Genomic DNA, 57,671 nt, shown 5'->3' on the forward strand with positions numbered 1-57,671 from the left:
GGGGACTCCGGCTGCAAGGCTCTTTCTATGGAAACCTGACAATTCTGAAAAAGATCACGTTGCTCTCCAACTTCGGGATTGAGACTAACACGAGTCGCTCGTACAATTACAATCCTGTTTATCAGGTATCGGCCAACCAGCGAAACCTGACAAGCCAATTATCGACCGGGCGGGTTAACAACACGCGCTGGCTGTGGACCAATACGGCTGAATACAGCAACACCTTTGCGGAACGCCACACGGTGAAAGTATTAGCCGGGTACGTGGCCGAGCGTTTTCAGGACAATGTTCTGGTCGCTGGCCGGCAGGATGTGCCACCCCAATCGAATTACTTTTACCTGAACACGGGTAGCGCATCATCGGCAACCAACAGCGAAACGGGCAGTATTCAAACGCGCCAGTCGTATATCGGTCGGGTTAACTACAATTATTCGGATCGCTACCTGTTTACGGCTACCGCTCGTTACGACGGATCAAGTAAGTTTCCGACTAACAATCGCTGGGGATTCTTCCCGTCCATTGGTGCGGGTTGGGTACTGAGTGAAGAACCATTCCTGCGGGGAAAAACGCCTTTCGACCAGTTAAAAGCGCGGGTGAGCTGGGGTAAAACCGGTAACGACCGGATCGATCCGAGTGCCTTCCTGTACACGATTGCCAGCGGGCTGGATTATCCATTGGGACCCAATCAAACGCTGCAACAGGGACGCACCATCACCAACTTGATTGACCCTAATTTACGCTGGGAGGTTACCACGGGTACGGATATCGGTTTAGAGTTTGCCTTGGCTAATAACCGGCTTACCGGGGAGTTTGCTTATTACAACAAACGGACCAGCGACGCTTTATTTCAACGACCCATCGACGCTATTTTTGGGGATGTCGATGGGGCTTATCTGACCAACGCAGCCAGCGTCCGCAACCGGGGGTTTGAGTTTGCTTTGAACTGGCGTAACAACTCGACCAAAGGATTTCAGTATAACATAGGCGCTAACGTAACCATTAACCGCAACCGGCTCGAAGATGTACAGGGCGGCTTGCCGATCAACGAGGGTGGAATCGGTAACGGACAGTACACAACCCGCACAGCAGTCGGCCAGCCAGTCGGAAGTTTCTGGGTGTGGCAAACAAATGGCATTTTCCAGACGCAGGAAGACGTTAACAACACAAGCGCGAAAATAGAAGGAACCAAACCGGGTGATTTCCGCTATGTGGATCAGAATGGCGATGGTGTCATTGACGACAACGACCGGATTTTTGTCGGATCGTATCAGCCTAAACTGTACTTTGGCGTGAACGGCGGCTTTACCTATCGCAGCTTCGATTTCTCGACGGATTGGTACGCTAATTTTGGCAACAAAGTGTACAACGGTAAAAAAGCGCAGCGATTTGGTAACGAAAATATCGAAGCGTCGCGGGCCGACCGATGGACATCGACCAACCCCAGCAATACCGAGCCACGGGCCAGCAACGCGGTACCCATCTCGTCAACCTATTACGTAGAGTCGGGTTCTTTCTTCCGGATCAATAACATTACGCTGGGCTACACGCTGCCCAAATCCGTAGTGTCATCGCTTAAAGTAAGCCGGGTTCGATTTTACGTAACGGCGCAGAATGCGTTGACGATCAAAGCGTTCTCGGGATATACACCCGAATTGCCCGGAAGCAATCCGCTGAATGCTGGTATCGAATTGAGTACGTATCCCGTAACATCGGCGTATCTGGCTGGTCTGAACATTGGCTTTTAAGTAAACAACGAATATGAAAACCTTACAGAAAATTGCAACCTACGCTTGTTTTGGCGGACTCATGGTCGCTGGTGGTTGTTCCAAAACATTTTTGGATGTGCCGCCACAGGGACAGCAAACGCCAACTGATTTCTTTTCGAGCAATGCCGACGCAGCTACCAGCTTGGTCAACGCGATTTATTCCAAAATGCTCGACTGGAATTTCCATTCTTTTTCCTGGAATGGCGTAACCAGTATTATCTCAGATGATGCTGATAAAGGCAGTTCGCCAGGGGATACCGGAACGGATAAAGACCAGTTGGATAACTTTACGTTTACGTCGTCGAGTCTTTCATTCAACGAGTTGTGGGGTGGCCATTACGAAGCCATCGCCAGGGCTAACCAGGCCCTGGACAATCTACCAGCGCTAAGCATTAACGATACGCTAAAAAACCGGCTGATCGGCGAAGCCAGCTTCTTACGCGCGTACTGCTATTTCAACCTGGTCCGTTCGTTTGGTGGTGTACCGCTGATTACGAAAGTAGCTGACCCTACTAATCAGACGGATATTCAGAACGGTCGGGTCCGGGCCACATCGGCACAGGTATACGCCCAAATCGAATCGGATCTGACAAAAGCCGTTGCCAATTTGCCGGAGAAGTCACAATATAATTCGGCTGATTTGGGCCGGGCGACGAAAGGGGCGGCCAAAGCGTTGCTGGCTAAAGTGTCGATGTACGAGAAAAAATGGAACGTGGTTCTCCAGTTGACCGATGAGATCATTGCATCGGGCCAATACTCGCTTATGCCTAACTACGGAGAACTCTGGCGCGAATCGTCTGAGAACGGAGTAGAGTCGATTTTTGAAATTCAAGGCCGGGGTGTGACGCCCAATAAAGGAGTTCAGGGTTACTTTGAATCGCAGGGAGCACGTGGGGAGAATGGTTGGGGTTGGGGTTTCAATACGCCTTCCGAAGATCTGGTTAAAGCGTACGAAACGGGTGATACGCGCATAGACGGAACGATTATCCGACGGGGTATGACCTTGTGGGATGGTCGGGTCGTTAGTGCGAACGCTGAAAATCCGTACTATAACATGAAGGCGTACGTCAGCTTTACCCGCGAAACGAACAACGGCAATACGTGGGAAACCAGCAAAAATATTCGGGTGCTGCGCTACGGTGAAGTACTGCTGATGAATGCTGAAGCGGCCAACGAGTTGGGACAGCCAACCAAAGCGTTAACGTCGCTCAACCTGGTTCGGGCACGGGCGCGGGGCGGTGTTTCGGGTGTTCTTGCCAACGTTACGACTACCGCCCAAACCGATCTACGGCAGGCTATCTGGCGCGAACGTCGGGTTGAAATGGCCTTTGAACACGACCGGTATTTTGATCTGGTTCGTCAGGGACGGGCAGCCGCCGTTTTTCAGGCGCTTGGCAAAAACTTCGTGACCGGTAAACACGAGTTATTCCCAATTCCACAGCCTCAAATTCAGTTAAGTGGTGGGCAGCTAACACAGAATCCAGGGTACTAGGCATTCGATAATCGAATCTAATTTTAGTCGGCTTCTGTACCGGTAGTGGGCAATAAAACGCTTTGCCGCTGGTGCCGAAGCCGATCTTTTATTCTGAAAGTTATGAGACTACTATTCATTCTTCTTTTATCATGTGGTGGCTTAACTATGGTTTGCTGCCAACCGAAACCCCAACCCATTGCCTCTGCTCCAACGGCGTTTTCTCTTTCTAGTTCTGACGTTCAGTTTCTGGATAGTTTGCAACGCGATACTTTCCGCTATTTCTGGGAAACGAGTAACGCTGACAATGGACTCGTCCCTGACCGCGCCCCCTCAAATTCGTTTGCCAGCATTGCCGCTGTAGGATTTGGCCTGACATCGTATCTGGTCGGGGTTGAGCGTGGCTATATTACGCGGGCGCAGGCTGCCGAGCGAACGCTTAAAACCTTACGTTTCTTCGCCAATGCACCTCAGTCGGAGAAAGCATCGGGCATTGCGGGATACAAAGGATTTTTCTACCATTTTCTGGATATGAAAACCGGCGAACGCTTTAAGCAGGTCGAGCTTTCGACCATCGATACGGCCCTGTTACTAGGCGGCATACTGAGTGCGCAAAGCTATTTTGATCAGAACAACGCCACTGAAACCGAGATCCGGCAACTCGCGGATACGATCTACGGACGTGCTGACTGGACGTGGTTTCAAAATCATAACGGTGCCAAGCCGCTGGTTTCAATGGGTTGGCATCCTGAAACTGGCTTTATCAAAAACGACTGGGCGGGATACAACGAAGGCATGTTGCTTTACGTGTTGGCACTGGGTTCGCCGACGCATCCTGTCGGTACGGATGCCTGGACTACCTGGACAAAGACCTACCCATGGGCCACCTTTTACGACCAGACACACCTAAACTTTGACCCTCTATTTGGCCACCAATACTCGCACGTATGGATTGATTTTCGTGGTATCAAAGATGAATACATGCGCGGAAAAGGTATCGATTACTTCGAGAATTCACGGCGGGCAACCTACGCGAACCGAGCTTATTGTATGGCAAACCCGGCTAAATGGCAGGACTACAACTCAACCATTTGGGGACTCACCGCTTGCGATGGACCCAGCGATACACTGGTAAATGGGAAACAATTCTTTTCCTACCGGGCGCGTGGGGCAGCGAGTACACAGATCGTTGATGACGGGACGATTGCGCCTACAGCGGCTGGTGGATCGATGGCTTTTGCACCCGAAATCTGCGTCCCGGCCTTACGAGCCATGAAAACAAAATACGGAGCCAAGCTTTATGGTACCTACGGGTTTCGGGATGCTTTCAACCCTACGTACCGGTATCCTGCCCGCGTGGCCAATGGTTCAACCCAAAACGGCTGGTTTGATATTGATTACCTAGGCATTGACCAAGGACCAATTTTACTGATGGCTGAAAATCTACGAACGGGTTTTATCTGGAAACTGATGCAGAAAAACCCCCATATCAAACGTGGACTCGTGAAGGCTGGGTTTACGGGAGGATGGGTAGCCAACTAATAAATTCGTACAGTTAGCGTAGTTGTTCATTAGGGTGTAAAACAGGATCGGGGAGCAAAGTGACAGCGTGTCACTTTGCTCCCCGGTGTTCGTAAATGAGGAGTTTGTTATGATATCAGGTTCTATAATTTGAAATGCCAATCAAGCCGAGAGTGCCAGATTTAGTGATGTCGGCGGGGCCGCCCGCGCGGTTCTCAAAACCGACGCTTGGCGTCAGCAACTGGTGTCGGTTTTAAGAAACCGACACCACCGCAAGGGATATACTGCTATGAGCTGATAGAACCACAACCAGTATCTATTCGTCAATGGATTATTGGCTATTGCTGGTAATCATGATCTCGAAATCGATGTTATCCTGCCGGAAAAAACTATAGGCAAATGACAAGTCGGCTTAAGTCATTGTCACCCGATAAATGCAAAATTGGAGCAAAGTGACAGCGTGTCACTTTGCTCCAATTTTAATAAAAAGCACAGCCTAATCGCGTAAGAAAGTAAATGTTTTTCCCTGGTATTGCGGCAAACTCTCTCTGATCAGCACAAACGAACGATAGGCACTCGTCGCTGCGGCCAGGTTGTCTAACCACGCTGGTATGGAGCCACCCGGATCTACCCGACAGGTATACGTAACCTGAAGGTTTCGCTTGCCAACCGAACGCACCTGCCAGACCGCTAACCAATCAGCAACCCGAACAATACCCGTCTGAACGGGGACAACATTCGGCACCCCGACCGCCCGGATATGGAGCAGTTTAGAAGCTGGGTCCTGCACGAACGTCATTTGTATCGTCAAATCCCGGTCTTCGACGGGCCAGGGCAGCTCGTTGACTATATGATAGGTTAACTGTGTTTCGCTCGTCCGACGAACCAGATACGCTGACTTGGTCTTGTAAATAGTTTTTTTGTAGTTAGCGATGTCGGATAGCAGTGCGACCAGTTGGCTTTGCGTACCTGGCAGTGTACACTCTACTTTTAGCTCCGTCAGTCGGCTTCCTGCTACGTGACGAGAGTAAACCTGTATCTGGTCTTTATCTTTCTCCAGATGCCAATCGCCGGTTGGTTGTGCCTGTACAGTCAATGAAGACGAGCTAAACCAGCAAAGTAAAAACCACAGCAAAAACAAAAATCGGCTCATTATTTTGTCAACGAAATGGGAAGAGGCATCAAGCATAGAATGGGTTAGAATGCAGTCAGAGACCGCATGCGCCCGATCAGAGATTTTAGCCAGCTTGTTTGCTGTAACAACCCGAAAAGGCCAATTCCGGTTAATGCGCACGTAAGTCCGGCCAGTACATCTAATACGTAATGGTGACTACTGTATACCGCCGAGAACCATACGCCCAGCATAACGACGATGAAAAAAACATTGATCAACCCCATCTTTTTCCGCACGCTATGGTAAACCACAATCACCGGATAAGACGAGTGTAACGATGGCATAGCGGCAAAAACGTTGGAGCTCTTGGCGTAGATAGAATGAAAAACAGAGACACCAAAGTAGCGGTCGAAGTTAGCTAAGCCAGCCGTGTTGCCGGGAGTATGGGGATAAAAGTTAAACCCATGCTCGTGAATATACCAGGGGGGAGCGGCTGGATACGCATAGTAGATAACAAACCCGATCAGGTTGACCAGCAAGAAAGTAAACGCAAAGGAATAGTAAGTTGATTGGTCTTTGAAAAAGAGGTAAGCGGCAAACATCATCGGTACGGGAACCCAGGTCAGGTAAAATAACCCGGTCAGCACATCCAGAAACGCTGTTCGATGAACAAGCCAGAATTCATTGGGGGTTAACAGTACCTGGCCTTGCGTGATACCAAATAGATTTCTTTCCAGCTGGTAAAGCGATTCAATGTGAACGGAGTTGTACAGGTAGTTTGGAAACGCTTTCATGTAATCGAAAATGATCCAGTATACCGCAAAGATGGAAAAAGCGATGAGGAACTTTCGACTGATGACAGAGCCGTAATACAGTCCGTTGACTAAGCCTGTCAAAGCAAGCTGGTCGGAGTTGAATCCGACCAGCAAATAAGAGACGACCAGATAGACAACGGATATTGCTGTTAAAACCAAAGAACCTTTAAGAGACCAAAAAGGAGACGTGCTTGACGATTGGGGCATAAAATAGGCAAATCGCATTCCCATACGATTTAATGTTAAACAGGAATACGCTCTACCGTATTCTCTCCAGTGGCCGCGTTGGTGCCTTCCAGTTGAATGTATTTTACGTTAGGTACCCAGAAGGTACCGCCTTCGATGCGGAGATAAATCCGTCTGAGGATGACCTTTTTCTTATTGACCATCGCGTATACGTAGTAGCTGGCATCCTGGTCTGATTTTGCCAGCCGCAACGGCAATTTTTTGTACGATACAAAATTCAGCTCATACTCCTGATTGGCCAATGGACGCGATTTGATCCCATACGCAAACGTACGCTGAACGTATGAAAGCTCTTCCTGCTGACTTTGCTCGGTGTAGCGAATCCAGAATACATGCACAGGGTCTTGCTTGTCGGGTTGACCGTTTTTTAAATTCAGCGCACAAATAATTGTGTTGGTATTTGGGTCGCGCTGAAGATAAAATAACTGGTTAGGGATGTGCTGCGGAGTCGGAAAGTTTAGTTTCGTCTTGTCCTGCTTAATTCCGGTCGGCGCTTCTTTAGCTAATACGGATGGCCCGGAAATCGTCATGAGCAATAAAAGCGTAACAGCCAGCGCCTTCGTTGGGGTGGACGATTTCTCTTTCTTTTCCAGCGCTTTTTTCGCGTCGATCAATCGGTTGTAGGCCGTTATGTTGGTCATGATTGCCATGATAGTCAACGGCAGGGTAAAGATCGACATCGTTTCAAAGACGTGCACCGGAATGCCGGGAATAAACACCTTGAAATCGGGACCTAGTAGCGGGGCAAAACAGCCGCAAGCCAGCGCCGATACGCCAATGGTGATAACCCGTTCAGGACGCTGCATCAGCCCGCCCTTGCACTCGATACCCAGACCTTCGGCGCGGGCCCGCGTGTAACTAACCATCATGGAACCAATCAGCGCGATAAAGGCGAACAGAGAACTGAAAAAATAGTGCTGAGCAATCAGGTAATAACAGATGCCCAGAAACAATATAAGCTCGCTGTAGCGGTCAAGAACGGAATCGAAAAGCGCACCGTAAAGCGAACTCATTTTACCCAGACGAGCAACCTGTCCGTCCAGCATATCGAACAAACCGGCAAACAACACCAGTGCACCGGCCCAGCCGATGTAGCTGAAATCGCCCCGATTACCTTGCTCGGCTCCGATGATGAAAATCAAGGCAACCCCAATATTCAGCACTAATCCAATGGTGGTAACCATGTTGGGTGTTAACCCCAGCCGGATTAGTAAGCGAACAATTGGGTTAATAACCGAGTAGATACCCAACTGAATTTTTGTGCGAATTGGAATGGCCTGTTGCATAACTTGTAAGCATAATGGGTTAAAAATCGAACGTGGCGCGGGCTCTGATACCCAATGGCGACACGTTAGGATGATCCAGGTAGGTAAGCCGTTTTACCAGATCGATTCGGAAAAATTTTAAAACGTTAGCAACCCCTACGCTTGCTTCGAGGTAAGGTGTTTTATTCAATGTGTAGGTGTACGGAACGCCGGACGCATCGACTGGAAACTGGTACAGCGATGGATTCAGCTTTGGATCGTTCTGACTCCGCAAGCCACCGTAAAGCGCTTTGAACGAAACCGCTTCCCGCCATTTCAGCTTTTTGAATAATGGGATTTTGTTAAAGAAAAATCCATTAAACGAATGATCGAGGTTAACACTAGCGTAGTGATCACTGACAAATTCGAGGAAGTTCATCAGGTTGTACGAGTTAAGCTGATAGGCATAGGTCTGATTGGCCCGGTGTATGTTCAGGAGCGGAAAAGGTGCCTGACCAAATATGTAGCCGCCCTGTAAAGTTACGTTCGAATAGCCAAGTTGCGACAGAAAGAAGCGTTTACTGATGGTACCCGTCAGGTTTTGGTAGCTATATTCGCTGTTAAGCAGTCCTTTAACACCGGTGGCAAAGCGAAGACTGAAAATAGGGTAGCGGTTAGCGATAGGGGTCCGATAAATTTTACCCTGATAAAACTGCTCGTTCGGTGCCCAGCGTGCTTCGACCGAAAATTCTGTGGTTGTCAGCGTATGAGAGGGTATCGTTTCGGATTCATTCATCCGCTTAAATTCCAGCCCGCCAGCTGGCTCCTGCTGCCAGTTTTTGATGCCAAAACTATACGAAAAGTGGTTTTCAAATTCGTGCACGTAATCAATCCGCCAGGTGTCGTTGTATAACCATTTATCGTTGACCCCGCGTTTGAACGACAGCAAAAAATTATCTTCCTGCACGAACTGAAGCTCCTGACCCGGAATTTTGGTGTCGCGCTGGAAGCTGGCCCGGATGTAATTCTGCGGGAACTGGTAAATCGATTTGTTATTGATCGAGTACGTACCGCTCAGAAAATACTTCCAGCGCTCGTCTTTAAATCCGTAAGCCGCGTAGGTTTCAGCGTAGTAGCGTTTGCTCAATTCCGGCGTTGTCCGTCCGCCCAGTCGTAGCCGAAACCCTTCGACCGGATTGAAACTGTAGAATGTGTTTGCCGGACCGACTTCGAATGAGCCGAACGATTTATAACCTGCAAACAGGATTGTAAAGGCTTCCATCGTGCGTTTAAACGAAGGCATCTGTTTCAGACTATCGATGTTTTTGTACACCTTCGATTCGGCGCTGGAAAGCGTATCATGCCGATTGCCAAGCCAGAACTGTTCTGGTCTACTGGCGGCATCGGCCTCTACTACCTGGGGCTGGCCATCGTAAACTTCGTCAGCTTGTGGTTCATTGACGTGATAATTTCGGTAGGAGAGGGTTCGCTGGCCGAAGACCCCGCCACCCTTGTTTTTGTTGATTCCAAAGTCGGCTAGTAAATCGCTTTTGCTGAGGTAGTACTTGCCATCGGCATGCTGTTCAAACTGCTGGCGGATCTGCAAGTCGCGAACCCAGTTCAGGTTGATCTTGGGGTTTACGGACAGATTGATTTTCTGAACCGCGTAATTGCTGTCAAGCGTTACGTACATCTTACCCTCGAAAAGCATGTCCGTAGTATTACGAGGCACGAAATTCAGGCCAACCAGTTTGGTATTATTAACGGTGATCGTATCAGCCAGATAATACTGATAGAACGTTGGAGCGCTACCAGCAATGGGACTCAAGAACTGGTTGGTCATCAGAAAAATCGAATTCTCGTAGATATCGATTTTCGAGTACATCCGGTTCAGATAAACACTAAGCCCATTGTTGTCAAAATACTGACCAAAGTCAACCCGTTTGTCGCCTTTAATAATGGTTTTCTCTTTGTGCGGACTTCTCCGGTTGTAATGTTGAGAAAGCTTTTCTTCGAGATAAATGGGTAGCAGCGATTTTCCCGGCAGCGTCGTCGTATCCCGGTTTTCGAGCAGGAAGCGATATTTCTGAAAAATTTTCCTGTCGGCAATCTTCGTTGATAAGCTACTTAACGAAAACTGCAACTTATCGTACTCTTCGTAGTCCGCGTAATCGTAATGGCCAAGTTGATTCTGTTCTTTGTGGCTGATCACGTTACGGATCAGTTCAACGGCTGGATTATTCTTGTTACGATAGCGAGCTCGTTTACCGCTACGGATTACTACTTCGTTCAACAGCTGGGAGTTGGCTTCCAGCCGGATCGTTATGGTTTGCGCAATTCCGGGGGTTATCGGTTTTATTGCTGTTTTATAACCGATAAACGAAACGGCTATCCGGGCGAAGTTTCCTTGCCCTGTCAAGGTAAAACCACCCCGCTCGTTTGTCGTTGTACCGATGGTTGTCCCTTCAAAAACGATATTCGCGAAGGGTAGAGGTTCTTTATTGGCTCCGTCCGTAACGGTTCCGGTAACCGTTGTTGTCTGGGCAAGCGTGATATGACTCAGCAGCAACAGCCCGCTCAACAGCAGAACCGATTGGCTGAAAGCGTGGCGCAGAAATTGGTTCATGATAGGCTGAAGACAAAATCTTTCTGAAGAAAATAGTTGTAAGTGACACCTACCAGAATACCTACGCCCGTTTTGGCTAATAGATAATGAACGCCCAGAAAATGAGTGGCAGCAAAAAGCCCGGCTGCATTGAAACCTGCATTTCCTACCCAAACCAATACAAATCGGTAAAACTGCTTACCAACGGGTTGATTGCTCTGCGTGAACGTCCATGCTCTAGCGATGCTAAAATTAGCCAAGCCTCCGGCGACAGCGCCCGTCAAACTGGCGGGTAGATACCAGCAATGCGCTAACTGAACGAGCAGAAACGTCGTCAGAAAATCGATGCCAGTGGCGATCAGTGAGGTGGCCTGAACTTTAAAAAATGTTTGCATATAGTTTATAAGAGGCCGGCCAGTAAGGCGGCCCGTAACAGCAAATTTGTGTATAGACCCGCCAACAAATCATCCAGCATCACACCCCAGCCGCCCGATACTTTTTCGAGTTTTCGGATGCCAAAGGGTTTGCTGATGTCAAACAGACGAAATAAGAGCAGACCCGCTAATAAGCTTTTTTCGTGAATTGGAATAAACAGGAGACTAAGGCACATGCCTGCTATTTCGTCGATAACGACGCGGTAACTGTCCTTACCCCACTGTTCCTCTACTGAATCCGCTGACCAGATGCCAATGGCTGTGACAAGACCTGTAATCAGAAATGGAGCGAAAAAAGACGAATCGCCGGGAGCGAGCCAATACCAGACAAGACAGCAAGCGACGGAGGCTACCGTACCCCCCCCTTTGGGAATATAGCCAATGCCTAAACCAGTAGCGATCAGTTTATCCATTGCTTATTCTATTTTTCACGGGCTTCATACACTTCAACTTCTCTCGGAGGATCAACTTTGCGCGCTGACCGTTCCCTTACTTAGTTAATACTGTTGTCGATTGAACAGCCATTTTATTGTTAAGTGACGGTATCTAAAGCCTATCAGGCAGCCTGTTTCAATAACAGATCCTTAACGTTGATGGTCCCTCACGGGGTTAAGTATTATTGACTAGAACGCTCCAATCTAGGATTATTGCTATTTGCTATCAGCCATATGCAATATAGATTATTACTATACAATCAATAATTTTACTGTAAAATATTTAACCATTTACGTCAAAAACTAGTTCTTACCTTTTCTGCAGGTGATAGGTCATAAAGCTGTTAATTATTACTCAATGTATTGATAATAAGCTATTTGGTAAGTAAAAATAGTTTAAATTTTTGCTTATGCAAGTTACGAAGGTGCTAATGAGTATTCGGTACATAACTCGATGGTTAACAAAAAGAATCAATTACAACAGGGATAATGCGCATCAAATAGAGTCTATAGACTATAGGTAATTGTTATGAATGAAACTTGTTTTGTTATAATTCTTGGATAATTCCTGTACGAATTAATTTATTAACGCATACCTTTCGGACAAATAATATGAGCGTAGCAGCTCATAGCTATCAATTAAGCCAAACAAAGGTGACGCTAACGTTATATGCTGACTCTTTAGGGATGTTGGCATCAATACGAAACAGCCTGACCTTGAATGGTTCTACCTTCAAACAACTGTTAACTAAATCTCCGGCTTTGTAAGGAGGTAACACGTTTAAATTATGTTTGACATTTGCACAATCGGGCACATATCACTAGATAAGGTCGTTACAGCGCAATCCGTGACCCACATGCCGGGTGGTACTTCGTTTTATTTTTCTAAATCGCTCCTACAGTTTGACGTAAATTACTGCCTAGTCACAGCGGTGGCACCTCAGGAACAGCCTATTGTAGATAGTCTGCGCGCCGAAGGAATCGACGTTTACAGTTTACCAAGTGAGAATACAGTCTTTTTCGAGAATATTTACAGCGAAGATCAGAATTACCGCCAGCAACAAGTATTGCGTAAAGCGTCGCCATTTGACGTTGCTTTAATGCCAACAATTAGCGCTAAAGTATTCCATCTGGGCCCTTTACTGTATGATGACATTCCGGTGGCTCTGATTAAGGAATTAGCGCAGAGAGGGCAGGTTTCGCTGGATGTGCAGGGGTATCTAAGAGACGTTCGCGCTAAAAAAGTAATCTATCAGGATTGGGTCGATAAAAAGCAAATCCTGCCTTACGTGAGCATCCTAAAAGCCAATGAATTTGAAATGGAAGTGATCACGGGCAAAAAAAATGCACGCGATGGCGCAAACTACTTAGCTGATCTGGGTGTATCGGAGGTCATTATTACCTTGGGTAGCGAGGGATCACTTGTCTACACAGGAGGCACTTTTTATAAAATTCCAGCGTTCCGGCCAACGGCTGTTATCGATGCAACAGGTTGTGGAGATACCTACATGGCAGGCTATTTGTGGAAAAAGACCAAGGGCGCTTCGATCCAGGAAGCAGGTGAGTTTGGAGCCGCGATGGCTACGTTAAAAATCGGTTCTTCTGGACCTTTTACCGGCCATCCCGATCAAGTGACGCACGTAATGGAGCAGGCACTTTACGATCATGCCAGAATCGCAGTATCGTAAATAACAGTGAGGGGGCCGGTGACTGACGAAATAAGCCTAACCGGTTCCCAACCATCTAGGCCATTATCACTAGAAACGTATCGTCATCACTAATTGAAAGGCAAAAGAGCCGTGAGCCAGACAAGGAGTCTAATTATGATACAGTTCTTAACGATATATTATTTAACTAATAAGTTAAAGTTGATCTCCTCTTAGATTGTTTATGACCTTGCGAAGTACCTGCATTGCATTTTCAAATTCCTGCTCGGTTATTCCTGAATTGGCAGCTGTGTACATCTCATAAATCCAAGGCAAAATTTCCTGTTTGAGTTGCTTTCCCTGATCGGTAAGAAAAATCAGTTTGTTGCGTCGGTCATTCGTATCCTCCTGTCTGTAAACCAGCTCTCGTCGGGTGAGATTGTCGATCAGGTAGGTTAGACTGGCTTTATCTTTTAACGTCGCATTGGCAATCTCCTGCTGGTTAACACCGTCGTTTTCCCACAGATACCCCATCACCTGCAACATTTCATAGGTTAGATCGAACTTTTGCTGTTTGAGTTTTTGCTGGACAAACTGTCGAAACGCAATATTGACTTCAATCGCTATACGTGCGAACTCTTTTTGCGCTCCTGTAGACTCAGCGACATCGATCAAATTATCATTACACATTCTTACTTGTTGTTTAACGTACCGCCACAAAGATGCAAATGTTAGTTAAATACTTGACCATTCCCAATTATTTAACGCTTAATGTGTGGATTCTTAGTATAGGTAAAGGCGTTATCTAAAACGTTCTGTTCTGATCGTGTTGTTTTCAACCGCATGAATAACATTCACAAGAACCGTTTCATAAGGTAACAGTTTTTCTAATTGTTTAAATCTTGTCTGCTCGTTGATAATAGGGGAGGAGCTTATTAGATAAAATGCTCTGATACGAGTAGTGGGACAGTAGCCACAACCAACCAACAGTTATCGCTTAGTCAATTGTCTATCGGCCAGCAATGGCAGGATCACCGTAAATAGACTATTGTTGTCAGTAATAATTGGCTCAGGCTGATCGAGTAGGCGATACTTTGTTGATATGTTAGACAACCCAACCCGGTTGGATGCCATGCGTATACTTTTACGTTGAAGGTTGTTTTGTACCCGGAGCCAGCCCTCCGGATTGGTATCAATCGTAATGCACAACGGTTGAGTGGCTTGCACGCGGTTATGCTTGACGGCATTTTCGATCAGTAATTGCAACGTTAAAGGTGGGAGTAGCTGGGACCGGAAATCTCCCTTGATATCGACAGTAAGCTCAATTCCCCGTTGGTGACGCGTTTTGAGCAGATAATAATACGACTCAATAAATACCAGTTCGTTATCCAGCGTTGTCAGATTACCCTCGTTGATTTGTAACAGGTAACGGTAGACTTTGGCTAGTTCATCAACAAACTGTTCGGCTTGTTTAGGCTCATCACTGATCAGCGATGAAAGCGAGTTCAGACTGTTGAACAGAAAATGAGGATTGACCTGATTTTTGAGAACTTCTAGTTGATTTAGCAAGGATTCGCGCTTGTACACTTCAGTCTGTATACTATTCTCCCGCCACTTGGTAAGTGTATAGTACAGCTCGTACATGCACAGCGAAATAACATTGGAGCCAAGCCCTATCCAGAAGATAATGATTTTTGTTGAAGGGGTAGGTCTAAAATCGAAAAAGGGAATCAGTCCATACACGTAAAAAGCAATAACCTCGGTCGCGATGGTCATAACGATAAATACCGGAAATTCGAGCAACATACGCTTAGGCGTTTGCGACAAGTCCGGGTATTGATTCGTTATCCAACGAATAATTGCTGTTTGCGCAGCCAGCAGCAGACCAGATAAGCGATACTGGACGACAAAATTAAAATACGCCAATCGGAGAAGTAGCGTGGACCTAGCCAAACATAGTTGTCAAGCGGGACTGTCCACGAAACTAAACCAATGATGATCCAGATACTTTGCGCAGGGAGGTTAAGAAAAGGAAGTTTAAAGAGCCGACGAAAAAGGTTTGTCATAGAGTAGGCCACCAGCAGACGAAGACCAGGCTGAATAGTTGACAGATAATGCCAATATGCAGAATAATTTTGGGGGAATCAACGAAGTCGAGATTCTGTATAGACTTACTGACAAGGGTTTAGGCTACCTCTAGTTAATAGCCTAGCACCGATGGCCGCCGTAAACGTTACAGCGGCCATCGGTAGTGTTATCTCAGTTCGGTTGGTGGTGTTGTCGAGGGTGTGATGTATGGTGGCTTAAGGGGGGCAGGTCTGTAAATGGCTCCTGTCGCGAAGTCGACAATCGTGCCTGGCCAGAACAGAATAATATCCGCAATCAAAGCACCTACTCGCACTTCCCGCTGTGGTTCTCCATCACGGGGTTTAGTAACCTGATAGCTGGTTCGGGGTCCACCGAAGACAGTCGCGCAACTGGTTAAGGTTGCGACACTGCAAACCAACAAACATCCTTGAATCAAGAGCGATTTAATCGTTTTGTGGATCATAAGGGTATTAAATAAAGTTGGTTCAAATAACGTCTTTTTGGTGATCTGCTTAACCATAAACTAACAAATAAAACTCGGCAGTACTCATGTTTACTGCTCTTTTGGTTGCTTTTGCCAGTAACCGTGGTGGTTAGGTGTATGAATTCTTTATGAAGAGGAGTTTTTGGTTTGTATAGTCTAATTATAGCTATCAATTGTTGATAATTTAAACAAGCATGAACATAAATTAATAATGGCTGTATATTAGTAAATAAACTTGTCAGACTGACGGTTTATAGGCCGCTTTATCCTGAGTTCAGTTTGTTTCGACATCATGAGTACCGCTTTGTTCAGCATCGTTTTTCTGTTGACGATGCCGCTATGTTTGTTGTCTTGGCAAGACGCTGGTGGACAACCCATTAGCCAAGCTGGTGGCTGGCCACCTCTTCAAATTCTCGATGTTGAGAAAGGTTTGCCTCAATCATTCGTTTCAGGAGTCGTTTTGGACGATGATGGTTTTATTTGGGTAGGAACCCTAGATGGGTTGGCACGCTATGATGGTCGGCGCTTTGTTACGTTTCAGCATCAGGACGATGATCCGACTTCCCCCATCGATAATGCCGTCAGTGGTCTTTGGAAAGGAGCAAAAAATGAAATTTGGGTTCACTACGAAAATGGTGAGATCGACCGGCTGGATACCCGAATGGGCCGCTTCTGGCACCTGACCCGCCAACCTGCCTTCGCCATCATTAAAAAACTTCCCTTCACGGTTGGTTGCCAGCTGAAAGTTGACCACCAGGGAAATCTATGGGGTACTTTACTCAACAAAGGCATATTCCACTGCGACTTCAAGCGCAATAAAATTCAGCAGTTGGGCAGGACTATTCACGGACTGGCGTCGGATACGGTCAAAGCCATTGCAGAAGATCGGCAGCAACGTCTTTGGGTTATCACACAAAACGGCCTGAGCCAGTTCGACAGAGCAACAAATCGGTTTATCAATACAGCCTATCCGTTGCCACTGGTGCGTCCGGAAGGCTATACCGCTGCAGGCGCAGAGAAACTCGGCGTACTTGTACGAACTAGCGGTGAGCTGATGTTTAGTGACCGAAAAAAGCTATACTTTTTTGATCCCAATCGCCATACGTTTCGGATCGTTGATCTGTCCATTGAAGATAAAGAAGGAATACGCCACATAGCTCAAAGCCCGAAAGGAGGGGAGTGGATCGAATACGCCGGAACCGTTTACCGATATACCGATCAACAAGGGTTAACACCCGTCTGGCGTTACCAGCCTTCAAAAGATAACCTGTCTACGGGTTTATGGTGCACAGACATAAGTTTTGATCAGGCGGGAGTGCTGTGGATCGGCGGTAACACCCTGGGCTTGTTGAGGCTTGATCTGGCTGCGACACCCTTGCATACGTATTCATACAAAAAAGCGTTCTGTCAGGATGTGGTTCAGCAGGAGCTGGATGTGTCACTGATGGCTACTTACCGCTGGCCTTTTACGAATGAAACGGCTAATTCGCAAAGCTCGTATATCATGCGATCAAGCTATGACCCGTGGGGGCGACTGTGGATTGGTCTAGGCGACCAGATAGGGTGCTATCATACTCAGCAGAAAAAAATTACGCTTTTACCCACTGTACCCAGCAAAATAACGGCCTCGTTCAATAATGGTCTGCGCGGCTTATCGATTGCTCCTGATGGTAAAATATGGGTCGTTACGGAACAGGGTGAGCCGTACTGGTACGATAGTCTGACCAGTTGCTGGCAAGCATTGTTTCGTGGGCGTTTGACCGCATTGCCGCCTACCTTAACGAATGACCTGCTGGTTGATTCGACAAGTTTGTGGGTAACGACCATCGGCAAAGGACTGTTGCATTATACGCTCGATGCCCGGCGCTACCAGGCTTTTCGATTCGGTTCGCCCGATGACAAACAAGCCAATCCAACACTTCTCGATTTAGAGCAGGACCCGACCCGTAGTCATTTGCTGTGGATCGGTAGCTATCAAGGGCTAATTTGCTTCAACAAACGCACCCACCGCTACCAACGTTTTACGACCGCGCATGGATTGCCCAACAATACTATTTACTCGGTGGTGCCCGACAGGCAGGGGTACCTCTGGCTTAGCACCAACAAAGGACTGTGCCGTTTTCATCCCATCCGACATACAGTTCTGAGTCTACAAACAGCTGACGGATTACCGGGAAACGAGTTTAACCGATTTCATCACCTTAAACTGCCGAACGGTCAGCTGGCTTTTGGTGGTATAAAAGGGTGGTTGGTGTTCGATCCTGCGCTGATTAAAGAGGACACATTACAGCCCGTTGTGGCACTAACCGAGTTGTTCATCAACAACCAGTCTGTAGCACAGTATGGAACTGACTCTCCGCTGCCAACGCCGGTTAATAATGCGTCGGACCTTCAGCTTGCCTATAATCAAAATTATGTAACGTTTGAGTTCGCTGCTTTGCATTGTCATCAGCCCGACCGGGTGGTTTACCGCTACAAACTGCGGGGGTATGATGATCGATGGACTATTAGCAATCAGCCGAGAGCCAGCTATACAAAACTTCCACCCGGTCAGTACACCTTGGAGGTGAATGCCGGCAATGAAACAGGCCAGTGGAGTCGTCACGTAAAAGAATTGAGCATCGCCGTGTTGCCACCCTTCTGGGCTGGCGGATGGGCGTATAGTTTATACACACTACTGGCGGTTTCGGGACTGGTTGGGTTTGTCCGGTTTCGCACAAAGCGTGAACGCGAACGCAATGAACTGTTACTTCGCGAACAGCAGGCCAACGAACTGCGACAGCTTGATTTGGCCAAAACCCGCTTTTTTGCTAATGTGTCACATGAGCTTCGTACGCCACTGACGCTTATGTTGGGACCGCTGAAAAGCGTACTTCTAAGCAGAGAGCTAACGTCCAAGGATGAATACCTCGTGCAGACAGCCCAACGAAATGCGGAAAACCTGCTTGGTTTGGTGAATGAACTGCTTGATCTAACTAAACTAGAGGCTGGCAAAATGCAACTGAACAGTCAGGCTGTACGAGTAAAATCGCTGGTCAGTGGTCTGGTTGCCAGTTTCGATTCATTGGCGCGTCAGAAAGAAATCACGCTGACCAGCGAATTGGCTGTCCGTGATGAATTGATTGTCCAGTTGGACGAACGAAAATTGCGACAGGTGCTTACCAACTTGCTTGCAAACGCGCTCAAATTCACTCCTACCGATGGATTTGTAAAAGTGACCCTGAACTATGTCGAACCGCAATTGCATATAGCGGTGCTGGATACGGGTCGTGGTATTTCACCCGATGATTTACCGTATGTGTTTGACCGCTATTTTCAAACAAGGCAGTCGGATACACCTCTGGAAGGTGGGACAGGCATTGGTCTGGCGCTTTGTCAGGAGCTGGTACGACTTATGCAGGGTACGCTACGGGTCGAAAGCCAGCTTGGGCAAGGAAGTACGTTTAGGATAGAGCTACCCGCTCCTCTTAGCAGCATGCCGCAGCAGGAGTCCGACGCAGAAAGCCTTGTGTTGGAAGAAGTGGCAGGCGGCAATTCCACGAAACAACTCGCAGAAGAAGCAAAGGCTCATTGTGCGGATGTTGTATTGGTTGTGGAAGATAATCCAGACCTGCGCAATTACCTAGTGACCATCTTGTCACCGTTATTTACGGTACAAACGGCCGAAAATGGACAAGTAGCGTTGACACGGTTGGCCGAGCTGCCACTGCTACCGTCGCTCATTGTTTCTGACATCATGATGCCTGTCATGGATGGCTTTCAATTGCTGGAAACGCTTAAAGGAAATGATACGTACCGGCGAATTCCTGTAATAATGCTTACCGCCAGGGCCGAAATGGTTGATCGATTGCGGGCCTTACGAATTGGTGTTGATGATTACCTGCTGAAGCCGTTCGACGAGGAAGAATTAATGGCTCGAATTGCTTCGTTACTGCATAATCAACGCGAACGATCCGTTGCGTTGACAACGGAAGTTGTCGAGGTTTCGCAGAATGACGATCCATCCTTACCCACAACGGCTCTCTCGAGTGAAGACAGCTTGTGGCTCGAACGACTGGAAATGTTAACGATGGCTCGCTTGAGTAACTTTGATCTGACCGCCGACGAATTAGCGTCCGAACTGGCAGCCAGCCGTCGCACGTTTTATCGAACCGTGAAACGACTGACAGGAATGACTCCGGCCCAATATCTCTCCGAAGCGCGCTTTCGACAAGCTCGTTTTCTCCTGGAAACTCGCCAGGTATCGACCGTTAAGCAGGTAGCTTATCAGGTTGGCTTTCGGCAGGTGAGTCATTTTGCCCAAACGTACCAGCAACGTTTTGGTAAAGCACCGGCTGACTATTTGTAAGAGAATCCTATTCTTCTAGTAACGCTGAAATTAGTGTCAACAGAATCCTTTTTCTGCTGAGTATCGATGCTACTTCTTGCCGAATGTGAAGTATACACCTGCCCCAAGCAAAAAAGCCTTTCCTGTTTCGCCATCATCAAATACAATGTGATAACCCGCATCGACATTTATGCCAACAACGGGCGAGAGGGCATATTGCAACCCTACTTTGGGTGCTATCCCAAACTTGTTAGCGCTGTCAGACGCTTTAAATGTATTATATCCGTCGGAGATTTCGACCTTAGTAGCGGACCGGTACAACCCACCTTCCAGACCAGCGTAGGGTCGAAGAGCGGATTGGGAAAAAAAGTATTCAGCCTGTCCTGTCACCATAAGAAGATTTGCCGAGGCTTTAATTGATGAGATAGCGCCTGATTGAGGATCGAAAGGGATGATAGCTGAACTGTTTGAAGTAAAATACCGGCCATTCAATCCAATGGCGAAGTTAGGTTTAACAAAATAGCGTAGTGTAGCTCCACCCCCCCATTGACCATCGGAGAATGAAGCCCCTGATTCCGTTGATGCCAGATAGTTTCCTGTCAGGTTTGCCTGGAATTGTGCCTGTGCTTGGGGAGATAAGAGTAGTGCGCTTACAACAAGGAGCAAAGAGGCCGTTAGTTTTACGGTGTTTTTCATAAGGAGCATATTGCTTTGATTCGCGCTAAATTACAGTTGTTGTCAGGCTTTTTGTCTCCAAATGTACTCTTTCTCGAAAATTTGTTTCGGCTAATGTCTACACAGGTTGCGAACCTGTTGATTAACTTGTTGGCTATGTCTCATTAGTTACTTAGTTTCTTCTACATCGTTACGAGAAAGCGATGTAGAAGAAACTTGATTATGGCTGCTTCGCTGATCGAAGAACTTTTTGAAATAAGCTTATACTTGAGTCGGTGTCACTTTAACGACAATGGATTTGGAGATCGGCGTATGGCTTTTCTCAGCCATTTGATCGATAGGTACCAGGACGTTAGTTTCTGGAAAATAAGCTGCCGTGCAACCCCTCGGAATGTCGTAAGGCACTACTATAAATCGATGCGCGGTTCTGGTCTCTCCGTCATATCGACTGTGCAGATCAACCGCTTGTTTCTCCTGTAAGCCCAGACTGGCTATGTCGTCGGGATGCATGAACACTACCCGTCGTTCGTTATGAACGCCCCGGTAACGATCCGCGTTTTTGTAGACTGTCGTGTTAAACTGATCGTGGCTGCGAATGGTCATCAACAGCAATTCATCCGATTGCAGCTCATGGGGTGTTGGTGCGTTTACCGTAAAGTGCGCTTTACCATCGCTGGTATTTTTAAACACCCGGTCGCGGGGGTCATTCGGAAGGTAAAATCCGCCCGGCTGCCGCACCTTTTGGTTATAGTTGTCAAAACCTTTAATGGTTTGCGCAATCAGATCCCGGATTCGGTCGTAATCCGCTACAAGGCTATCCCAGTCTACGGTCGATTTTTCGCCTAGTGTGGCTTTTGCCAGTTCGCAAATGATGGCGACCTCGCTTTTCAGATAAGGAGAAACCGGGTCCAATATCCCGTGCGACTGGGCTACTACGCCGGTGGTGCTTTCGCAGCTTATAAATTGCGGCCCAGATGCTTGAATATCGTGGTCGGTACGGCCAAGGCAGGGCAGGATCAGCGCCGTTTCACCATGAATCAGGTGGCTACGGTTTAGTTTGGTCGATACGTGCACGGTTAGTCGGCACTTGCGCAGCCCTTCGGCCGTGAAATTGGTGTCCGACATGGCCATCGTGAAATTGCCGCCCAATCCAAAGAAAACCTTGCCTTTCCCCTCGTGCATGGCCTTTACCGAGGCCACCGCATCATAACCATTCTCGCGAGGGGGCTTGAACTGAAACACTCGTTCCAGTGCTTCCAGCAGTTCGGGTTTGGTTTTTTCCCAGACGCCCATCGTCCGGTCGCCCTGTACATTGCTATGGCCGCGTATAGGGCTGGCGCCACCTCCTTTGATACCGATACTGCCTTTTAAGAGCAGTAGATTAATGACTTCACTAATGGTAGCTACCCCATTCTTATGCTGGGTCAAACCCATTGCCCAGCAAATAATCAGCTTTGGCGTGTACTTGAACAAATCGACAGCCTGCTGAATCTGTTCTACCGTCAGACCACACTGGGCGGCCAGTTCGTTCAGATCGAAATGGTCCAGGCTTTTGACGAAAGATTCGTAACCGGATGTATACTGTTCAATAAAATGCAGGTCGAGTACTTTGCCCGGCTCACCCGCCATAGCCGCTTTTTTCTCTTCCGCTATCAACAGCTTGCACATCGCTTTCAGCAGTGCCAAATCCGAATTTATGCGGACTTGCAGAAAGACATCAGCTAGTTTTTCTCCGCCAAACAGCATGTCGCGCGGACTTTGCGGGTATTTGAAGGCCAGCAGACCGGCTTCGTGCAGGGGATTAACGGCAATGATTTTACCACCCTTGCGCTTCATTTCTTCCATTGGGGTCAGCATGCGGGGAGCTGTTGTTCCTGGGTTCTGCCCCATAATCATGACCACATCAGCCGTCTCGTAATCCTCGTAGGTAACCGTCGCTTTGCCTAATCCTAGGGTATCAGTCAAGGCAACCGTGGTCGATTCGTGGCACATGTTCGAACAGTCGGGCAGGTTGTTGGTGCCGAACATTTTGACGAAGAGCTGATACACAAAAGCGGCTTCGTTGCTGGCACGTCCCGAGGTGTAAAAGATGGCTTCGTCGGGTGATTCGAGCGCGTTCAGTTGATCGGCAATGAGGTCAAAAGCTTCTGACCAGTCGATGGGTACGTAATGAGTAGCACCGGGTCGCAGGACCAGCGGCTGAGTCAGACGACCTTGCTGACCTAACCACAAATCGCTTTTTTCGATCAACTCAGCGACCGAGTAGCGCTGAAACAGGACGGGGGAAGCAGTGTGCTTGGTCATGACCTCATCAGCCACTGCTTTGGCACCGCTTTCGCAATATTCAGCAATGGGCGAGCGCTTGCCGTCTGGATCGGGCCAGGCGCAGGAAGGGCAGTCGAAACCGTCTTTCTGATTCAGGTTAGCCAGGGCCTTCCAACCCCGGCTAACATTCGTACCGCGCAAGACGTGTTCAAACGAAGCAACAATGGCCGACATGCCAGCCGCTTCTGTTTCGGGTTTATCCAGTTCAAGGTCACCCGTAAATTCTTCGGGAGGAGTATTCTGATCCATACTTTGTTTAGGTAATGTCGATTGGTAACGCGTATGAGTGATCAGACGCCAGCCTATCCGAGTGAAAAGCCACTGAACTCAGGCATGATAAACACACACAGGTAGCATCGAAGCTGTCTGTAAATACCAGTGCCTGAGTTCAGGTTTATACGTTAATAAAACAAGAACAGATTCTTGGATTCATCTGCTCAACAGGTGGGCTACCAAACGCTACCGTAGTTAACTTACTGTGAGATACGAATTAGTAAGTCCACAAACTATAGTTGCTTCACTTCCTTGGGGTCTTCTGCCTTGCCGTACATATTCCGGCGGAACGTTGCCGATGCTTTGTAGGTTGCATTCCGTGCTCGCTGAATGACGCCCAGTGGACGGTGAGCTGCTAAACCATGCCAGGGACTGAAGTACATCTTATCTTCTACCAAAGCCACCTTTTCGTCTGTCCATGCTTGCTGGGGAGCAATCGTTAGCTTTCCGACGGTGAGGTAAGGGCTTTCCTGCTCAGGCCATTCTACCGAAGCATCTTCTACCGGCATTTTTTCAATATCAGTTGACAGCTGCACACCAAATTCCCATTCTCCGCCGTTGGTAGCGAAAAAATCCTGTAATAAATGGCGTAGCGCGTCGTCATCACTGTCGATATCAATCGGCTGGTCTTTGAGAGAAGTCAGGTTGGATGTTACTGGCGTCAGAGAAAACTTAGCCATGTAATCGCCGTACAGGTACGCCCCCTGCGAATAATAGGTATCGCCCATTGGGTGCGTAGCCAATTGACCACCCATTCCTGGCATCACGCCCGCATCAGAACCGCTAACCTTTTCCACGACTTCGCCAATAGCACGCAGGGTTTTGGAGATTCCTTCTTTGAGGCCCTCGGCCTTGTTTGTCAACAGATCGAATCGTTTCAGACCACCCAGAAAATCTTTAAGCTTTTGCGGAAAAATGGGACTATTTACCAGAATAAAATCCTGCGTAGTTGATTCATCCGCACCGGGTAGATGCTCGCCTTCCACACCACCAATTTTAAAGGAAATGCCACGGGGTGTTGATACGCTATCAGGTAGTACATCACCCGGTTGAGTAGAAATACGCGCCGTAATCGGATAGGTGCCGGGTTTTGCAAACAAGCCCTGTGCCAAAAAAGGAGGCAGGTTATCGAATACCTGAAATTCACCCGTCAAGATAGCATGACCTTTCGCGTGTACACTCCGTATGGCGTGCCCCTGTGACTGATACGTTTTTCGTTGGATATGGGCCATCGTATCGATAATCTCCTGAATGGTTTGGGCTTCGTCTGGCTCAGGCTGCTCGTAGGAAGGATCGTAAGGCAGTGGGTTGAAGTCTGCGGGCGCTTGTTTCATGAATAATGGTTTTGTCATATGATAACTTCATAAACCAATTAATGTTTTTGATTTCACTACATAGCATATAGGAGAAAATGGTATGGTATTTAAAGGTGCTTTCTTTTATGTAAGTATCTGATTGCTAAATCATAGCAGGGAATCAGCCGATTGCTCGCGCTCTAGCCTATAATGCGTTAGTTATAAGGTTCATTAGCGTATGATTCTAGGAAACGATGTTTACTTTTTCGCCAAAAGCCGTGTTGATTTTTTAGGATAATCGCTATCTATCGCTATCAAATTTAGCTGTACATTTTTCAGACGGAATTTCCTGAATTAAGGGACGAAACACAACATTCAAACGTGCACTTGGACCAGGGTGTTTGGTAGCAGATCCAATTTGCAACCCATTTGAGTTGACAATGACTAAGTACGCCTATAGCCGATTATAGCGCTTACATTAAGGCACTGCTTAGGTAGCTCGTTTTGATGAAGAACAATTGACTAGCAAATGTTTAGACACATAGTGTTCGTTTTAAACAACTGTGACGACTTCTCATCGGTACCGCAGATTTAGTAAAACTACTCATCTGCATTCTGGTTGAGCATGCAGGACAATCGATGTGTAGTCGACAATCGGAATAATGCAAGGTGGAAGCGTCTTCAAATCGTTTCTATAGCATTTTGCTCATACTTGCAGTAAGACATTCCCTTCTGTAACGCGCAGCTTGATCAAACAAGCGGTCCCTTGCTACGGTTTGTCTATTCGTTTCAGAATCTAATGAACAAACTGTGTATACAATAGACAGGACAAGGCTCTGGGACTATCAATTTAAATTAAGCAAAGAAATGGCATCTGGTATTTTTGCAGTTCTGGACGATATAGCGGCCCTGATGGATGATGTGGCTTTAGCGACAAAAGTAGCCACCCGAAAAACAGCCGGTATACTAGGCGACGACCTAGCCGTAAACGCAGAAAAAGCTACGGGTTTCCTGGCCGAAAGAGAGTTACCGATACTATGGTCAATTACGAAAGGATCGTTGATCAACAAACTTATTATCGTTCCCGTTGCGCTATTACTGAATGTGTTCTTTCCCGTTGCAATCACATTTATACTGGTGTTGGGAGGGTGTTATCTGGCTTACGAGGGGGGCCATAAAATAATAGATTACTTTTTCAAGACGGCAAAGACAGATACGCCAGCAGAAGCACCAGCAAATGAGCAGGCTGATCGAGCCGTTGATCACGAAAAAGCGAAGATAAAATCCGCCATCATGACCGACTTTATTCTGTCAGTAGAAATCGTCATCATTTCACTGGGTTCAGTTACCGATCAACAGACAATGATTCAGGTAGTAACGGTGTCAGCGGTTGCCGTGATAGCGACGGTCGGCGTATATGGTCTGGTAGCGCTCATCGTGCGAATGGATGATGCAGGGTACCGTTTGATTAAATGGTCAGACAATAAAGGGTTTTTCTCGATACTAGGCAATGGTCTTGTAAAGGCGCTGCCGGTTATCATCAGAATTTTAAGCGTAGTAGGAACGTTGGCTCTCTTGCTGGTTGCGGGCGGGATATTTGTGCATAACCTAGACTTCTTGCATCATCTGTACCCTGATCTTCCAGCAATAGTGCGAGAATTTGGCGTGGGGCTGGTTGTCGGATTGGTAATCGCGGGTAGTTTCGCCCTGTTTAAAATAATTCGGGGCTCAACTAAAAAAATGGCATTGTAACATGGTCCTTTCCAGCGCATTACAGAAGTTACTATATCATGGACTATTCAGGTAAATTGGTTACTACCAAGCAGACTAATTCCCACTCAGGACATCGTCATTACGAATTCCGCGTTTGCTTTTTTTAATCGTTTCCTTGAGCGTCCCGAATTTGTAGTTCAAACTAGCAGTAAACGACCGGTAGTAGTCCCACCGAAAATTCGTTTGCCCAAAATCAGGTCCGAACGTGTTTGAAAGGTATTTTCTGTAGGTGCGGAATGGGTTGCTGACCGAACCTGCCAGCACTAACTTGTCTTTGATCAGATCTTTATTGATGCTGAGCGAAGTAGTGAGCAGACTATTTGTGTTACCCTGTAAGTTAATACTTGGGCCATTAAGCTGCACATTGGCTGTCAGCCGCCAGTCTTTGGGTAGTCTGTAATTGGTGGACACAGCAACGTTGTACATTAATCCACTATTTTTAATTAATACGCTATTGACCAGTCCCTGTACCATCCCATATGCAGCCCGGCTATTTGCACTTAAGTTCCACTGTTTGGTGATCGGATAACTGAGGTTTACGTATAAGCTTGGGAGCTTCGCCGTACCTGTGTTTCCGTAGGAGGTCCGCGTAATGTTTGTCGCTGAATCGTATACCGATACCGGAAAAACAAGATTCCGAAAAAACGTAAATCCCAAGCCTATGTTAAGTTGAGCTTTTGCTGGCCTGCTATACGTTACCTGAAGGTCGTTGACAAGGGCGGGTCGAAGTTCAGGATTGCCGCTTCGCTCGAAATTTGGATTCGAACGATCCACAAACGGATTTAACTGATTAATTCCCGGTCGTTGAATGCGCTGTGTATAGCTCAGGGTAAAGCCAGCGCTGTTCTCTAGTTTCCGATTTACAGATACGGAGGGGATCAGGTTAAAATACGTCCGTTGTAATTTGGCATCGACCGAAATAAAATCAGCATCAATAACGGTTTCTTCTATACGTAAGCCTGCTTTTACGCCCCAGCTTTTCAACGAATACTGATACATCGCGTAAGCCCCGAACACATTCTGCGTATTCTTAAAACGATTGCTGATAGCTGGTTGAATCACATACTGGCGCGTTACAGAATCTGCTACAGCGTACTGAAAATTGCTTTGATTATCCCGTAAAATTCCTTTTATACCCGCTTCGATCTGGTGTTTTTTGATCGGGTGTACATAGTCTATCTGAAACGTTTGTTCCGCGAAAGACTGGTCATTTACTTGCTGATAGTCAGGCAGGATATAATTCATTTGTTCCGTAATGCTCAAATTACTATGCTGGCCATCCCGATAGGATAGATAGCGGTACGAAAGGGTCAACAAACGGTTTTTATCCGCCCGAAAGCTGCGTTGATAATTCAATGAGGCATCTACACCCTGTCCATCTCCCGTACGGTTATTTTCCAGCGTGTAGCCTTGTTGATAAACACCTGACGTTGTTAGTAAACTGGTCTGTAATGAATTGCCTGTCAATTGATTGCTATTCAGATTGAACTGAGCAGCAAGTAGATTCTGCGCATCGATTTCATAGCTCATTTCGTAGCCCAGGTAGGCTGTTCGACTTTTCGAGCCTGTAGTGCCTTCCTGTAAAAGATTAGTCGGTTGCTCGCCGGTAGTAATTCGTTGGACACCCCCTCGAACGGGAAGATTATTGTAAAGACTAGCCCCGCCAAAGGCTGAGACGCCGAATTTCCCCAACTTAGCCGAAACGGATCCACCCAAACCTGGCCCGCCCACCGGAAAACGTTCGCTGAGGTTGATGGAACCGTTGTAACCATTGTCCAGCTTTTTCGTGGTAATGATATCGATAATCCCTGCTAATCCCTCTGCGTCGTACTTGGCTGGTGGCGAGGTGATTACGTCAATGCGCTCAATGGATGAAGCAGGCATAATCCTGAGAATGTCTTTGTAGTTGCGCTCCATCATGCTCGACGGTTTTCCGTTGATAAAAATCTTAAAATCACTATTCCCTTTCATGAGGATATTGTTGTCGCCATCCAGCGAAAGAAGCGGTACTTTTCGCATCATCTCTAAGACGTTGACAACCTTGCTTTCAGGATCAGCCTGAAGGTCGTAGCTAATCCGGTCTATTTCCTGCTTGACAATTTGCTTGGCAGCCGTTACGATGACTTCCTGCAAACCCACGATGTCTGGACTAAGCAGCACGGTGCCCAGCTCCACCTTTTTTTGTAGCGAGTCTCTCAACTCGATTGAAATTCGTTTAGTCCTGTAGCGTACTCCTACCATCACCAGCCAGTAGCTATCCGCTTCTAAACCCATAAACGAAAAAAAGCCGTTTGCTTTGGAATAATCAACTTTCAGAGCAGTGTCTGGCCCTTTCATTAAATTAACCGTGATGAAGGTCAATGGCTTACGCGTGGCTGAATCGGCAATCGTCCCTTGAATCGAGTAACTTACTGGTTGTTTCTGAGCAATACCGATGTGCACACACAGCAGCAGTATAGCCACCAAAAGTATGGGTATGATTTTCATGAATTTAAAGGTTGATCGGTTGAAAAAGGCAAGGCAAGGCCAATAAGAGATTTAGGCTCTTTTCGAAAAATCACAGCAGTAGAATTGGATTGGTTACCGGTATCAACCGGTAAGAATTTGGAAGAGAAAGGATTGTCTGGCTGTATCAGTGATTAAAGACAGTAGACAATCCAACCGGGTATCATTTTTTCTTGCTCAATCGATGCTCGATAACGAAGTTGGCTATCAAGCTAAGACCCCCAAATAAAAACACCATAGATAGGAAAGAGGTGACTTTGCTAATTCCATAATAATCGTGTAGCACATCCCCGACGATCATGCCAATGGCAATCCCGACAAACAGCATCCCAAATTTAAGGGTAGGAGAAATCGAGTTGTTGCCTGAAAATATGGACGCATCGACCCCCCGTTCGATCATAGCCATCCGTTCCCGGGAGCGGGTCATCAGAAAGACATACACAATTCCGAAGATACCGGAAAATGCGCCCAAGGATATAAGAATATGTTTTATATCGCTACCATCCATACAGCTATTCGTTTACTGATTTTATTAATTGTTTTTCGCCCATAGGACACGCAAAATGAGAAACGGGTTACAGAATTCGACAACTATTTAATGATAAAAATTATTGAGTCAATCTGTAACCTCTTGTCAAAAACGCAGGTCTAATCTGCCAAAGCGCGCGAATGGATTTCAACCTAACCAGCAAGCTCGTGAAGCAACCGGAAGATCAGGTCTATATCGATAAAATCATACATGGAGACTCTGCTTCCTACGCATTCCTTGTTGACCGCTACAAGCACATGGTCTATACGATTGCGCTTCGAATTATGCGAAATGCTGAGGATGCTGAAGACGCGGCTCAGGAAAGTTTCGTAAAAGCGTATCAGCAGATTCACCGGTTTGAGGGCAAATCAAAGTTTTCCACCTGGCTTTACACCATTGCTTACCGGGTAGCTGTCACTAAATTAGAGCAGCAACGGGTCACAACGCTTCCGATCAATCAGGAAATCGCCGAAACCTACGCGTTTCAGCATCAGACTCCCCAACTGGAACACCTACAGGAGTCGGAGCAGCGAAAGTATATCAACGATGCGATTGGACGATTACCGGCAACAGAAGGGTTGTTGATCACGTTGTATTACCTGGATGAAAAGTCAATCAGGGAGATCGAGGAGATCACCGGCCTGTCGGAATCCAACATCAAAGTGAAATTATTCCGGTCCCGAAAAGTGTTGGAAGAACAGCTGCGTTTTTTATTATAAGTGAGCAAGTCGATTTGGACTGCCCGTTGTGCTATGGAAGACGAAAAAGAAGATCGTTTTAGAAGGTTGATTCAAAAAGCTGGCCATGAAAAAATTGGCACTGACTTTACCCGTGCGATTATGAAGCGGCTACAAGCTGAATCGGAACGGGATTCGGCAACAGAAGCAGCCCTGATCCAGCTTTTCGGATCACATACTTTAGTCGAAAAGCCATCGGTTGATTTCAGTCGTCGGGTAATGAACCAGATCACCGTCTCGCAACCAAAACCATTGGAGCCCATCATTCGCCCGAGCGTATGGTATAGCATTGCGGCATCGGTACTGCTTATTGTTTTTTTCTGCATACTCCTGCTCCCATCCAATTCAACTGAGCATCAATCGTCTGGACTTGATCGCTTTCTTTCTGGCTTCGAGGGCACCCTCGACGCCCTTCCTGTCAGTTACCCACTGACTATTGTGGCCCTAAGTGTACTGATGGTATCGGATTATTTTTTAAGACGAAAGCTAACAATCAATTACTAGTTAGTAGACCGCCAAGTATCACGCTTCCCGTCGGCTTCGCTTTCCGTGACTAACCCACATAAACAACCAAGATCGCAGAAAGCTGGAGTGGTTGAGATCCAGGAAAATGCATGGCTTGGAGCTAGATCTACAGTACCCCTGCCATGCTAAGTCAAGCCAACTTAGCCCTGCTAATACCTGTTTCTAAAGGGCCGTTCCCTATCAGGACAATCCAATTTTTAGGGTAGCTAAACATCTTTTCCGGCAATAGGATTTAGTTAGCGAATACCCGTTCGCCGATCTGTATCGTAAGCAAACAACTGGCTCAATTATCAGTCCAGAGAGCTCGCTATTTAGTTACGTATAATAGAATACAGCTTACTTGATCAAAACGATTTTTTGAACGGGATACACGTCAGACAAACAATCTGATCAACTAGTTAAACGCATTGCCTAACTGCCTGATATCATGGAAAATGCCCCCAATAACGAATCAAGACCCAGTAACCCAGACGAACAGAAGGCCGAAAACAAACCACAAAGTGGTCAACGATCTGGTCAGGGTACGGAGATGACCAACAACCACTACGATCTGCACGGAAAACCGGACGCCGACAAACGAAATTTTGTGGCTCCGGACAATGTGAATGCCAAGCACAAAAACCCTGTACTGGCCCAACCCCCCGAAGAATTTACAGGACTTAAACTCGGCAAACCCGCAACGGTTGCAGCTGGCGTTACCGCTGTACTTAAATCGATGGAATTTTCGTGGGGCGAAGCGGGTGTTGGTCGGGGAACGCACGCCTTGCTGAAGCTCAACCAAAAAGACGGTTTCGATTGTTCGTCCTGCGCCTGGCCTGATCCTGACGATCATCGGTCAGTGGCGGAATTCTGTGAAAACGGGGCTAAAGCAACGGCGTCCGATGCGGATACCCGTCGTGTTGATCCTGAGTTCTTCGCTAAGCACAGCCTGGTTGACTTGTCGCATATGACCGACCGGGATCTCAATAATGCAGGCCGGTTGACTCATCCGATGGTACTTCGGCCTGGTGCTACGCATTACACCAAGATTGAATGGAGAGAAGCGTTTCAGTTGTTGGCCGCCCATTTGAATGAATTAAAATCACCCGATGAAGCCGTTTTTTACACGTCGGGGAAAGTACCTAACGAACCGGCGTATCTGTATCAGCTTTTCGTGCGGGAGTTTGGTACCAACAATATGCCTGACTGCTCGAACATGTGCCACGAAAGCAGCGGCTCGGCACTGAGCATAAGTTTGGGACTGGGAAAAGGTTCGGTAACGCTGAACGACATTTATGACGCTGAGGTGATCATCATCATGGGCCAAAATCCTGGTACCAACCATCCGCGCATGCTGACGGCCCTTCAGATCGCCAAGCGGAAAGGGGCTAAGATTATTGCGGTAAACCCCCTGCACGAAGCTGGGTTGAGCCATTTTAAGAACCCGCAGGACTTCATGAATCCGATCAAAGCCGTCGGAACGTTGCTCGGCCACGGTACACCCATTGCAGATCTGCATTTACAAGTCAGAGTTAACGGCGACATGGCCGTGCTTCGTGGAATCATGAAGCATCTGCTGCGGGCAGAAGAACAGAATCCTGGAACCGTGATCGATCATGCGTTCATCAACGAGCACACGACCAACTATGAAGCGTTCCTAGAAACAATTCAAAATACTACCTGGGAAGACATCGAACTGATGAGTGGTCTGTCGCGCGAACAACTGCTCGAAGCCGCCAATATGATTGCCCCGAAGCAGAAAATCATTACCTGTTGGGCGATGGGACTCACGCAGCAAAAAAACGCCGTGATGAGTATTCAGGAGATCGTTAACCTGCACTTGATGAAGGGAGCCATTGGTAAGCCAGGAGCCGGTACGTGTCCCGTTCGTGGGCATTCAAACGTGCAGGGCGACCGGACTATGGGGATATGGGAGCGACCTCACAAAGAGTTCCTGGATGCATTGGCGAACGAGTACGGATTTGAGCCGCCCCGCGAACACGGCTATGATACGGTGGAAGCCATTAAGGCGATGCACGAGGGCAAAACAAACGTGTTTATGAGTCTAGGCGGAAACTTACTCTCCGCAGGGCCTGATACCGAGTTTATCGCCGAAGCCATTCGAAAGCAGAAACTTACTGTTTTTGTCAGTACGAAACTTAACCGGGGCCACCTGGTAACCGGTCAGACTTCACTAATCCTACCCTGCCTGACTCACCTCGACATTGATAGGCAACGTTCCGGGCACCAATTCACATCCTGCGAAAACTCAATGGGGGTGGTCAGTCAGAATAAAGGCGTTCTGCAACCGCTGGAAGGAGAGATGCTGAGCGAAGTTGCCATTATTTCAGGTATTGCACTCAGTACGTTGGGCGATCGAACAAAAGTCGATTGGGTTGGGCACACCGAAAATTACGACACCATTCGGGATTCGATTTCCCGCGTCATTCCCGGCTTTGATAAATTTAACGAGAAGATCCGGAAACCCGGCGGCTTTTACCTACCGAACGGTCCGCGTGAACGCAATTTCACGACCGAGAACGGAAAGGCCAATTTTACGGTGACCGACATGGTCATGCATCATATCGAGCCTGATCAACTGGTGCTGATGTCTATTCGCAGCCACGATCAATTCAACACAACGATTTACGACTACAACGACCGCTATCGGGGGGTGTATGGTGAACGGCGAGTCATTTTTATGAATTCACAGGACATGCAGGATCGCGGTATCAAAGAGCGGCAATTGGTGACGATTACGAGTTATTACGAGGGACAGCAGCGTAAGCTTGAGCGATTTATTGCTATTCCCTACAACATCCCTAAGGGCAATACAGCAGCTTACTACCCGGAAATGAATCCGCTGGTTCCCATGGCGAGTGTAGCGTATGTCAGTAACCAGCCAACTTCTAAATATGTAGTAATTACCGTCGAAGCCATTGGTGAGTTTCTTCCAGAAGGTAGTACATCATCTGTTCCGGTGGCAGCGCTAGCCGAGTGAAAATAGGTTTTTCAGACTATCCAGCCGGGTGGAACCATTGTTTAGGATGGTTTCACTCGGTTTTTATCGGTTGGGCGATGAACAAAACGAAAACCTGTTTCAGAAGTTGGACTGGGTTACGTCCACAGTAGAAGCATTTCAGAACATAACTTTCGAGGTGTAAGTGCTTAATTTGTTGGGCGTGTTTTTACTTCTAAAAAATATGGTACGATTAGCTATAATTTATTTAAGTATACCACTCAGTTTACTTTATTTACTATACTTGTAGTTTCGGCTTTAACTTTAAAACGACTTAAAAAAAACCCATATGGCCATTGCAATATCACTAATCAACTTACATAGCCAAGTGATGACTAGGTAAGTTGAACTTTTGTGCGGATAAAGCCAAAAAACAGTATGTATAACTCTCGAAAACTTTTCATTGAGTAAGACTTCCGAACCTGATAAATTCCGGATTGCTTGCCTATAAACTACCCATTCACCATCACTTAATCTGTTCAATCATGCCTAAGAATACTTTATACGTACCTCCTGCAAAAAAGATCTATCAAACGCCTACGATTAAAAAACTGGGCAATGTTAAAACGCTGACGCTAAAAGTGGGATCAAACACCGACGGTTTCGGAGGAACCTTCGTTTAAATAAAACCAGCCGTCGTAACCAGGTAACGCGCATGGCAATCACAAAATCGTAGAATGCACCTGGGTATTTCTCGTGCAAAAGAACACATCAGCAATAAACCGGTTGAGAGTATTCGGGCCCAGAAACGTGTTATATAAACCTTTTCTGGGTTTTCCAGTTTAATAAGGTTCGTTAGTGCCCGTTACGTTTCCGGTAAACCTGTTTATTCTTTAATGAACGGTAATTATAAGCCATTGGCTGATAAATCGCTTAATGAGCGTTTAGATATGAACTTTGCCTTGAAGGCAGCTCGATTGGGAGTCTGGGAGTTAGATCCGATTACGGACCAAGTCAGTTGGGATGAGCGATGCCAGGAGCTGTTTGGATTGAAAAAAAATAACCCACTCTCGTATCAACAAACGCTTCAATACATCCATCCAGAAGACAGGGTTCGGATAGATGAGGCCATCAAATGGTCCATGAATCCTCAGTCAGAAGGAGGGTATGATGTAATTTGCCGAACTCTTGGAGCCGACAACGACTTACAGCGGTGGGTTCGCTTTATTGGCCAAGCGTATTTCAACGATGCAGGGCAGGCATACCGATTTACCGGAATAGCCCAGGATGTAACGAAAGAGGTTGAAAGTCAGCAACCACTGAAAGCAAGTGAAAGTCGTTTTCGTAGCCTGATCGAAGAAGCGCCCATTGCTACTTGTTTGTTCGTGGGTCGGGAAATGGTTATTGAAGTAGCCAACAAACCCATGCTTGCTTTTTGGGGCAAGGGTAACTCGGTGATGGGCAAGCCACTGGCGCAGGCAGTTCCTGAACTGGTGGGTCAGCCTTTTCTGCAAATTCTGGCTGACGTTTTTATAACAGGTAAACCGTATTACGCGCTTGCTGATAAATGTGACCTGGTGGTAGATGGCAAGCTGTGTACGTATTACTTCAACTTCACCTATAAGCCGTTATTCGATGATCAGGGACAGGTGTATGCCGTCATGGATATGGCCGTTGACGTAACAGAAGAAGTTCTTGCCCGTAAGCAGCTGGAAGAAAGCGAATTTTATTCTCGGAACATCATTGAAAATTCACCCATTGCCAAGATCATTTTGTCGGGTGATGCAATGACAATCAGCCGGGTAAATGGGAAGATGCTGGATTTACTGGATCGGGATGCATCCATTGTTGGAAAGACCTTTACGGACGCTTTGCCAGAATTTGCCGATACGCGTCTACCAGCGCTGCTACGAAAGGTTTACAAAACGGGGAAAACGCATCATGAACCAGAGGGAAAATATGAACTGGCCGGAAATGAGAAGTCTTCGATTAAATACTTAAACTTCACATTCAAAGCACTACGAAATACGGCCGGTGAAATCTACGGTGTTATCAACACCGTGCTTGATGTGACCGATCAGGTACTGGCTCGGAAAAAAGTAGAAGCAAGTGAGGCTCAGTTAAAATCGGTTATTGCTTCCGCACCGGCTGCGATGGGTCTGTTCGTGGGTCGCGATCTGCTGGTGACAATGCCCAACAAAGCCTTTATTGATATAGTTGGCAAAGGACCCGATATCGAGGGGAAACCGCTTCGGGAGGTGATGCCGGAATTGCACAATCAACCTTTTCTTCAAATTCTGGATGATGTGTTTACTACGGGCAAGACGTTTCGGAGTTTTGGCTCGCAGGTTGATATCGTGCGGGATGGCGTAATGACTCACAATTTTTACAACATCACGTATAGTCCTCTTTTTGATGCAGACGGTAATGTATACGCTATTCTCGATATCGCCATTGACGTAACCGAACGGGTTGAAGCGCAGCAACAAATTGAAGAAAGCCGTCTTCAGCTGCTGGCGCTGTTCGAACAGTCGCCCGTCGCTATTGCCATTATCCGCGATCCTGATCTAACGTTTCAGATGGCCAATCCTGTCTATGGGGAACTGGTTGGACGCGCACCGGAAGACATTGTTGGAAAACCCCTGCTGGAAGCGATTCCTGAAATAGCAGGTCAGGGTTTTGATCAATTGCTTCGGGATGTCATTGCTACGGGTGTGCCTTACATTGCTAAGGAGGTTGCCGTAGACGTGGTGCGTTATAACCAGCTTGAGACGATTTATGTCGACCTTACCTACCAGCCACAGCGGGAAGCTGACGGGACTATCTCAGGTATTTTGGCTGTTGTTGTGGATGTAACACAGCAGGTTTTAAGCCGACGGAATATCGAAGAAGCCGAAGCGTCACTGCGGGGAGCCATCGAGTTAGCCGAGCTGGCAACCTGGACTGTAAACCTGATTACCGGTGAAATTACCAACAGCGCTCGTATGAAAGAGTGGGTTGGTATCGACGACGTTGTACTCAGCGCGACACCTGCTTACATTCCGGAAGATGAGTATGATCGTGTGCGCGAAGCGATGCAGCAAGCCATGCAGCCAGAGGGTAATGGGTTGTTTGACGTAGAACATACCATGATCAACATACGTACTGGTCGGCGTAGAATCATTCACGCGCAGGCAAAAACGTATTTCGATGCGCAGGGCAAGCCCTACAAAATGGTGGGTACCGCACAGGATATTACCGAGCAACGGCAGATACAACTGGCTTTGGAGCAGCAGGTACTGGAGCGCACTGAACAACTGGCGTCTATTAATAAAGAGTTAGTCTACGCCAACGAGGAATACGCGGCCATCAACGAAGAACTCGGAGAAGCCAACCAGTTGTTGAATCGTTCCAACGAAAACCTCCAGCAGTTTGCATACATCGCTTCTCATGACTTGCAGGAGCCGCTTCGAAAGGTACAGTCCTTCGGCGACATGCTGAAAAATCAATATAAGGATGAGTTGGGCGAAGGCGTTTTGTATCTGGAACGGATGCAGGCAGCCGCTGGGCGCATGTCTACACTTATCAAAGATCTACTGAGTTTCTCCCGAATATCTACCCAGCGAAACGCAAGCGAACCTGTATCCTTGGCAAAGGTTGTTCAGACGGTCGTATCTGATCTGGAACTAGTTGTTGAAGAAACCGGGGCGACTATCGAACTTGATGACTTACCAACTATTGAAGGTGATCGGTTGCAATTAGAGCAACTTTTTCAGAACTTACTTAGTAATGCTCTCAAATTTCGCCGGACCGATCAGGCTGGTATAACTGTTGAGCCGGTCATTCAAGTACGAGCAAAAACGTCAGGGGCGAGTGAGCTGCCGGTTGCCGTAAAACCCACTCGCACGGCTAAGTTTTATTACCAGATCGATGTGATTGACAACGGTATAGGCTTTGACGAGAAGTACTTGGATCGCATTTTTCAGGTTTTTCAGCGACTACACGGTAAGAATCAGTACGCCGGAACGGGTATAGGCCTGGCCATTTGCGAAAAAGTGGTCACCAACCACGGTGGAGCAATCACGGCGAGCAGCAAGCCAGGACAGGGGGCAACCTTTAGTATATACCTACCCGTTTGAGCCACATTTGCTATTTACACAGTGGGTAAAATTGGGCCAGTACATCAGTAAAAGCGTCTAGTCTAAAATGATTAATTGGTGAACAAGCTACTTTCCTTAAATGGGTTCATCTTTACGTCCGAATTGAAAAGGGTATGACAAGCAGATTTCCTATTTTACTCGTTGATGATGACCCCAATATAGCTGATGTCCTGACTCGGGCGGCAAAAACGAATTTCGAGGAGGCTACTTTCATTCACGTCAGTTCTTTTGAAGAAGCCAAACAGTACATTGAAGAATTGCAGGGGAGAGGGCCGAAACTAGTACTGCTGGACATTGATTTGCAGGATAAAGTTGACGGGCTGGATTTTTTAGCTTTACTACGGGCGCATCCTAAAGGCCGTACGCTGCCAGCCGTTATCCTGTCTGCCAGTAAAACGCCAGGCTTGGTAGAACGGGCTTATCTGTTTGGCGCTTCTTCGTTTACCGTTAAACCGTTCAGCTATGCTGGTTGGAAAGAGTATCTGAGTAATCTGAGAGCTTACTGGTTTGAAACGGTCACGCTCCATGATACACGGTATGATCAGGAGTAATCTGCTTACCGAGCAACCAGATAAAGTTTTATAATTTGCCTGGTACATTAATAGGTATTTACACCTTGAGCCTAAATAAACTATATTGCTCATTGATATAACCTGTTGTTGGCTAAACAATGGCTTTACAACAAAAAGACATCTTTTTAATGCGCGTAGTGTATAGTTTGATGCTAATAGGTATTGCTTTAGTCTTCTATTTGAGTTGGGTACCTAGTCCACAATTGGAAAAATTGTGGTTCATGCCAAGCTGGCTGACGCGTTGGACTGATACGCCTGGTAATGAAGACAGCCGAACCGCCGTTCCGTTCGTATTCTTAGGCTTGTTTGCCGGCTTTTTGGCGCGCGATCATCATCGCTTCTTGTACCGGCTGGTTATTTCGTGGTTCATTCTAGTTGGTGTTGTAACCATCGCCGAAGCAGGCCAGCTTGTTCTCCCTCACCGCGTTTTTCGATGGGCCGATATTGCCTGGGGAGCTGCCGGAGCGCTGCTTGGGTTACTGATCGCCAGCGTATTTATTCACATACGAAAACGCTTCAGAGCCTAAGAATTTACCCAATTTGTATCAGTTGAAAGGCTTGAAATCAGACCTTTTCGTTTAGGATTAGGACGATAATTCTTTTTGTTTGGGTAAACCAACGGCAGTAGGCTTTCTAACAGCTAGTAAAGTTATCACAGCGGAGAGTAATAGGGAGCCTGCCATGAATAGGTACGACATTCCAAACCCGTTGGTCGCATCATTCAGATAACCCACAATGTAGGAACCAATAAAAGAGCCTAAAGCACCAAAGCTGTTAATTAAGGCCATCGCTCCACCGGCCACATTCTTGGGTAAGAGGTCGGGGATGATGGCAAAAAATGGGCCGTATGGCGCGTACATCGCTCCGCCTGCGACAACGAGCAAGGCAAAGGACAACCAGAAATTAGTCGTGCCGATGAGATACGACCCGTAAAAAGCAAAAGCGCCAATCAACAGAAAGGGCCACACGAATGCTTTACGATTCAGCGTCTTATCTGAATAATAGGATGCACTCAGCATACCAATAATTGCTAATACGTAGGGAATCGCCGAAAGCCAGCCTGTTTTGACAATCGTCATATTGGGCGCGGCATTGATGATCGAAGGGAGCCACATGACAAAGCCATAGACACCGATGCTCCATAAGGCATATTGTAAACTGAGCAGAAGCACAACGCGCGACTTAAAGGCTTCGGCGTAGTTTTTGACCGGCTTAATTCCTTGCTGCTCTTTTTGAAGCTGTTCTTCCAACGCCCGCTTTTCCTCGCTGGTTAGCCAGTCTGCGTCCTGGGGGGAGTCATCGACCAGCCGCCACCAGAAAAACGCCCAAACGATAGCCGGGAACCCTTCCAGAATAAACATCCATCGCCAGCCAACTGCCTGGATTAGATAACCTGATAAGACCGACATCCAGAGAATCGTGGCTGGATTTCCGAGAATTAGAAAGGTGTTGGCCTGCGAGCGCTCGGCTTTGGTAAACCATCGGCTAAGAAAAAGCAGCATCGACGGCATGACGGCGCTTTCGACAACACCAAGCGCAAAGCGTATACCGATCAACAACGTCACATTGCTGATAATGCCCGTTGCCATGGCCAGGCCACCCCACAAAATCAATGACCAGAAGATAAGCTGTTTCGCACTTTTCTTTTCAGCGTAAATCGCTCCCGGAACCTGAAAGAAAAAATAACCAAGAAAAAAAAGCGAGCCCAGCAAGGACGACATGGCGTGGGTAATCTGTAAATCAGTCGCCATGCCGCTGGCGGCACCGAACCCAAAATTTGCCCGGTCCAGATAAGCCAGACTGTAAGTAACAAAGGCGACAGGGAGCAGTCGGTACCAGCGCGATTTAGCAATTGTGTTGTCCATAACAGCTTGAGTGAGCAGACTGTCCAGATGGGGCCACTATCGGCATGTAGTTTTCTGGAAGTAAGGCTCAAATTCACAAAGGCTGAACCAAGCGCTTTTTAATCAAAAGACTTTGCAACGCTCAATCAAAATCCATAATCATAGGCGAGTGTTGCAACTCGATAATGTATGACGTTGCTGTGCAGCAGTGACCAGATGGTAAACAGATGGTAACAGCCTTGAAAGACGCCACTGCATCTGCCCATGTTTGACCCGTTGTAGAAAAATTAACCTACTTGCTGAATAGAAAATAGATCAATCAGGCGATGGGCTGCCGGTAACTTTGCCAAAGTGAGATCATAAACAGACCAACACTTAAAACGGCTGATCCGGTAAACCATACTACCGGGTTGATATGAAAAAGCAGAAGTTGATTCGATAGGGTAACGCCCACAATGGCCACCAACGATATTACTAACACCGCCCGGTCAAGTCGATGTAATGAACGATTTGTCCAGATATTGGCGTATGTGAGGCCAAAACAGACTAAACCTGGCAGGATCGTCAGATGAGCATTGTAGCGAGCGGTTATGACGGCAAGCAGGGCTATCAGGAGTACGCCCAACGGTAGCCATCGGTTCGTAAACAGCTGGTTGGTACGCGGCATTTCGTTTGAAACGGATTCGGGCACTAGAAACATCTTTAGAACCGGCCACTCATAGAGTAACACCAGTACATTCATCAGCAAAAAGAAGGCATCAATATACGGTGTCCCCTGCCATTGCTGCGATATGGTAACGGCTAGTATACAACTATTGATTGGCATCAAAGTGACTAAGCCGAGCAAGCTATACCGTTGAGAAAAGACCAGAGCTCCCGTCAAGACTTGCGCAGTAGCAATAAATAAAGCAAAGCCCGCCAAACCGTACGGAGCCAGTGTGTTGATCAGGTGGGGCGGACCAATGAGCTGACCAAACTCACCGTCGGTCAGCTTGCAAAGACCCGAAGAGAAAAATAGGTAGCCTAAAAATAGCCGGGTAACGAGAGCGATAAAATCGATTCGACGCATGAACACGATGCGTTGTTAGGGCATTAGTTGAGTTTAGATACCCTGGTGTTGATGGTTGACTTATGCCGCTCTAATTCCTGCTGAACCGCTTTGGCGAAAGCCACCTTATCGGATTTGCGGTACTGCTCTACCTGCCGTTTTTTGGAGGGTGGAGCGAAATGGCGGTTGGTATTTTCACAAGCTCCCCATAGATCGGGGTTGAGTTTGATTTTATACTGTCGGATGGGCGTATCGACGCTAAACCAAAGATTGATGATGTTGCTGACGGTTGGTTTGATAAGAACGCTCATGATTGCTTAGTCGTAAGTTGTTAACTGTTGATTGGCCGAAGATATAAGCGAGTCGGCTGTTTGACAATCGATTGGGTATTAGTGGTCAGAAAACCGGTATAAACCCGCAAAATTGATACATGAACCGTTTCTGCTCTGTGTTATAAAACAACAGCTTCGACTTTTTGAATACGGTGTCTACTGTGTTAACTGAAAAACGAGTAGATAAGGACAGTTTTGTTAGGGTAACAATTTCATAATCGAAAAAGAAGTGACGTACCCTCTGATTAAGGTCTACACCGTAGGTCTACCTTTTTTAAGATGCTTTCTCATTGGATTATTGAGTTAATGAACTTGCTGGCTGGTAACAGTCGGTACGTTAGCTATTCGACTAAACAGCAGCTGGTTTTCATTTTCGGTTTACTTTTTTTTATTGGCGTTACGCTGCTTCTCTATCTCATTTGATGATTCGACACCCGCTTGGTTCTGAAAAACTTACTACGTTAATAAGATTGATTCTATAAGCCGGCTTGGTCAATTTTTACTGTACCAGAGGTAGGCAATTAAATTTCTATTACGTATTTCGACAAAACATAACAGAGCCCTAATCAGACTGTAATACTCTAGTAATAGTTGATGAGTTGCTTTGTACAAGTGTAACCTACAACTTGTTCATGCAGTCCAATAAACTTCTTCTATCGGCGACAACGGTTTTTTCTTTTCTTGCCTTAGCCGCCTGTCAGGATCATCGAGATCCAAATAGTCCAGCCATTACGTTACAAAACCGGTCGGTAACGCCTGTTTTAGCCAGAGTTCTGCCAGGTTCGGTCAGCGGTGTCAATTTGTACTCCTTGTTGAGCAGCGATGACCAATTGGAACAATCGCCTAACTACGTTTTTGGGGGCTCGGCCGATGGAGCCGGTATTCTTCAAAATCCGGATGGCAATTACTCGGTCCTGGTTAACAACGAAGATAACTTTGCGGTATCCCGTCTTACGCTTGATAGATCGTTCAAGCCGATTAAAGGCGAGTACATTCTCAACTCCGACGGAGGTACCTGGCGGTTGTGCTCAGCCACGCTTGCTACTCCCGTCGAACACGGTTTCGGACCCGTTTTTCTGACTTGTGGTGAAAGTGGGCAGGAGTCGCGTACGCACGCGCTTCGGGTTGATGCCGATCCTCAACAGGCCGCTATCTCGCGTGAAGTAGCCGCTCTAGGACGGTGGAGTGCCGAGAATGCCTTACCCTTGCCAAAAACGGCCTACCCAGGAAAAACGGTTATTGTCATTGGTGATGATGATTCGGACGTCAACGGTGGGCAGGTCGCTATGTACCTGACCAACTCGGTTGGCGATCTGGAAAACGGATCGCTTTACATGCTTAAGCGGACCGACGGCAATCAGCGGGAAATGGATATGAAAGCGGGTACGAAATACGACGTTGAGTTCGTAAAAATCGAAAACCACAAATCGCTGACCGGCGCTCAGATCAACGCTAAAGTTAACGATCTGAAAGGCATTAAATTTGGCCGCGTCGAGGACGTTGATTATCGCAAAGGTGGCGCGGCTAATGGTCGTGAAGTTTTCTTTGCCGTAACGGGACAAAATAACACGGGTGTCAATGCTGATTATTCACGCTCGAAATATGGTCGTATCTATAAGCTGACGCTCGACGCTAACGACCCGACTAAGGCGAAACTGGAAGTAGCGCTTGACGGTGATGACCGCAATGGTATGGCGAAGACATTTCAGGACCCGGACAACATCTGCGTTACCACGAATTATGCGTACATCATGGAAGATCCTAATGAGTACGGCGACGAAAAACACGATGCCTATGTATACCAGTATGACCTGAACACGGGCAAACTAACCCCCGTACTCGAACTTGATCACCGCCGGATGGAGGCTGATGCCGCCAAGTACAACGTGGGGGGTACATCGAAATTGGGTTCGTGGGAAAGCAGTGGCATGATCGACGTTTCTGACGTGACCGGTCGTCCGAATACGTTTATGCTGGGTATTCAGGCCCACACCTGGCGTGGTGATAAATACAAAGGTGTGGATGGCGGTTCGGTGCGGAAAAACGAAAACCAGGCTAGCCAGCTCATTCTTATCGAAGGGTTACCGCGCTAATAAACCCTTATTCCTATGCTTACCTGACCGGAAGAGATATCCGGTCAGTTTTTTTATGTACGGTTTTTTATGAATGACTATTGTGAGCAGTAAACCCGACAAAATACAACACAAGGCACGCCTTATTGCCTTCTGCCTAGCCGTAGTTGTCTGTAGTATAGCGCTGTACCTGTGGCTAAGGCCCATACCAACACCCGTACAGACGGTCAAGGCGCAGTTTATGCAGGAAATTGACGAACTGGACAGCACCGTTAGTCACCTACAAAAGGCCATCGCACTGCGTCAGTCTAATCAAACTATTCAAGATGCGTTTCGACGGTCTCGACTTGCCTACAAACGAATCGAATTCTTATCAGCCTATTACAGTCCTGAAACGACGAAAGCGCTCAATGGTCCCAATATTCCGGACGTAGATGATGACCTGCGGGTCAACGAACCGGAGGGATTTCAAGTATTGGAAGAACTCTTATTTCCCGGATTGGAACCCGCCAATCAAGCGGAGGCAACGCAACATGCCGCTGTATTACGGGCTAATGTCAACCGGCTACGCAAAATTTCCGAGAGCAACGACGTTACGGACAGCCATGTGTTCGACGCAATGCGCTTGGAGGTGTTTCGCGTGATCACGCTGGGGGTTACCGGCTTCGACTCGCCCGTGGCGTTTTACTCACTTCCCGAATCTGCCAGCGCTCTCGAAAGCCTGCAACAGCAACTTGCTCATTATGAGTTGAAAAAACGCGATGCCCACCTAGCGGAGCAATTGGATCAGGCATTTACCCAGGCTGTACAGTCGCTGCGTTCGGGGCAGGATTTTAATCGGTTCGACCGGTTAGGTTTAATCAAGCAGTCCGCTAATACCTTGAGCAGCTTATTGCTCGATGCCCAAGAGAGTTTGAACATTCCAGTTTTTACGGAAAGCCGTTTGCTACGTCCGTCAGCCCGGACATTGACAGACATAGATGCGTTTGATCCGAGCTATTTTGTCAACTTTACCGAGCAACGGGCAACACCGGATCGGATTGCCTTAGGGAAACAGCTGTTCAGCGATCCCATTCTGTCGGGAGGAGAGGGCCGGACTTGTGCCAGTTGTCATCAGCCGGAGCGGGCTTTTACGGATGGCGAGCAGAAAAGTCTGGCTATCGGTTTCAACGGACGCCGTGTGGCACGTAACGCGCCGACCTTGCTTAACGCTTCACTACAGGCCGTACAATTTGCCGACTCGCGCGTTGTGTTTCTGGAGGATCAGGCCAGCGACGTTATTCAGAATAAAGCAGAAATGCACGGGTCGTTACCGGCTGCCGTCATCGCATTGCAGAAAAATAAGCAGTACCGTGCGCTGTTTGCAAAATCGTACCAGGAGGGGGTAACCGAAGGTACGCTGAAGAACGCCGTCGCCAGTTACGTTCGCTCGCTGGTGAAGCTCGATTCGCGCGTTGATCAGTACCTACGTGGGCAACCAACCACCCTTTCGGCAGACGAGAAGAAAGGCTTCAATCTGTTCATGGGTAAGGCAAAATGCGCCACCTGTCACTTTTTTCCATTATTTAACGGAACCGTTCCGCCCGCTTTTCAGGAAACGGAAAGCGAAGTGCTGGGAACGCCCGCTCACGCTAATGGCAAGCAGGTGGACGAAGACCTGGGCAAGTTTGTACTGACAAAACGGGAACCACATCGCTATTCCTTTAAGACTCCTACGGTTCGTCAGGTTTCGCAGACTGCTCCGTACATGCACAACGGCGTTTACCGAACACTGGAAGAAGTAATCGATTTTTACGAGAAAGGGGGCGGTAACGGTTTAGGCTTTAAGCTCGATAATCAGACGTTACCCTTTGACAAGCTGGATCTGACCGATAGCGAGAAAAAAGCGCTGGTCTCTTTTCTGAAAGCATTATAAAAAAATCGGGTGGAACGAATGACGTTCTACCCGATTTTGGTAAAGGACATAGGAGTTACCTCCGCGCTTAGAAGGAGTACCGTGCTCCTAGCTGCATCTGCCAGCGTGATCCCAGCGGATCAATCGAGTAGGGGGCTGATGGACGGCTCCAGGTAAAGGTAGGATCGCCAGTAGCGGGATTCGTCGCGCGAGCCAGACCGATAGACGCTGTCGAGTTGAACGTGTTGGGCGAGAAGTAGTAGTAACCTAACTTCTTATCAACCAGGTTCAGGAAGTTCAGAATGTCGTACGAGAACTGAAGCGAGTGGCCGTTCTGCATTCTGATCTCGTGCAGGAAGCGCAGATCCATCGTGTTGTTCCAGGGGGTACGTCCGCCATTACGCTCGGTAAACGTTCCCATGCGGCTGCTCAAATATTTGTCGCTCTGAACGAAGGCCATGAAGTCCTGAGCCTGGGTGCCGGTTGGAAGCAGACGTTGGGCTTCGCTCATATCCTTCGGAATATACGCTAGGCTGTTGGCTTGTCCCGTTCCATCGACCGTCGAGTTTACGTAACCCCACGAGAAAGGCGAACCCGACTGGAAAGAGTAGAACAACGTAACCGTTGTGGCGTTGCTTTTGCTCCAGGTCTGGCGGTAGTTGATCGTGCCTACGATGCGGTGGCGAATATCGAAGTTCGAATATGCCAGCGTCGGATTGTTCGGCGACAGCGACTGGTTCAACTGCCAGTTCGATTCCATCGAGTTACGAATACCGTTGGTTAAATCATACGCTTTTCCGTAGGTATAAGCAGCCGATAAGCCAAAGCCTGCGGTGTAGTTTTTCTGAATCTGCGCCGTCAGGTTGTACCGGTAACCCTGATTGGTGTTAGACAGCAGGTAAGCGTTCGCGAAGTTATTGTCGATACGCTGAGCACCGGCTGTTCCTGTTGCCGATACGTAAATGGGCTGTTGCTGCTGGGTATCGTAGCTATAATACCGAACGGCATCTTTCGTATTTACCTGCTGGAACTTAAGGTCTTTGATCACCTTCGTGTACAAGCCTTCTAACGTGATTTTGTAACCGGCAAGGGTGTAATCGACGGCCAGGTTACCCCGGAACATCTGCGGCATTTTGAAATTGTTATCGATCAAATCAACCTGCGTCCGGCGAACACCACCGTTAGCCGCGTTGTTGTTGATGGCCAGAGCGCCGTTCGGTATCAGCGGATCGCCAACCAGTTTGGTCGTAGCCGTCGCGTTGTTGTTGAAATCGTAAGCACCGTAGCCAACACCGTTGTTGTAGAAAGCGTATCCTAACCACGCGAAAGGAATACGACCCGTGAACAGACCGGCACCACCCCGGAATACCAGACTCTTGTCGCCTTTGGCATCGACGGTGAAGCCCAGTCGGGGCGACACCTGAACGTTGTTCAGATACGTGTTGGTGATCTGATTCAGCGGGGTGTAGGTATACGTTGTGCCGTAGTTCGGGTCACCAGCCGACGCGTTAACCTGTGAGCTCAGCGCCGGTTTGTTAGGCAGACCCGTATAGTCGAAACGAACCCCCGGCGACAGTTTGATGCGGTCGGTCAGTTGAATGTCGTCCTGCGCGTACAGACTCAACAGATTTACGTTAAAATGCGCGTACGGATTGTTGAACTGGTTGTCCAGATTGTTGCTGGCATCACCGAACGGATATGAACCCCGAACCCGGTTTGGCAGTTTGCTCAGGAATTCGTCAACGGAACGGTACGAAATCCGGCCATTGGGCGAATTGACGAAGCCGTAGTCGATGGTGTAAAACTCGTTGTGCGTACCGATGGTGAATGTGTTGATGCCTTTGTAAAACGTAAAGTTATCCGTCAGCTCAAAGGTCTTCTGGCGCATGTTGAACACCGAAGCTTCGCGGTCGTTACCCAGGAAAATCGTACCGCCGTTGTAGCCAATTTCAACCTGCGGAAACGTCCGGACGTTGGATAGCGTCGTGCGGTAGTCATGTACTGTCGAGTAACCAGCGATCAGGCTGTTCGACGCCCGGCCACCCAACTGCGTTTTCAGCTCAGCAACCGTACTGCTCTGGTTGTTGTTCTGGCGAAAATCGATGCTGCCGAAGCGGAAGTTAGCCGCGTCGCGCTCCAGGTTCGTTGCTTCCGAGAAAACGGTATTGTTACGGATGCTCAACTGGTTGCGGGCATTGATGTTCCAATCGAGCCGGTTAAAGAACTTCGTGCTTTTCGAGTAGATCGAGTAGTTGTCGTACGAACCAGCGTCGAGGCCGTAGTTGGCTTTAACGAAGTCGGAAAGCTGCTGGGCTACCGCTGCGTCTTTAATCAGCGACGAAGGCGAACCAGCCTGAAACTGTACGGGGTCCTGACGGTTTGTGATTTCTTCGTTGGTAAAGAAAAACAGTTTGTCTTTGATCAGGGGCAAACCTACCCGAACACCGGTCTGGTACTCGTGGAAGGTGCTGGGCAATTTTTCTTTCGTACCGGATGCGCCGTTCCAGGTTCCCGTCAGCGTTGCATTCCGACCGAATCCATACACCGAACCCGTTACTTTATTCGTACCGCTACGTGTAACGGCGTTGACCGAGCCGCCCAGAAAGTTACCCAGCCGCACGTCAAATGGGGCTACGGCTACCTGAATGTCCTGGATCGCATCTAAGCTGACCGGGTTGGTACGGGTGCTTGATCCGGGCTGTCCTGATGTTCCCGTTGAACCGCCGAGCGAAGGACTAAAGCCAATCGCATCGTTATTAATGGCTCCGTCGATGGTTACGTTGTTGTACCGAAAGTTGGTACCCGCAAACGAGTTCTGGTTATTGACCTGGGGCGTCAGCCGGGTCATATCGGTCAGGCTGCGGGAAATAGTGGGTAGACGGCGGATCGTTTCGCTGCCGACGTTGATGCCAGCCCCTTCGCGCTCGCCCCCCCGATTGCCTTTCACCACTACTTCGCTGAGGGTTGCGTTGGCATCTTCGAGAATTACGTTCAGGTTCGTTGTTTCGCCCAGTTGGAGGGTAACGCCCGACCGGACGGCATTTTTAAAGCTGACGTAAGAGAATGTAATTTCGTAAGGACCACCCGCGGTCATGTTGTTGATGCGGTAGCGCCCTTCGGCATCGGTGATCGTGGCGTAGCGCGCGCCGGTGGGTGTGTATAAGGCTTGAACGGTGGCCCCGATGAGGCTTTCATTTTTGGCGTCGGTGATTCGACCACTCAGGCCGCTGGTGGTTACCTGTGCCCAAGCGAACGAACTCAACAACAAATTAACAAGTAGAACTAAGCTACAGCGTTTCATTCAAACTAATGGTTTGTTTCGGGCTGCAAGTTATCCTGGGCATATTGCCTGTATATTATGACAATGTTACGAATCGGTACAGATTGATTAAAAGACGATTAACAAACGCTTGTGCACCTAACATTTATTTTCGTGACGTTAGGTGTTGTCGCATCTGGCTTATCGAGCAATCGGGGTTTGTTTAACGATTTCATAATACTATCCATATGGTAACCGTGTTAAGCCGACTTAATTTTAATGCTTACGTTTCCTCTTTTAGTTATGCCAATGCCCATCGTTGTCCAGCACCTGCTTGACGATTGCTCACAAGACTACTCGCTACGCACAGTAAAACCGGGTGATTTTATTTACCAGCCCGCTGACGTTGATACACACGTATACATTATAGAAAAAGGACTGGTTAAAATCGGTAGCCTGGGGGAGTGGGGCCAACGCGTTCTGTATGATTTATTAAAACCAGGTGAACTGTTCGGCGACTTGGATTATCTGGACGAAGTCGTTTTTTTTGAATACGCTCAGGCCGCAACCAGTGCTTCCGTATATGTTATTGACCGACCCGCTTTCCGGCATGCAGTGACCCACAATCCTTTGCTGGCCGACTGGTTCAGCGAGACGGTTATTCGTCGATGGCACCGTACGGAAATCCGACTGCTGCATCGCAATGGGTTGATCGTTGATGACCGAATTCGGCACTTGCAGGAGCAGTACAACTCCTCTGTTTTGGATGCGAACAATCAGCTGCATCGCCCCTTCGATTATTTGTCGTATCAGGAAATTGGTGATTTAGTGGGTGCTACCCGTCAAACGGTTTCGCGTAAGATTCGTACCTCCGCCGAACCGACAGTTACCATTGTTATGCATGTGTAACCAACTGTTCCGGCAAACGGGCCAATCTGGTAATACATACTTAATAGTTTGTCGTGGTTATTTAAGGTTTTGTTAAGGCTGAGGCAAATGTTAAAATTTAACAGCGTCGAGCCGATGGCGTTAGCGAGTTTCGTTTTTCCGATTCTTCAAACGCAACTCAATGCAGCACATTTTCGCTTCGTACAACCGTTTTCTTTTACCCTTACTCTTCTGTTGTTTATTCTTCACGCGCCTGGCCTTGGGACAAGCCACTGACGCTACGATGGCCGGTATCGTAAAGGATAAAGCCGGAAGTGCCTTACCCGGTGTAACCGTTCAGATCCGTAACGAAGCCACCGGCTTCCATACCGGCACACAGACGAGTGTTGATGGACGTTTTGCTATTCGGCAGTTGCCACTCGGTGGGCCGTACACCATTACGTTCTCGTACGTGGGCTTTACGAATCAAAGCCGCAAAGGATACCAGCTCAACCAAGGCGATCTAATAACTGTCAACGCTACGATGGCCGAAACTGATCAGCAATTGCAGGAGGTCGTCGTAGCGGGTACGAGCCTCAAAAACCGCGTAGACCGGCTCGGCGCTTCAACAGCTATAACCGCCGACAACATTGCCAAGCTACCGGTGTTTAACCGGAGCTTCACCAACCTGCTGGCGCTTTCGCCGTTGAGTAATGGCACCAGCATCGGTGGGCAACTACCGTCATCGACCAACTTTCTCATCGATGGGGCCAGTGCTCGTAATAACCTGACCAGTGGTGCTTTAGGGAGCGGGCCGTTTTCGCTTTCACTCGAAGCGATCCGTGAATTTGAAATTGTCGCGAATGAGTACGATGTAACCAAAGGGCGTCAGGGGGGCGGTACGGTGAGTGCGGTTACCAAGTCGGGTACGAATACCGTGACGGGTACTGCCTTTACGTATTATAACGCCAACGGTCTGTCGAGTCCACGCGATATGCGGGGCAATATCCGCACGGTTGATTTCAGCCGCTTTCAGTACGGCTTCTCGTTAGGTGGACCGATCATCAAAGATAAATTGCACTACTTTGTTGCCCTCGATCGGCAAAACGAATCATCTCCATTCTACATTGCTGATATCCGCTCCGATGCGGATGCCAACGCGCTGGCGATTAGTAAGGCTGTACTGGATAGTGTCATCACCATTGGCCGTCAAAAATATGGCCTGAGCAATACCCAGCAGGTCGGAGAATTTAACCGGAAGACAGTGGCCAACACTCTATTTACTCGGCTCGACTGGCAACTCAATGCCAAGCATACGCTGACGCTGCGCAACAACTTCAGCAACTGGGACAATCCAAACAGCACGAACGATAATTCCGCCATCAATCTGTTCGAAGTGTACGGGGGATTCAAATCGCTGGAAAACAGCACGCTGCTATCACTACGGTCGACGTTTAAACCAACATTGGTCAACGAACTGAAAATTCAGTATCAGCACGCTACCCGGAACTACGAAGCCAACAGCCTGCTTCCATCGGCCAACATTCCCCGCGCTATTGTTACGGTCAACTCTGTATTGCCCAACGGTCGGAACGGTAGTACGTCGGTCCAGTTAGGCGGACAGCGGTTCACACCGGAACGCAACCTCGAAAACCAGATTCAACTGGCCAATACGCTGTACTGGACGAAAGACCGCTACAATTTTACGTTCGGCACCGACAACACGCTGACGTATCTGGACACCTACATTTCGAATGAACAAAACGGTCGGTTTGTCTTCAACAGCCTAAAGGAGTTCAACGATCTAAACCCATCACGGTACGCCCGCGAAGTGCCCATCAACGGCATTCCATCGGTGCAACAGTACGTATTGAACGCGTCGTTGTTCGGACAGGTGCAGTATAAACCCCGGTTTGACATGGACCTTCAGGCAGGACTGCGCTGGGATTTGACCAGTTACCTGACAAAGGGTGATTACAACCCAGTGGTAGAACGGGAACTGGGCCTCCGCACCGACGCCAATCCAACCGACTGGAACAACATTCAACCCCGCGTTCAACTGACCTGGAACCTCGGCAACAAAAACCGCGACATCATCCGGGTAGGGGGTGGGGCCTTCTCGGCTTACGTAATCAACTACGCACAGGTGAACAACATTCAGAACAGCGGGACCAAAGTGGCGTCTATTGACGTAACCCGTCCGGCTAATGCTAGCCAGCCGAACCTGGTACCCCGTCCTGATTTCGTTTCCTACCGTAACAATCCTACAACCGCGCCGGGAATTCCAGCCGGGGCCAGCTACGTGTCAACGATCAACCTCAACGATCCGAATTTCCAGGTACCTACCATCTACAAAGCAAACGTGTCGTATAGCCACTTCTTTGGCGACAACGTTCGGTTAGGGGCTAACTTGCTTTACGCCAAAACAGTAAATAACTACGTTTACCTGGATCGCAACCTGGTTGACCAGCCGTATTTTACGCTCAGTAACGAAGCCAACCGGGGCGTTTTCGTACCCGCTAACACCATTGCAACCAACAGCGGCCAGACAAACAACGTATTAGGTCGCAAAACGCAGGCGGTTGGCCGGACTCTGATGCTGACCAACGGGGCCAAACTGCAAACGCTGACGTTTGTGCTGGACGGCGAAATCCGGTTGCCGCGTAATGGTTCGCTGGCGTTCAGCTACACCTGGAACGATTCCCGTGATAATACGTCGTACAACGGGAACGTAGCCAATACGTCTACCTTCCGGCCCATCAAAAGTGATCCCCGCAACCTGGACGAGATCAACTATTCCGACAATCAGTTCCGGCATAAGTTAGTCGCCTATGGTTCGTCGCCGTCGGTGGCTGGTTTGGTGTTGAGCGTACGGTTCACGGGCGTCGGCGGTTCGCGGTATTCGCTGGTCGTTGACGGTGATATAAACGGAGATTTTGTGGGTGGTCCCGGTACGGATAATGACCTGGCGTTTGTCTTCGACCCGGCTAATCCGGAGGTGCCGCAGGCCATCCGCACTTCGATGCAGCGTGTGCTGGATAACCCGGACAATCGGGCTGCCGGAGCCATCCGCAACAGCATCGGCAACATATTTGACCGCAACGGGGGCGAAAATGGCTTCTCGGGTACATTCGATGTTCGGCTGGCTAAATCGTTCCGCACGTTTGGTAAGCAGCAACTAGCGTTAAGCGTCGATGTATTTAATTTCGCTAACCTGCTGGGTCAGGTACTCGACGGAGTAACCACGAAGGGGGCCGAAGCGACCTCTTTTCGCAACTGGGGTGGCAATTACAACCTCAGCAACCAGACGTTGCTGACACCAAACGGTTTCAACCCAACGACGCGTCAGTATAGCTACCGCGTCAATGAAAACGTGGGTACAACGCAGAAACAAGGAACACCTTACTCGGTACAGCTGGGTGCCCGTTACTCGTTCTAATTAACGTACGCTTTTTCCAAAATAGATGTTATGGATAACCGTCGAGATTTTCTAAAAAAAGCAGCCTTACTATCGAGCAGTAGCCTGCTCAGCAATACGTTACCTCCCGTCATTCAGAAGGCGCTGGCTGTTGCGCCGGAAGTGGGCAGCACCTTTTACGACGCTGAACACATCGTGTTCCTGATGCAGGAAAATCGTTCGTTCGACCACCAGTTAGGCATGTTGCAGGGCGTGCGGGGCTTCAACGACCCACGCGCCATTCAGTTACCTGATCAGAACACGGTCTGGCTGCAAACCAACGCGCAAGGGGATACGTACGGGCCGTTTCATTTAAACGTAAAAGACACGAAAGTGGCCTGGATGGGATCGTTGCCTCACGGCTGGACCGACCAGACTGATGCCATGAACAACGGCAAATACGATAAGTGGCTGGATACCAAAAAAGCCCGCAACAAGGCGTTTAACGACATGCCCCTGACAATGGGCTATTGCGACCGGGAGGACTTTCCGTTCTATTATTCGTTAGCTGACGCCTTTACGGTTTGCGATCACAACTTCTGTTCGAGCATCACTGGTACGCACCCCAACCGGCATTACTGGATGACCGGTACGGTGCGCGAGAAAAACGAACCGGAAGCCATTGCGCACCTGTGGAACGTCAACAACTACGAATACCCTACCCTGAACTGGACAACTTATCCCGAACGACTGCAAGCGGCTGGCGTTCCCTGGAAGGTGTACCAGAACGAAATTACGATGGGTTATGGGCTTAAGGGTGAAGGAAGTGCCTGGCTTAGTAACTTCGGAACCAACGTGCTGGAATACTACCAGCAGTATAATGTCCGGCTTCACGAAGGGGGTATTGCAAACCTGCAAGCTAAAAATGAGTCGGTGCGTCAGTTGATTGCTGAACTGGAAAAGCAGCCTGCCGACGAAAAAACCGCTCAGAAGTTAGCCGCTGCCCGCAAACTGCTGACCAACATCGAAACGGCCCAGCGTCGGTACACAACCGACGGTTACGCCAACCTGTCAGCCGAAGCCAGACAACTGCACGACAGCGCATTCGTAACGAATCGGCAGGACCCGTTTTTCTATGAGCTGACAGCTATGGCGTACTCGGAATCAGGGGCCGAACGGACCCTGAATGTGCCGAAAGGTGATGTTTTTTACCAGTTCCGGCAGGATGTTCAGAACGGTACATTGCCGACCGTTTCGTGGCTAATGCCGCCTGCCCACTTCTCCGATCATCCCGGCCAGCCCTGGTTTGGCCCCTGGTACGTCAGTGAAGCGATGGAAATCTTGCTACAGAATCCGGAGGTATGGAAGAAAACGATTTTTATCATCACCTACGATGAAAACGACGGGTACTTTGATCACATGCCGCCTTATGTGGTGCCTAACCCGTACAAATCGAATACCGGTAAGGTTTCGGCTGGTATCGACCCCCGGCTCGACTTCGTTACCAAAGAGCAGCAGACTAACCCTTCGGCACAAACCAGTGGCCTGCGGGAAGGACCAATCGGATTAGGCTACCGTGTACCGATGATTGTTGCATCACCCTGGACGCGGGGCGGATACGTTAACTCCGAAGTATTCGACCACACCTCGTCGCTGCAATTTCTAGAGCATTTTCTGGCGAAGAAAACAGGGAAAACCATCCGTGAGGAAAACATCACGGAATGGCGTCGGACAGTTTGCGGTGATCTAACGTCGGTTTTCCGACCTTACAATGGTGAACCCATTACCCAGCCTAAATTTCTTGAGCGGGGACCTTTCATAGAAGGTATCCACCAGGCTCAGTTCAAGAATGCGCCTGCTAACTACCAAAAACTAGCCGCCGATACGGTTAAACAGATCAACGCTCAGCCTGAGCAGTCGTCGCACTTACCACAGCAGGAAAAAGGCATCCGGTCGGCCTGCGCGCTGCCTTACGAGTTATACGTTGATCGCGTGATCGGCCAGAACAATGGGCAATTTGGCCTGAATTTTAAAGCGGGTAAGAGTGTCTTTGGCGAACAGGCTGCGGGAGCTCCGTTCCGTGTTTATGCCGTCCGACCTTATCAGGGCGAACCAATGCGGGCCTGGGATTATTCGGTAGCTGCGGGTGATTTGTTGCAGGATGAGTGGTCCGTCGGCGATTTTGATGCCAGCCAGTACCATTTACGGGTCTACGGTCCTAACGGTTTCTACCGCGAGTTCACTGGTGGGGCCACTAATCCGCTGCTTCAAATCGAGTGTCAGTATGAGCCCCAGCGTCTGCGTCGCAACAAGCTGACGGGCAATCTGCAACTAACGGTTCACAATCGAGATACAAAAGCGCACACACTGACCCTGCTCGATAACAGCTACAAAGGGAAAAGCCAGCAGGTCCGTCTACCAGCGGGGGCAAAAACCAGCGTGCCGGTTGATCTGAACAAGCAACACGGTTGGTACGATCTGAGCGTACAGGTCAAAGGCCACGATGGTTTTGAGGAGCGTTTCGCCGGACATATAGAAACTGGTAATTCATCAAAGACCGATCCGCTTATGGGCCGTGTGGTGTAAAAACTAGTTTAATTGCAGCCTAGTAAATAATCTAATAGGCTTCGGTAAAACGGTTATCCCAAGCGTCAGGATCTGCTTCCTACTTACATCTGGGAGTAAATACTGACGCTTGTTCGTTGTAAAGTATCTGAATAGATCGGTTGTTAGAAACACCGGTATCCTGATAAAAGACATTCCAGGCGGTTGTGGTCTAGTTCAAAATCAACCGGAGCAATAGCTTTGTGTGAGCGAGTTAAGATTGTTTTGGTTAACTTTGAATTTTACATAACCACGCTATGAGTACGACTTCATTTGAGGAACTATGCCTTCGGCTTTCCAGCGGTTCTTCGACGGATTTGAGTGCATTGCTACCCGATGGAATTCAGCATGAAGTAGGTCATTTTAACGTATTTGACCTGGGCCAGATCAATCAGACCGCTCGTGAGAAACCATCGGTGCCCCTTCCTTGTCGCGCTTTCTACAAAATAAGCTTTCTCACCGGACGCTCCCTCGTTCAATATCCGGACCGCACTATCGAAGTATCGCAACCGACGCTGATCTTTTCAACACCCAAAAAACCATTTCAGTGGCTGCCCCTGGATCGCCAGACCGGGCCGTTTTGCGTCTTTACGGCGGATTTCCTTCACCCGACTAAAAGCGGTGTGCTTCTGGACGAATTGCCTATTTTCAAGTCGCCGGAACATCCTGTCTATGCTTTATCCGAAACCGATGCAGTGAGGGTGCAAGCCATTTTTGACCATATGCAGGCAGAGATTACGTCTAATTACGCGTACAAATACGACCTGCTGCGTGCCTACGCGCTAGAGCTAATTCACATTGGGCAAAAGTTGCAGTCAACGACGATGCTTCATCCCAACCATAGTGCCTTCGCCCGGACAACATCGTTGTTTATTGAGTTGCTCGAACGGCAATTTCCTCTCGAAAATCCACAGCAAAAAGTAGCGCTCCGTACCGCAAAGCAATACGCTGATCAACTCGCCGTCCACGTGAATCATCTCAACAAGGTTCTTCGAGAAACCACCGGCCTTACAACGACCGAACTCATTGCTGGCAGGATGCTTCAGGAAGCCAAAGCGCTGCTGCTTCATACCGACTGGACCATCGCCGAAATTGCGGATAGTCTCGGATTCTCGGATTTTGCGCATTTCGCCAAATTCTTCAAGAACGAAACCTCCATTTCACCGGGGGCTTTTCGTAGTCAGGCAAAAAGTTTGAATTTTACATAAAGTTGATTGTTCGGGACAAACATCGTCGCTGTTCGTTGGAGGACATTTGTACTGTTTTTAATCTGTACAAAAAGTCGCATGACAACGCAAAAAATTGCCTTAATAACTGGAGGAAGCCGTGGGATCGGCAAAAACATAGCTTTGACCTTAGCCCAAAAAGGCGTAGACATTCTGCTTACCTATCGCAGCAACCAACGTGAAGCCGAAGTAACTGTGGCGGCTATCGAATCACTCGGGCGTAAAGCGATTGCCTTACCACTCAATGTGTCAGACGCTAGCACCTTCGATGCCTTTTTCGGACAGGTGAGCACAACCTTACAAGACACCTTCGGTACCGACCGTTTCGATTTTTTAATTAACAACGCGGGTACCGGTCTCGTAGCGCCGATAGCAGAAACGACTGAGGCTCAATTTGATGAAATGATGACTGTTCATCTAAAGGGCGTTTACTTTCTGACGCAAAAGTCGTTAGGGTATCTTCGAGACGGCGGGCGCATTGTTAATATTACTTCCGGCGTTACGCGCTACTCATTTGCCGGCGCTTCCGCATACGGAATCATGAAAGGCGCGATTGATGTATTCACCCGGTATCTTGCCCTCGAGCTAGGAGGAAGGGGTATTTCGGCCAATACCGTTGCGCCTGGTGCTGTATTCGGTGGAGGTGC

The 57,671-nt window shown here is 48.2% G+C and carries 38 protein-coding genes (2 of these 38 cut by a window edge); 20 read left to right on the forward strand and 18 right to left on the reverse strand.

The genetic code is table 11. From position 1 onward, the window contains the following. The 3 genes from LQ777_RS25595 to LQ777_RS25605 all read left to right on the forward strand — a co-directional run. A protein-coding gene (locus LQ777_RS25595; protein ID WP_232563284.1) for a SusC/RagA family TonB-linked outer membrane protein crosses the window boundary here: on the forward strand, nt 1-1,745 show its 3' portion. It extends 1,276 nt beyond the left edge of the window; 1,745 of the gene's 3,021 nt are visible here — the last part of the coding sequence; the start codon falls outside the window, past its left edge; its stop codon occupies nt 1,743-1,745. Nucleotides 1,746-1,758: 13 nt separating this feature from the next. Then, complete coding sequence (locus LQ777_RS25600; protein ID WP_232563285.1) at nt 1,759-3,258, forward strand: RagB/SusD family nutrient uptake outer membrane protein; 1,500 nt, start codon at nt 1,759-1,761, stop codon at nt 3,256-3,258. A gap of 102 nt (nt 3,259-3,360) precedes the next feature. Further along, nucleotides 3,361-4,779, forward strand: coding sequence for a glucoamylase family protein (locus LQ777_RS25605; protein ID WP_425276965.1), 1,419 nt, complete (start codon nt 3,361-3,363; stop codon nt 4,777-4,779). A gap of 475 nt (nt 4,780-5,254) precedes the next feature. On the opposite strand, the gene LQ777_RS25610 is transcribed toward LQ777_RS25605, so the two are convergent. From LQ777_RS25610 to LQ777_RS25635, 6 genes are read right to left on the reverse strand one after another with little or no spacing between them, the layout of a single operon-like run. After that, nucleotides 5,255-5,911, reverse strand: coding sequence for an START domain-containing protein (locus LQ777_RS25610; protein WP_232563287.1), 657 nt, complete (start codon nt 5,909-5,911; stop codon nt 5,255-5,257). Nucleotides 5,912-5,955: 44 nt separating this feature from the next. Then, nucleotides 5,956-6,918: a phosphatase PAP2 family protein gene (locus LQ777_RS25615; RefSeq protein WP_341871386.1), complete on the reverse strand. Its 963-nt coding sequence runs from the start codon at nt 6,916-6,918 to the stop codon at nt 5,956-5,958. Between the two features lie 11 nt (nt 6,919-6,929). Then, nucleotides 6,930-8,219, reverse strand: coding sequence for a DUF4833 domain-containing protein (locus LQ777_RS25620; RefSeq protein ID WP_232563288.1), 1,290 nt, complete (start codon nt 8,217-8,219; stop codon nt 6,930-6,932). A gap of 19 nt (nt 8,220-8,238) precedes the next feature. Then, the gene (locus LQ777_RS25625) at nt 8,239-10,803 is read right to left on the reverse strand and encodes a DUF5686 and carboxypeptidase-like regulatory domain-containing protein (RefSeq protein WP_232563289.1); all 2,565 of its coding nucleotides are present in this window, start codon (nt 10,801-10,803) and stop codon (nt 8,239-8,241) included. Continuing rightward, nucleotides 10,800-11,177, reverse strand: a complete 378-nt coding sequence (locus tag LQ777_RS25630; RefSeq protein WP_232563290.1) for a GtrA family protein — start codon at nt 11,175-11,177, stop codon at nt 10,800-10,802. The genes LQ777_RS25625 and LQ777_RS25630 overlap by 4 nt, the downstream gene beginning before the upstream one ends. A 5-nt stretch (nt 11,178-11,182) precedes the next feature. Further along, entirely contained in the window at nt 11,183-11,629 is a 447-nt protein-coding gene (locus tag LQ777_RS25635) for a phosphatidylglycerophosphatase A family protein (RefSeq protein ID WP_232563291.1), read from the reverse strand. An 809-nt stretch (nt 11,630-12,438) separates the two neighbouring features. On the opposite strand from LQ777_RS25635, the gene LQ777_RS25640 reads away from it, so the two are divergent. Continuing rightward, the gene (locus LQ777_RS25640; protein ID WP_232563292.1) at nt 12,439-13,338 is read left to right on the forward strand and encodes a PfkB family carbohydrate kinase; all 900 of its coding nucleotides are present in this window, start codon (nt 12,439-12,441) and stop codon (nt 13,336-13,338) included. A gap of 174 nt (nt 13,339-13,512) precedes the next feature. On the opposite strand, the gene LQ777_RS25645 is transcribed toward LQ777_RS25640, so the two are convergent. From LQ777_RS25645 to LQ777_RS25655, 3 genes are all read right to left on the reverse strand, one after another. Continuing rightward, on the reverse strand, nt 13,513-13,986 hold the full coding sequence (locus LQ777_RS25645; RefSeq protein ID WP_232563293.1) for a MarR family winged helix-turn-helix transcriptional regulator: 474 nt from the start codon (nt 13,984-13,986) through the stop codon (nt 13,513-13,515). A gap of 300 nt (nt 13,987-14,286) precedes the next feature. Continuing rightward, complete coding sequence (locus LQ777_RS25650; RefSeq protein ID WP_232563294.1) at nt 14,287-15,222, reverse strand: histidine kinase; 936 nt, start codon at nt 15,220-15,222, stop codon at nt 14,287-14,289. 328 nt (nt 15,223-15,550) lie between these two features. Further along, nucleotides 15,551-15,847: a hypothetical protein gene (locus tag LQ777_RS25655; RefSeq protein ID WP_232563295.1), complete on the reverse strand. Its 297-nt coding sequence runs from the start codon at nt 15,845-15,847 to the stop codon at nt 15,551-15,553. 313 nt (nt 15,848-16,160) lie between these two features. Between LQ777_RS25655 and LQ777_RS25660 the strand changes: the two genes are divergently transcribed. Beyond that, nucleotides 16,161-20,216 (forward strand): ATP-binding protein, encoded by a 4,056-nt coding sequence (locus tag LQ777_RS25660; RefSeq protein ID WP_232563296.1) that lies wholly within the window; start codon nt 16,161-16,163, stop codon nt 20,214-20,216. 69 nt (nt 20,217-20,285) lie between these two features. On the opposite strand, the gene LQ777_RS25665 is transcribed toward LQ777_RS25660, so the two are convergent. From LQ777_RS25665 to LQ777_RS25675, 3 genes are all read right to left on the reverse strand, one after another. Further along, complete coding sequence (locus LQ777_RS25665) at nt 20,286-20,891, reverse strand: outer membrane beta-barrel protein (RefSeq protein ID WP_232563297.1); 606 nt, start codon at nt 20,889-20,891, stop codon at nt 20,286-20,288. Nucleotides 20,892-21,131: 240 nt separating this feature from the next. After that, complete coding sequence (locus tag LQ777_RS25670; RefSeq protein ID WP_232563298.1) at nt 21,132-23,444, reverse strand: FdhF/YdeP family oxidoreductase; 2,313 nt, start codon at nt 23,442-23,444, stop codon at nt 21,132-21,134. Between the two features lie 257 nt (nt 23,445-23,701). Further along, nucleotides 23,702-24,802: a catalase family protein gene (locus tag LQ777_RS25675; RefSeq protein WP_232563299.1), complete on the reverse strand. Its 1,101-nt coding sequence runs from the start codon at nt 24,800-24,802 to the stop codon at nt 23,702-23,704. Between the two features lie 828 nt (nt 24,803-25,630). Here LQ777_RS25675 and LQ777_RS25680 point away from each other — a divergent pair. Then, on the forward strand, nt 25,631-26,515 hold the full coding sequence (locus tag LQ777_RS25680; RefSeq protein ID WP_232563300.1) for a DUF808 domain-containing protein: 885 nt from the start codon (nt 25,631-25,633) through the stop codon (nt 26,513-26,515). Nucleotides 26,516-26,590: 75 nt separating this feature from the next. Here LQ777_RS25680 and LQ777_RS25685 read toward each other — a convergent pair whose 3' ends face one another. Together LQ777_RS25685 and LQ777_RS25690 are read right to left on the reverse strand one after the other, a co-directional pair. Then, complete coding sequence (locus LQ777_RS25685) at nt 26,591-29,023, reverse strand: TonB-dependent receptor (protein WP_232563301.1); 2,433 nt, start codon at nt 29,021-29,023, stop codon at nt 26,591-26,593. A 181-nt stretch (nt 29,024-29,204) separates the two neighbouring features. Then, nucleotides 29,205-29,513, reverse strand: coding sequence for a DUF6249 domain-containing protein (locus LQ777_RS25690; protein ID WP_232563302.1), 309 nt, complete (start codon nt 29,511-29,513; stop codon nt 29,205-29,207). A 197-nt stretch (nt 29,514-29,710) separates the two neighbouring features. On the opposite strand from LQ777_RS25690, the gene LQ777_RS25695 reads away from it, so the two are divergent. From LQ777_RS25695 to LQ777_RS25725, 7 genes are all read left to right on the forward strand, one after another. Continuing rightward, nucleotides 29,711-30,289, forward strand: a complete 579-nt coding sequence (locus LQ777_RS25695) for an RNA polymerase sigma factor (protein WP_232563303.1) — start codon at nt 29,711-29,713, stop codon at nt 30,287-30,289. A gap of 33 nt (nt 30,290-30,322) precedes the next feature. Then, on the forward strand, nt 30,323-30,811 hold the full coding sequence (locus LQ777_RS25700) for a hypothetical protein (protein WP_232563304.1): 489 nt from the start codon (nt 30,323-30,325) through the stop codon (nt 30,809-30,811). Between the two features lie 448 nt (nt 30,812-31,259). Continuing rightward, complete coding sequence (locus tag LQ777_RS25705) at nt 31,260-33,812, forward strand: FdhF/YdeP family oxidoreductase (protein WP_232563305.1); 2,553 nt, start codon at nt 31,260-31,262, stop codon at nt 33,810-33,812. A 503-nt stretch (nt 33,813-34,315) separates the two neighbouring features. Then, complete coding sequence (locus LQ777_RS25710) at nt 34,316-34,453, forward strand: hypothetical protein (RefSeq protein ID WP_232563306.1); 138 nt, start codon at nt 34,316-34,318, stop codon at nt 34,451-34,453. Nucleotides 34,454-34,666: 213 nt separating this feature from the next. Then, complete coding sequence (locus LQ777_RS25715; protein ID WP_232563307.1) at nt 34,667-37,888, forward strand: PAS domain-containing sensor histidine kinase; 3,222 nt, start codon at nt 34,667-34,669, stop codon at nt 37,886-37,888. Nucleotides 37,889-38,022: 134 nt separating this feature from the next. Beyond that, nucleotides 38,023-38,460: a response regulator gene (locus tag LQ777_RS25720; RefSeq protein WP_232563308.1), complete on the forward strand. Its 438-nt coding sequence runs from the start codon at nt 38,023-38,025 to the stop codon at nt 38,458-38,460. A gap of 242 nt (nt 38,461-38,702) precedes the next feature. Next, a complete protein-coding gene (locus LQ777_RS25725) occupies nt 38,703-39,008 on the forward strand; it encodes a VanZ family protein (protein WP_232563309.1) in 306 nt (101 codons plus the stop codon). Between the two features lie 57 nt (nt 39,009-39,065). Here the strand turns inward: LQ777_RS25725 and LQ777_RS25730 are convergent, their stop codons facing one another. The 3 genes from LQ777_RS25730 to LQ777_RS25740 all read right to left on the reverse strand — a co-directional run bounded on the left by LQ777_RS25730 (nt 39,066) and on the right by LQ777_RS25740 (nt 41,684). Then, nucleotides 39,066-40,346 carry an MFS transporter gene (locus LQ777_RS25730; protein ID WP_232563310.1) on the reverse strand — a complete coding sequence of 427 codons (1,281 nt, stop codon included), beginning with the start codon at nt 40,344-40,346 and terminating at the stop codon, nt 39,066-39,068. A gap of 298 nt (nt 40,347-40,644) precedes the next feature. Then, complete coding sequence (locus LQ777_RS25735) at nt 40,645-41,394, reverse strand: hypothetical protein (RefSeq protein WP_232563311.1); 750 nt, start codon at nt 41,392-41,394, stop codon at nt 40,645-40,647. A gap of 23 nt (nt 41,395-41,417) precedes the next feature. Beyond that, nucleotides 41,418-41,684, reverse strand: coding sequence for a hypothetical protein (locus tag LQ777_RS25740; RefSeq protein ID WP_232563312.1), 267 nt, complete (start codon nt 41,682-41,684; stop codon nt 41,418-41,420). Between the two features lie 653 nt (nt 41,685-42,337). On the opposite strand from LQ777_RS25740, the gene LQ777_RS25745 reads away from it, so the two are divergent. Next, nucleotides 42,338-43,798 carry a PhoX family protein gene (locus LQ777_RS25745; protein WP_232563313.1) on the forward strand — a complete coding sequence of 487 codons (1,461 nt, stop codon included), beginning with the start codon at nt 42,338-42,340 and terminating at the stop codon, nt 43,796-43,798. 73 nt (nt 43,799-43,871) lie between these two features. After that, nucleotides 43,872-45,692, forward strand: a complete 1,821-nt coding sequence (locus tag LQ777_RS25750; protein ID WP_425276966.1) for a cytochrome c peroxidase — start codon at nt 43,872-43,874, stop codon at nt 45,690-45,692. Nucleotides 45,693-45,759: 67 nt separating this feature from the next. On the opposite strand, the gene LQ777_RS25755 is transcribed toward LQ777_RS25750, so the two are convergent. After that, the gene (locus LQ777_RS25755; RefSeq protein WP_232563315.1) at nt 45,760-48,972 is read right to left on the reverse strand and encodes a TonB-dependent receptor; all 3,213 of its coding nucleotides are present in this window, start codon (nt 48,970-48,972) and stop codon (nt 45,760-45,762) included. Nucleotides 48,973-49,239: 267 nt separating this feature from the next. Here LQ777_RS25755 and LQ777_RS25760 point away from each other — a divergent pair, with 267 nt between their 5' ends. The 5 genes from LQ777_RS25760 to LQ777_RS25780 all read left to right on the forward strand — a co-directional run. Beyond that, nucleotides 49,240-49,839, forward strand: a complete 600-nt coding sequence (locus tag LQ777_RS25760; RefSeq protein WP_232563316.1) for a Crp/Fnr family transcriptional regulator — start codon at nt 49,240-49,242, stop codon at nt 49,837-49,839. A 160-nt stretch (nt 49,840-49,999) separates the two neighbouring features. Then, nucleotides 50,000-53,236: a TonB-dependent receptor gene (locus LQ777_RS25765; protein ID WP_232563317.1), complete on the forward strand. Its 3,237-nt coding sequence runs from the start codon at nt 50,000-50,002 to the stop codon at nt 53,234-53,236. Nucleotides 53,237-53,266: 30 nt separating this feature from the next. After that, a complete protein-coding gene (locus LQ777_RS25770) occupies nt 53,267-55,780 on the forward strand; it encodes a phosphocholine-specific phospholipase C (protein WP_232563318.1) in 2,514 nt (837 codons plus the stop codon). Between the two features lie 275 nt (nt 55,781-56,055). Further along, nucleotides 56,056-57,006: a helix-turn-helix domain-containing protein gene (locus LQ777_RS25775; protein ID WP_232563319.1), complete on the forward strand. Its 951-nt coding sequence runs from the start codon at nt 56,056-56,058 to the stop codon at nt 57,004-57,006. 78 nt (nt 57,007-57,084) lie between these two features. After that, a protein-coding gene (locus LQ777_RS25780) for an SDR family NAD(P)-dependent oxidoreductase (RefSeq protein WP_232563320.1) crosses the window boundary here: on the forward strand, nt 57,085-57,671 show its 5' portion. It continues 166 nt past the right edge of the window; 587 of the gene's 753 nt are visible here — the first part of the coding sequence; its start codon is at nt 57,085-57,087; its stop codon lies beyond the right edge, outside the window.

The sequence above is a fragment of the Spirosoma oryzicola genome (assembly GCF_021233055.1).
GTDB lineage: Bacteria > Bacteroidota > Bacteroidia > Cytophagales > Spirosomataceae > Spirosoma > Spirosoma oryzicola.

Bases quoted from the DNA above. Each gene is read 5' to 3' on its own strand.
- LQ777_RS25730 (WP_232563310.1), bottom strand. From the start codon at position 40,346: ATGGACAACACAATTGCTAAATCGCGCTGGTACCGACTGCTCCCTGTC.
- LQ777_RS25760 (WP_232563316.1), top strand. From the start codon at position 49,240: ATGCCCATCGTTGTCCAGCACCTGCTTGACGATTGCTCACAAGACTAC.
- LQ777_RS25765 (WP_232563317.1), top strand. From the start codon at position 50,000: ATGCAGCACATTTTCGCTTCGTACAACCGTTTTCTTTTACCCTTACTC.
- LQ777_RS25715 (WP_232563307.1), top strand. From the start codon at position 34,667: ATGAACGGTAATTATAAGCCATTGGCTGATAAATCGCTTAATGAGCGT.
- LQ777_RS25600 (WP_232563285.1), top strand. From the start codon at position 1,759: ATGAAAACCTTACAGAAAATTGCAACCTACGCTTGTTTTGGCGGACTC.
- LQ777_RS25695 (WP_232563303.1), top strand. From the start codon at position 29,711: ATGGATTTCAACCTAACCAGCAAGCTCGTGAAGCAACCGGAAGATCAG.
- LQ777_RS25705 (WP_232563305.1), top strand. From the start codon at position 31,260: ATGGAAAATGCCCCCAATAACGAATCAAGACCCAGTAACCCAGACGAA.
- LQ777_RS25755 (WP_232563315.1), bottom strand. From the start codon at position 48,972: ATGAAACGCTGTAGCTTAGTTCTACTTGTTAATTTGTTGTTGAGTTCG.
- LQ777_RS25640 (WP_232563292.1), top strand. From the start codon at position 12,439: ATGTTTGACATTTGCACAATCGGGCACATATCACTAGATAAGGTCGTT.
- LQ777_RS25700 (WP_232563304.1), top strand. From the start codon at position 30,323: ATGGAAGACGAAAAAGAAGATCGTTTTAGAAGGTTGATTCAAAAAGCT.
- LQ777_RS25665 (WP_232563297.1), bottom strand. From the start codon at position 20,891: ATGAAAAACACCGTAAAACTAACGGCCTCTTTGCTCCTTGTTGTAAGC.
- LQ777_RS25630 (WP_232563290.1), bottom strand. From the start codon at position 11,177: ATGCAAACATTTTTTAAAGTTCAGGCCACCTCACTGATCGCCACTGGC.
- LQ777_RS25660 (WP_232563296.1), top strand. From the start codon at position 16,161: ATGAGTACCGCTTTGTTCAGCATCGTTTTTCTGTTGACGATGCCGCTA.
- LQ777_RS25710 (WP_232563306.1), top strand. From the start codon at position 34,316: ATGCCTAAGAATACTTTATACGTACCTCCTGCAAAAAAGATCTATCAA.
- LQ777_RS25770 (WP_232563318.1), top strand. From the start codon at position 53,267: ATGGATAACCGTCGAGATTTTCTAAAAAAAGCAGCCTTACTATCGAGC.
- LQ777_RS25675 (WP_232563299.1), bottom strand. From the start codon at position 24,802: ATGAAACAAGCGCCCGCAGACTTCAACCCACTGCCTTACGATCCTTCC.
- LQ777_RS25615 (WP_341871386.1), bottom strand. From the start codon at position 6,918: ATGGGAATGCGATTTGCCTATTTTATGCCCCAATCGTCAAGCACGTCT.
- LQ777_RS25625 (WP_232563289.1), bottom strand. From the start codon at position 10,803: ATGAACCAATTTCTGCGCCACGCTTTCAGCCAATCGGTTCTGCTGTTG.
- LQ777_RS25680 (WP_232563300.1), top strand. From the start codon at position 25,631: ATGGCATCTGGTATTTTTGCAGTTCTGGACGATATAGCGGCCCTGATG.
- LQ777_RS25775 (WP_232563319.1), top strand. From the start codon at position 56,056: ATGAGTACGACTTCATTTGAGGAACTATGCCTTCGGCTTTCCAGCGGT.
- LQ777_RS25610 (WP_232563287.1), bottom strand. From the start codon at position 5,911: ATGAGCCGATTTTTGTTTTTGCTGTGGTTTTTACTTTGCTGGTTTAGC.
- LQ777_RS25750 (WP_425276966.1), top strand. From the start codon at position 43,872: ATGACTATTGTGAGCAGTAAACCCGACAAAATACAACACAAGGCACGC.
- LQ777_RS25655 (WP_232563295.1), bottom strand. From the start codon at position 15,847: ATGATCCACAAAACGATTAAATCGCTCTTGATTCAAGGATGTTTGTTG.
- LQ777_RS25670 (WP_232563298.1), bottom strand. From the start codon at position 23,444: ATGGATCAGAATACTCCTCCCGAAGAATTTACGGGTGACCTTGAACTG.
- LQ777_RS25635 (WP_232563291.1), bottom strand. From the start codon at position 11,629: ATGGATAAACTGATCGCTACTGGTTTAGGCATTGGCTATATTCCCAAA.
- LQ777_RS25645 (WP_232563293.1), bottom strand. From the start codon at position 13,986: ATGTGTAATGATAATTTGATCGATGTCGCTGAGTCTACAGGAGCGCAA.
- LQ777_RS25735 (WP_232563311.1), bottom strand. From the start codon at position 41,394: ATGCGTCGAATCGATTTTATCGCTCTCGTTACCCGGCTATTTTTAGGC.
- LQ777_RS25725 (WP_232563309.1), top strand. From the start codon at position 38,703: ATGCCAAGCTGGCTGACGCGTTGGACTGATACGCCTGGTAATGAAGAC.
- LQ777_RS25740 (WP_232563312.1), bottom strand. From the start codon at position 41,684: ATGAGCGTTCTTATCAAACCAACCGTCAGCAACATCATCAATCTTTGG.
- LQ777_RS25605 (WP_425276965.1), top strand. From the start codon at position 3,361: ATGAGACTACTATTCATTCTTCTTTTATCATGTGGTGGCTTAACTATG.
- LQ777_RS25745 (WP_232563313.1), top strand. From the start codon at position 42,338: ATGCAGTCCAATAAACTTCTTCTATCGGCGACAACGGTTTTTTCTTTT.
- LQ777_RS25685 (WP_232563301.1), bottom strand. From the start codon at position 29,023: ATGAAAATCATACCCATACTTTTGGTGGCTATACTGCTGCTGTGTGTG.
- LQ777_RS25720 (WP_232563308.1), top strand. From the start codon at position 38,023: ATGACAAGCAGATTTCCTATTTTACTCGTTGATGATGACCCCAATATA.
- LQ777_RS25620 (WP_232563288.1), bottom strand. From the start codon at position 8,219: ATGCAACAGGCCATTCCAATTCGCACAAAAATTCAGTTGGGTATCTAC.